47 protein-coding genes and 1 pseudogene (2 of these 48 only partly in view) are annotated in these 57671 nt (G+C 59.5%); 21 read left to right on the top strand and 27 right to left on the bottom strand.

What is annotated here, in order from left to right; genetic code table 11:
- On the top strand, positions 1-180 hold the 3' end of the coding sequence (locus ACP7BZ_RS19005) for an alpha/beta fold hydrolase (RefSeq protein WP_426116025.1). It extends 660 nt beyond the left edge of the window; only the last 180 of its 840 coding nucleotides appear in the window; the start codon falls outside the window, past its left edge; it ends in the stop codon at positions 178-180.
- A 30-nt stretch (positions 181-210) separates the two neighbouring features.
- On the opposite strand, the gene ACP7BZ_RS19000 is transcribed toward ACP7BZ_RS19005, so the two are convergent.
- Positions 211-1593, bottom strand: a complete 1383-nt coding sequence (locus tag ACP7BZ_RS19000; RefSeq protein WP_426116023.1) for a YihY family inner membrane protein — start codon at positions 1591-1593, stop codon at positions 211-213.
- Between the two features lie 46 nt (positions 1594-1639).
- Here ACP7BZ_RS19000 and wrbA point away from each other — a divergent pair, with 46 nt between their 5' ends.
- The 10 genes from wrbA to ACP7BZ_RS18950 all read left to right on the top strand — a co-directional run bounded on the left by wrbA (position 1640) and on the right by ACP7BZ_RS18950 (position 14078).
- Entirely contained in the window at positions 1640-2251 is a 612-nt protein-coding gene (wrbA, locus tag ACP7BZ_RS18995) for an NAD(P)H:quinone oxidoreductase (RefSeq protein WP_426116021.1), read from the top strand.
- Positions 2251-2658 carry a DUF2069 domain-containing protein gene (locus ACP7BZ_RS18990; RefSeq protein WP_426116019.1) on the top strand — a complete coding sequence of 136 codons (408 nt, stop codon included), beginning with the start codon at positions 2251-2253 and terminating at the stop codon, positions 2656-2658. The genes wrbA and ACP7BZ_RS18990 overlap by 1 nt, the downstream gene beginning before the upstream one ends.
- A complete protein-coding gene (locus ACP7BZ_RS18985) occupies positions 2648-4096 on the top strand; it encodes an FAD-binding oxidoreductase (RefSeq protein ID WP_426116017.1) in 1449 nt (482 codons plus the stop codon). Before ACP7BZ_RS18990 ends, ACP7BZ_RS18985 begins: the two co-directional genes overlap by 11 nt.
- 47 nt (positions 4097-4143) lie before the next feature.
- On the top strand, positions 4144-6645 hold the full coding sequence (locus ACP7BZ_RS18980) for an FtsX-like permease family protein (RefSeq protein ID WP_426116109.1): 2502 nt from the start codon (positions 4144-4146) through the stop codon (positions 6643-6645).
- Positions 6645-7718 carry a lipocalin-like domain-containing protein gene (locus tag ACP7BZ_RS18975; RefSeq protein ID WP_426116015.1) on the top strand — a complete coding sequence of 358 codons (1074 nt, stop codon included), beginning with the start codon at positions 6645-6647 and terminating at the stop codon, positions 7716-7718. The genes ACP7BZ_RS18980 and ACP7BZ_RS18975 overlap by 1 nt, the downstream gene beginning before the upstream one ends.
- A 96-nt stretch (positions 7719-7814) precedes the next feature.
- The gene (locus ACP7BZ_RS18970; protein WP_426116013.1) at positions 7815-9710 is read left to right on the top strand and encodes an ABC transporter transmembrane domain-containing protein; all 1896 of its coding nucleotides are present in this window, start codon (positions 7815-7817) and stop codon (positions 9708-9710) included.
- Between the two features lie 68 nt (positions 9711-9778).
- Positions 9779-11806 carry a methyl-accepting chemotaxis protein gene (locus ACP7BZ_RS18965; RefSeq protein ID WP_426116011.1) on the top strand — a complete coding sequence of 676 codons (2028 nt, stop codon included), beginning with the start codon at positions 9779-9781 and terminating at the stop codon, positions 11804-11806.
- Between the two features lie 57 nt (positions 11807-11863).
- Entirely contained in the window at positions 11864-12958 is a 1095-nt protein-coding gene (locus ACP7BZ_RS18960) for a threonine aldolase family protein (protein WP_426116009.1), read from the top strand.
- 38 nt (positions 12959-12996) lie between these two features.
- On the top strand, positions 12997-13791 hold the full coding sequence (locus ACP7BZ_RS18955) for a thymidylate synthase (protein ID WP_426116007.1): 795 nt from the start codon (positions 12997-12999) through the stop codon (positions 13789-13791).
- Between the two features lie 71 nt (positions 13792-13862).
- Positions 13863-14078, top strand: coding sequence for a hypothetical protein (locus ACP7BZ_RS18950; protein WP_426116005.1), 216 nt, complete (start codon positions 13863-13865; stop codon positions 14076-14078).
- A gap of 73 nt (positions 14079-14151) precedes the next feature.
- Here ACP7BZ_RS18950 and ACP7BZ_RS18945 read toward each other — a convergent pair whose 3' ends face one another.
- The 6 genes from ACP7BZ_RS18945 to ACP7BZ_RS18920 all read right to left on the bottom strand — a co-directional run bounded on the left by ACP7BZ_RS18945 (position 14152) and on the right by ACP7BZ_RS18920 (position 23013).
- Positions 14152-15219 (bottom strand): mechanosensitive ion channel family protein, encoded by a 1068-nt coding sequence (locus ACP7BZ_RS18945; protein WP_426116107.1) that lies wholly within the window; start codon positions 15217-15219, stop codon positions 14152-14154.
- A gap of 55 nt (positions 15220-15274) precedes the next feature.
- A complete protein-coding gene (locus ACP7BZ_RS18940; protein WP_426116105.1) occupies positions 15275-17092 on the bottom strand; it encodes a glycoside hydrolase family 15 protein in 1818 nt (605 codons plus the stop codon).
- A gap of 41 nt (positions 17093-17133) precedes the next feature.
- Positions 17134-17973 carry a trehalose-phosphatase gene (gene otsB, locus ACP7BZ_RS18935; RefSeq protein WP_426116003.1) on the bottom strand — a complete coding sequence of 280 codons (840 nt, stop codon included), beginning with the start codon at positions 17971-17973 and terminating at the stop codon, positions 17134-17136.
- Positions 17970-20222 (bottom strand): alpha,alpha-trehalose-phosphate synthase (UDP-forming), encoded by a 2253-nt coding sequence (locus tag ACP7BZ_RS18930; protein ID WP_426116001.1) that lies wholly within the window; start codon positions 20220-20222, stop codon positions 17970-17972. Before ACP7BZ_RS18930 ends, otsB begins: the two co-directional genes overlap by 4 nt.
- A 290-nt stretch (positions 20223-20512) precedes the next feature.
- Entirely contained in the window at positions 20513-22111 is a 1599-nt protein-coding gene (locus tag ACP7BZ_RS18925) for a methyl-accepting chemotaxis protein (protein WP_426115999.1), read from the bottom strand.
- A gap of 74 nt (positions 22112-22185) precedes the next feature.
- A complete protein-coding gene (locus ACP7BZ_RS18920; protein WP_426115997.1) occupies positions 22186-23013 on the bottom strand; it encodes a transporter in 828 nt (275 codons plus the stop codon).
- A gap of 285 nt (positions 23014-23298) precedes the next feature.
- Between ACP7BZ_RS18920 and ACP7BZ_RS18915 the strand changes: the two genes are divergently transcribed.
- The 3 genes from ACP7BZ_RS18915 to ACP7BZ_RS18905 all read left to right on the top strand — a co-directional run bounded on the left by ACP7BZ_RS18915 (position 23299) and on the right by ACP7BZ_RS18905 (position 26931).
- The gene (locus ACP7BZ_RS18915) at positions 23299-23787 is read left to right on the top strand and encodes a dihydrofolate reductase (RefSeq protein ID WP_426115995.1); all 489 of its coding nucleotides are present in this window, start codon (positions 23299-23301) and stop codon (positions 23785-23787) included.
- 1 nt (position 23788) lies between these two features.
- Positions 23789-24412 carry a DUF4337 domain-containing protein gene (locus ACP7BZ_RS18910; protein WP_426115994.1) on the top strand — a complete coding sequence of 208 codons (624 nt, stop codon included), beginning with the start codon at positions 23789-23791 and terminating at the stop codon, positions 24410-24412.
- Between the two features lie 251 nt (positions 24413-24663).
- Positions 24664-26931, top strand: a complete 2268-nt coding sequence (locus tag ACP7BZ_RS18905; protein WP_426115992.1) for an Orn/Lys/Arg decarboxylase N-terminal domain-containing protein — start codon at positions 24664-24666, stop codon at positions 26929-26931.
- Here the strand turns inward: ACP7BZ_RS18905 and ACP7BZ_RS18900 are convergent.
- The 3 genes from ACP7BZ_RS18900 to ACP7BZ_RS18890 all read right to left on the bottom strand — a co-directional run bounded on the left by ACP7BZ_RS18900 (position 26906) and on the right by ACP7BZ_RS18890 (position 28848).
- Entirely contained in the window at positions 26906-27226 is a 321-nt protein-coding gene (locus ACP7BZ_RS18900) for a hypothetical protein (protein WP_426115990.1), read from the bottom strand. The two genes, ACP7BZ_RS18905 and ACP7BZ_RS18900, sit on opposite strands and share 26 nt — an antisense overlap.
- Before the next feature lie 177 nt (positions 27227-27403).
- Positions 27404-27973, bottom strand: a complete 570-nt coding sequence (gene dcd / locus ACP7BZ_RS18895; RefSeq protein WP_426115989.1) for a dCTP deaminase — start codon at positions 27971-27973, stop codon at positions 27404-27406.
- Between the two features lie 74 nt (positions 27974-28047).
- Complete coding sequence (locus tag ACP7BZ_RS18890; protein WP_426115987.1) at positions 28048-28848, bottom strand: alpha/beta fold hydrolase; 801 nt, start codon at positions 28846-28848, stop codon at positions 28048-28050.
- 148 nt (positions 28849-28996) lie between these two features.
- Between ACP7BZ_RS18890 and ACP7BZ_RS18885 the strand changes: the two genes are divergently transcribed.
- Positions 28997-29839: a T6SS effector amidase Tae4 family protein gene (locus ACP7BZ_RS18885; RefSeq protein WP_426115985.1), complete on the top strand. Its 843-nt coding sequence runs from the start codon at positions 28997-28999 to the stop codon at positions 29837-29839.
- A gap of 10 nt (positions 29840-29849) precedes the next feature.
- On the opposite strand, the pseudogene ACP7BZ_RS18880 reads toward ACP7BZ_RS18885, so the two are convergent.
- Positions 29850-31535: pseudogene (locus tag ACP7BZ_RS18880) on the bottom strand (DNA internalization-related competence protein ComEC/Rec2); the annotation flags it as partial.
- A 271-nt stretch (positions 31536-31806) separates the two neighbouring features.
- Between ACP7BZ_RS18880 and ACP7BZ_RS18875 the strand changes: the two are divergent.
- Entirely contained in the window at positions 31807-32163 is a 357-nt protein-coding gene (locus ACP7BZ_RS18875; protein WP_426115983.1) for a hypothetical protein, read from the top strand.
- 144 nt (positions 32164-32307) lie between these two features.
- Entirely contained in the window at positions 32308-32616 is a 309-nt protein-coding gene (locus tag ACP7BZ_RS18870; protein ID WP_426115981.1) for a hypothetical protein, read from the top strand.
- A gap of 200 nt (positions 32617-32816) precedes the next feature.
- Here the strand turns inward: ACP7BZ_RS18870 and ACP7BZ_RS18865 are convergent, their stop codons facing one another.
- From ACP7BZ_RS18865 to ACP7BZ_RS18830, 8 genes are all read right to left on the bottom strand, one after another.
- Positions 32817-33362, bottom strand: coding sequence for an ATP-binding protein (locus tag ACP7BZ_RS18865; protein WP_426115979.1), 546 nt, complete (start codon positions 33360-33362; stop codon positions 32817-32819).
- On the bottom strand, positions 33359-33823 hold the full coding sequence (locus ACP7BZ_RS18860; protein ID WP_426115977.1) for a hypothetical protein: 465 nt from the start codon (positions 33821-33823) through the stop codon (positions 33359-33361). Before ACP7BZ_RS18860 ends, ACP7BZ_RS18865 begins: the two co-directional genes overlap by 4 nt.
- 168 nt (positions 33824-33991) lie before the next feature.
- Positions 33992-35257 carry a GNAT family N-acetyltransferase gene (locus ACP7BZ_RS18855; protein WP_426115975.1) on the bottom strand — a complete coding sequence of 422 codons (1266 nt, stop codon included), beginning with the start codon at positions 35255-35257 and terminating at the stop codon, positions 33992-33994.
- A gap of 265 nt (positions 35258-35522) precedes the next feature.
- Positions 35523-37130: a type I restriction-modification system subunit M gene (locus tag ACP7BZ_RS18850; protein WP_426115973.1), complete on the bottom strand. Its 1608-nt coding sequence runs from the start codon at positions 37128-37130 to the stop codon at positions 35523-35525.
- Positions 37127-38290 (bottom strand): AAA family ATPase, encoded by a 1164-nt coding sequence (locus ACP7BZ_RS18845; protein ID WP_426115971.1) that lies wholly within the window; start codon positions 38288-38290, stop codon positions 37127-37129. The genes ACP7BZ_RS18850 and ACP7BZ_RS18845 overlap by 4 nt, the downstream gene beginning before the upstream one ends.
- The gene (locus ACP7BZ_RS18840) at positions 38287-39549 is read right to left on the bottom strand and encodes a restriction endonuclease subunit S (protein ID WP_426115970.1); all 1263 of its coding nucleotides are present in this window, start codon (positions 39547-39549) and stop codon (positions 38287-38289) included. Before ACP7BZ_RS18840 ends, ACP7BZ_RS18845 begins: the two co-directional genes overlap by 4 nt.
- A 4-nt stretch (positions 39550-39553) precedes the next feature.
- The gene (locus ACP7BZ_RS18835) at positions 39554-42520 is read right to left on the bottom strand and encodes a type I restriction endonuclease subunit R (protein ID WP_426115968.1); all 2967 of its coding nucleotides are present in this window, start codon (positions 42518-42520) and stop codon (positions 39554-39556) included.
- 115 nt (positions 42521-42635) lie between these two features.
- Positions 42636-43547 (bottom strand): WYL domain-containing protein, encoded by a 912-nt coding sequence (locus ACP7BZ_RS18830; RefSeq protein ID WP_426116103.1) that lies wholly within the window; start codon positions 43545-43547, stop codon positions 42636-42638.
- Between the two features lie 426 nt (positions 43548-43973).
- Between ACP7BZ_RS18830 and ACP7BZ_RS18825 the strand changes: the two genes are divergently transcribed.
- Entirely contained in the window at positions 43974-44567 is a 594-nt protein-coding gene (locus tag ACP7BZ_RS18825; protein ID WP_426115966.1) for a tyrosine-type recombinase/integrase, read from the top strand.
- Between the two features lie 482 nt (positions 44568-45049).
- Here ACP7BZ_RS18825 and ACP7BZ_RS18820 read toward each other — a convergent pair whose 3' ends face one another.
- From ACP7BZ_RS18820 to ACP7BZ_RS18810, 3 genes are all read right to left on the bottom strand, one after another.
- Positions 45050-47191, bottom strand: a complete 2142-nt coding sequence (locus ACP7BZ_RS18820; protein WP_426115964.1) for a plasmid replication protein, CyRepA1 family — start codon at positions 47189-47191, stop codon at positions 45050-45052.
- Entirely contained in the window at positions 47188-48168 is a 981-nt protein-coding gene (locus ACP7BZ_RS18815) for a hypothetical protein (RefSeq protein ID WP_426115962.1), read from the bottom strand. Before ACP7BZ_RS18815 ends, ACP7BZ_RS18820 begins: the two co-directional genes overlap by 4 nt.
- Positions 48169-48382: 214 nt before the next feature.
- Entirely contained in the window at positions 48383-48904 is a 522-nt protein-coding gene (locus ACP7BZ_RS18810; protein ID WP_426115960.1) for an H-NS family nucleoid-associated regulatory protein, read from the bottom strand.
- Between the two features lie 503 nt (positions 48905-49407).
- Between ACP7BZ_RS18810 and ACP7BZ_RS18805 the strand changes: the two genes are divergently transcribed.
- Positions 49408-50241: a hypothetical protein gene (locus ACP7BZ_RS18805; RefSeq protein WP_426115958.1), complete on the top strand. Its 834-nt coding sequence runs from the start codon at positions 49408-49410 to the stop codon at positions 50239-50241.
- Positions 50242-50642: 401 nt separating this feature from the next.
- On the opposite strand, the gene ACP7BZ_RS18800 is transcribed toward ACP7BZ_RS18805, so the two are convergent.
- Together ACP7BZ_RS18800 and ACP7BZ_RS18795 are read right to left on the bottom strand one after the other, a co-directional pair.
- On the bottom strand, positions 50643-52454 hold the full coding sequence (locus ACP7BZ_RS18800; RefSeq protein WP_426115956.1) for a recombinase family protein: 1812 nt from the start codon (positions 52452-52454) through the stop codon (positions 50643-50645).
- Between the two features lie 58 nt (positions 52455-52512).
- A complete protein-coding gene (locus ACP7BZ_RS18795; protein WP_426115954.1) occupies positions 52513-53292 on the bottom strand; it encodes a ComEC/Rec2 family competence protein in 780 nt (259 codons plus the stop codon).
- A gap of 367 nt (positions 53293-53659) precedes the next feature.
- Here ACP7BZ_RS18795 and ACP7BZ_RS18790 point away from each other — a divergent pair, with 367 nt between their 5' ends.
- Entirely contained in the window at positions 53660-54409 is a 750-nt protein-coding gene (locus tag ACP7BZ_RS18790; RefSeq protein ID WP_426115952.1) for a hypothetical protein, read from the top strand.
- Here the strand turns inward: ACP7BZ_RS18790 and ACP7BZ_RS18785 are convergent.
- The 3 genes from ACP7BZ_RS18785 to ACP7BZ_RS18775 are packed head-to-tail and all read right to left on the bottom strand — an operon-like array spanning position 54392 to position 57272.
- Positions 54392-55219, bottom strand: a complete 828-nt coding sequence (locus tag ACP7BZ_RS18785) for a TatD family hydrolase (RefSeq protein ID WP_426116101.1) — start codon at positions 55217-55219, stop codon at positions 54392-54394. The two genes, ACP7BZ_RS18790 and ACP7BZ_RS18785, sit on opposite strands and share 18 nt — an antisense overlap.
- 12 nt (positions 55220-55231) lie before the next feature.
- Positions 55232-56017: a lipoprotein-releasing ABC transporter ATP-binding protein LolD gene (gene lolD / locus ACP7BZ_RS18780; protein ID WP_426115950.1), complete on the bottom strand. Its 786-nt coding sequence runs from the start codon at positions 56015-56017 to the stop codon at positions 55232-55234.
- Positions 56010-57272, bottom strand: a complete 1263-nt coding sequence (locus ACP7BZ_RS18775; RefSeq protein ID WP_426115948.1) for a lipoprotein-releasing ABC transporter permease subunit — start codon at positions 57270-57272, stop codon at positions 56010-56012. The genes lolD and ACP7BZ_RS18775 overlap by 8 nt, the downstream gene beginning before the upstream one ends.
- A 127-nt stretch (positions 57273-57399) precedes the next feature.
- Here ACP7BZ_RS18775 and ACP7BZ_RS18770 point away from each other — a divergent pair, with 127 nt between their 5' ends.
- Positions 57400-57671, top strand: the 5' end (the start) of a protein-coding gene (locus ACP7BZ_RS18770) for a hypothetical protein (protein WP_426115946.1). 787 nt of this gene lie beyond the right edge of the window; 272 of the gene's 1059 nt are visible here — the first part of the coding sequence; its start codon is at positions 57400-57402; the stop codon falls past the right edge of the window.

Here is a 57671-nt window from a genome sequence, read left to right as displayed (position 1 = left end):
TTCATCTTCGGCAGCCGCGACATGATGACGCCGGCCCGTTCGACCACCCTGCTCACCTCCGCGGTGGCGGCGGTGACGACCACCCGCGTGCTGCAGGTCGACGCCGGCCACGCGCTGATGGCCGAGCAGAGCGACGCCGTGCTCGACGCCCTGTTCAAGTTCGCAACCAGCTTGCGCTAGCGCGGCGTCAGGCCCTGTTCGGCCGCTTCGCTACAAGGGGCCGAAATGCTCGGCCAGGCTCTGGTGCAAACCGTCTTCGACCGCCCGCCCCACCTGGCGCGCCAGCACGGCAGTGTCGAGCGTCAGAGCATTTTCCACCACCGGCACGGGGGCGCCGGCGCCGATGGCGCGGCCGCTGAAGATGAACAGGCGGTAGACCTCGGCCAGCCGCAGCGTGGCCGGATTGGTCAGCAGCACCCAGTTATCGCGGCTGGCGCGCGAGCGTTCTTTCCAGCGCGCGCGGGTGCTGATGTCGAGCTCGACGCGACCCACCCAGCCGGCCGCCACCATGCGGTCGAGCAGGTCGGTCATTTCTTCAAAACCGATGCGGGTGTGCGCGCGGATCACGCGGCTGGGCACCAGCGCGCTATTACTGGTGCGCGCGCCGGCGTACAGCACTTTTAGAATCGCCACGGCGTCGACGAATTCGGCGCCTGGCGCCGGCTGGTACCACCAGCGCTCGTAGCGAATCACTGGCAAGGCAGCGCTGATGGTGGCACCGACCAGGGCGATCATCCACGACAGGTACAGCCACAGCAAAAACAGTGGCAGCGCCGCCAGTGCGCCGTAAATGATGGCATAGGTGGGGAACTGCCGAATAAACACCGCAAAGCCGCGCTTGGCGATTTCAAACGCCACCGCCGCCACCAGTCCGCCCCACATGGCGTCGAGCCAGTCGACGTGGCGGTTCGGCACCATCACGTACAGCAGCGTGTAGGCAGCGGCCGACAGCGCCACCGACACCGCCGTATAGAACAGCGCGCCCACCAACGGCACCGCCTGCACCACCTCGCTGGTGGCCATGAACAACTGCGACGTCACCGTCAGCGACAGCCCGAACATGATGGGACCCAGCGTGAGCAGGGCCCAGTACATCACCAGCCGCTGGGCGAACGGCCGGCGCCGGCGCACGCCCCAGATCTGGTTGAAGGCGCGCTCGATCATCGCCATCATCGCCGTCGACGTCACCAGCAGCGCCACCGCGCCAACCGCAGAGAGCCGCGTGGCCTTGCTGGCAAACTGGGTCAGGTTGCCGATGATGGTGTTGGCAATCCCGCGCGGCATCAAGGTTTGCACGAAATACGTCTCGAGCGAGGTGCGAAAGGCGCTAAAGATGGGAAAGGTTGTAAAGATGGCCAGCACGATGGTCAACAGCGGGACGATCGCCAGCGTGGTGGTGAACGTGAGGCTGCCTGCCACCTGCGGCAGGCGCTCTTCGCGCAGGCGGCGGATGGCAAAGCGCAGCAGGTCGCCGCCCTGGCGCCAGCTCAGCTGGCGCGCCGCGCTGGCGTCGCTGTCGAGCGCGGCGCCCGCGGATCGATCCGGCGCCGCGTCGGCAGATAGTGAAAGCGAATAGGCAGTCTTGGAAAGCATCCTTCTGGGGCGTCCACGCGATGTAAAGCGCCCTATAATACCAATGATGAACCCAACCAATTCGATTATTCTAGTTTTGTATTATTCGCGCCATGGCGCCACCCGCAAGCTGGCCGAACTGATTGCTCAGGGCATCGAGTCGGTGCCCGGATTCGACGCTCGCCTGCGCACCGTGCCGGCCGTCTCCAGCGTGGCCGAAGCGACCGCGCCGGCCATCCCGCCGGCCGGCGCGCCGTACGTCGAGCTGGCCGATCTGGCCGACTGCGCCGGTCTGGCGCTCGGTTCGCCGACCCGGTTTGGCAATATGGCGGCCAGCCTCAAGTATTTTATCGATGGCACCGCCACCGACTGGCTGGCCGGCACCCTGGCCGGCAAACCGGCCTGCGTATTTACCTCCACCGGCAGCCTGCACGGCGGCCAGGAATCGACCCTGCTATCGATGATGCTGCCGTTGCTGCACCATGGCATGCTGGTGATGGGCCTGCCTTACACCAACCCCGAACTGATGACCACCTCCAGCGGCGGCAGTCCGTATGGCGCCAGCCACTGGTCGGGCCTGGACGGCGACAAGGCCGTCACCGAAGACGAAAAGCGGCTGGCGATCGCGCTGGGCAAGCGACTGGCGCGCACCGCGGCGGCCCTGCAAGGAGAGCGCTGATGGCAACGCCAAAATGGTTTCATACAGGCTGTCTGGCCAGCCTGATCGTCCTGATCATCTGGCTGGTGGTGTGGGAGATGTGGGTGGCGCCCCTGCGCGCTGGCGGCTCGCTGCTGGCGCTCAAGGCGCTGCTGCTGCTGATTCCCCTGCGCGGCGTGCTCAAGCGCGACATCTACACCATGCAGTGGTCATCGATGGTGATCCTGCTGTATTTCACCGAGGGCGTGGTGCGCGCCTGGAGCGACACCGCCGCGCTGTCGCGTTACATGGCGATGGGCGAAGTGGCGCTGGTGCTGGTCTACTTTAGCTGCACCCTGCTGTATCTGGCGCCCTACAAGCGCGCCGCCAAAAAAATGGCCAAGGAATTGCTCGACAAGGTCAAGACGGCGCGCCGCAATGAGTATTGAAGGCGGCCGCCACGCCAGCCTTGGTGCGACCGCCCGCGCGGCGTTCCTGGCGCGCTGCCGCGCCATCGCCGGTGATGCCCAGGTGCTCAGCGGCGCTGACTGCGCCCCCTATCTCACCGACTGGCGCGGCCGCTTTACCGGCGCCGCTCTGGCGGTGCTGCGGCCGGCCACTACCGATCAGGTGGCGGCACTGGTGCGCGCCTGCGGCGACGCGGGCGTGCCGATGGTGCCGCAGGGCGGCCGTACCGGTCTGGTGCAAGGCAGCGTGCCCGATGCCAGCGGCGACGCCGTCGTGCTGTCACTGGCGCGCATGCAGCGCATCCGCCAGCTCGACCCGGTCAACCGCACCATGACGGTCGATGCCGGCTGCATCCTGCACGACGTCCAGCAAGCCGCCGCCGCCAGCGCCTGCCTGTTTCCCTTGTCGCTGGCGGCCGAAGGCAGTTGCAGCATTGGCGGCAACCTGTCGACCAATGCGGGCGGTACCGCGGTGCTGCGTTACGGTAATGCGCGCGCCCTGTGCCTGGGCCTGGAAGTGGTGACCGCCCAGGGCGACGTCTGGGACGGCTTGCGCGGCCTGCGCAAGGACAACACCGGCTACGACCTGCGCGACCTGTTCATCGGCGCCGAAGGCACCCTCGGCATCATCACCGGCGCCGTGCTGCAACTGTTCCCGCGCCCGAAAGCGACCCTGACGGCGCTGGTGGCGCTGGCCAGCCCCAGCGCCGCCACCACCCTGCTGCTACTGGCGCAAGACAGCTGCGGCGCCAGCCTGACCGGCTTCGAGCTGATGTCGCACTACTGCCTGCAGCTGGTGCAGCAGCAGTTCCCCGCCCTGCCCCGGCCCATCAAGCAGGAACACCCGTATTATGTGTTACTGGAAGTGGCCAGCAGCGAGTCAGAAGCGCATGCGGCGCACCTGCTCGAACGCACCCTGGCGACCGCCTTCGAGGACGGCGTGGCGCAAGACGCCGTGCTGTCGTCGACGCTGGCGCAGGCGCAGGGCCTGTGGGATATCCGCGAACACATCCCGCTGGCGCAGGCGCGCGCCGGCCACAACATCAAGCACGACATTGCGCTGCCGGTGTCGGCGATTGCCGGTTTTATCGCCCGCACCGACGCCGCCCTCGCCCAACACTTTGCCGGCTGCCAGGTGGTGTGTTTCGGCCACCTGGGCGACGGCAACCTGCATTACAACGTGGCCGCCCCAGCCGGCATGCATGACGCCGATTTTCTGGCCAGCCAGGATGCCGTCAACGCCGTCGTCTATGCCAGCGTGGCAGAAGACGGCGGTTCGATCTCGGCCGAACACGGCATCGGCGCCCTCAAGCGTGACGCCCTCGTCCGCCACAAGAGCGCAGTCGAACTGGCGCTGATGCGCTCGGTCAAACAAGCCCTCGATCCCCGTAACCTGATGAACCCTGGAAAAGTGCTGTGACGCCGCTGGGCTTACTGTCGCGCTGGCTGCTGGTCGGCGAATGGCGCATGCACCCGGTGCGCGCGCTGCTGGCCATCGTCGCCATCGCCGTCGGCGTGGCGATGGGCTTTGCCATCCACCTGATCAATGCCGCCGCTTTCAACGAGTTTTCGGCCGCCGTCAAGGCGGTCGCCGGCCAGGCCGACATCCAGGTCAGCGGCCGCGAAAGCACCTTCGATGAAGCCATCTATCCGCTGCTGGCGCAGCGCGCCGGCGTACTGGTGGCCTCGCCGGTGATCGAAGTGGACGCCGGCGTACCCGCCAAGGCCGGCGGCATCGGTGGCGCCGCCAACCTGAAAATCATCGGCGTCGATCCGTTTCGCGCCGGCGCCGTCGCCCCCGACCTGCTGGGCGTAGCCGACAGCGCCCTCGACCTGTTAGGCGACGACGCCATCTTCCTGTCGCCGGCAGCGATGGCGTGGCTGGGCGCCGCCAAGGGCGCGCCGCTGCTGCTGCGCGCCGGCGCCACCGACGTCGCCCTGCGCGTGGGCGGCGGCCTGTTCAACGCCCGCGCCGGCCAGCGCATCGCGGTGATGGATATTGGCGCCGCCCAGTGGCGCTTCGGCCGCCTCGGCGTGCTCTCGCGGGTCGACCTCAAACTGCAGGACGGGGTCGACCGCGGCGCCTTCGAGCGCGCCTTGCAAAGCGAGCTGGCAGCGCGCTATCCGGGCCGCTTCCTGGTAGCGCAGCCAAACGATCCGGACCAGGACAGCCGCACCAACACGCTCTCACGCGCCTACCGCGTCAACCTGACGGTGCTGGCGCTGGTGGCCTTGTTTACCGGGGCGTTCCTGGTGTTTTCCACCCAGGCGCTGTCGGTGATCCGCCGCCGCAGCCAGTTCGCCCTGCTGCGCGTGCTGGGGGTGGCGCGCCGCCAGCTGCTGCTGCAAGTGCTGCTCGAAGGGGCCAGCCTGGGCGTGATTGGCGCCGCCGCTGGCATCGGCGGCGGCTACCTGATGGCAGCGCTGGCGCTGCGCTTTTTTGGCGCCGATCTGGGCGCCGGTTATTTTACCGGGGTGCAGCCCAGCGTGGCGTTCGCGCCGCTGGCGGCCGCCGTGTTCTTTGGCATGGGACTGGCGGTGGCTTTGCTGGGCTGCCTGGCGCCTGCCTTCGAGGCAGCGCGCGCGGCGCCGGCTGTCGCCCTCAAATCGGGCAGCGACGAAACCGCACTCGCCGGCCTGCGCCGCAGCTGGCCGGCGCTGGCCTGCCTGGCCATGGCGGCGCTGCTGTCACGACTGCCACCGCTGTTTGAACTGCCCATTTTTGGCTACCTCGCCATCGCCCTGCTGCTGATCGGCGGGATCGGCTTGATGCCACGGCTGGCCGCCAGCGTGTTCGGCACCCTCAACCGGCTGGCGCCAGCGCGCACCGCGGTGCCGGCACTGGCGCTGGCGCGGCTGGCCAATGCGCCGGGCCAGGCCGCCATCGCGCTCGGTGGTGTGCTGGCCAGCTTCGCCCTGATGGTGGCGATGGCCATCATGGTGTCGAGTTTTCGCATGTCGGTCGACGACTGGCTCGGTCGTATCCTGCCGGCCGACCTGTATGTGCGGGTGGCGGCGGCCGGTGCCAGCGCCGGCCTCGGTGCCTCCGAGCAGGCCGCCTTAAGTGGCGCCAGCGGCGTTGCCCGCAGCGAATTTTTGCGCAGCGCGCCGCTCTCGCTCGATGCGGCGCGCCCGCCGGTGACCTTGATCGCGCGCGACATCGATGCCGCCAATCCCGGCCAGCGGCTGGTGCTGGTGGGACCGGGCGCTCCGGTACCCAGCGGCGCGCGGCCCGCCTGGGTGTCCGAAGCGATGCTCGACCTGTATGGCGTCAAGCCCGGTCAAACGCTGCAGTTGCCGCTGGCCGGCACCCTGCAAGCGTTTTTTGTCGCCGGCGTCTGGCGCGATTACGCCAGCCAGAACGGCGCCGTGCAAATCCGCCTGGCCGATTACCGCGCCATCACCGGTGACGACAAGGTCAGTGATGCCGCCCTGTGGCTGCGCGCCGGCGTCGCCGCCGGCCAGCTCGAAGCGACGCTGCGCCGGTTGCCGTTCGGCGCCCGCCTGACGCTGGCGCAGCCGGGCCAGATCCGCGCCCTTAGCCTGCAGATTTTTGACCGCAGCTTCGCCGTCACCTATTTGCTCGAAGCGATCGCCATCGCCATCGGCATGTCGGGGGTGGCGGCGACGTTTTCAGCGCAAACGCTGGCGCGCGCGCGCGAGTTCGGCATGCTGCGCCACGTTGGTGTGACGCGCGGCCAGATCCTGCGCATCCTCGCCATCGAGGGCGGCGCGCTGACCATCCTGGGGGTCGGCTGCGGCTTCGTGCTGGGCCTGACCATCAGCCTGATCCTGGTATTCGTCGTCAACCCGCAGTCGTTTCACTGGACCATGCAGCTGCACCTGCCATGGACATTGTTGTTGTCGGTGGCCGGCCTGCTGCTGGTCGCCGCCGTGCTCACCGCGCTGGTGTCGGGACGTTACGCGCTGTCGCTTGGTCCGATACGGGCAGTCAGGGAGGACTGGTAATGAAGCGAATCATCACATGGCTGCTGTGCGGCCTGTTACTGAGCACTGCAGCGCAGGCCGGGCCGGTGGCATTCGCCGCGGTCGTGGCCGGCCAGCCGCTGCACTTTCCCGCCGACTTCGGCGCCCACCCGGATTTCAAAACCGAGTGGTGGTATGTGACGGGCTGGCTGCAGCGGCCGAACGGCAAGCCGCTGGGGTTTCAGGTGACGTTTTTTCGCAGCCGCACCGGCGCCGCCGACGCCAATCCCAGCGCCTTCGCCGCCCGCCAGCTGATCGTCGCCCATGCCGCCGTTTCCGATCCGGCGCTCGGTCGCCTGGTGCACGACCAGAAAAGCGGCCGTCAGGGTTTCGAGCTCAATTACGCCAAAGCCGGCATGACCAGTTTGAAGCTCGACGGCTGGACCATGCAGCGCGGCGCCAACGGCGCCTACCAGGTGGCGATCGCCTCGCGCCAGTTGCAACTGAAGCTGACGCTGACACCGACGGCGCCGCCGCTGCTGCAAGGGGTGGCAGGCTTTTCGCAAAAGGGCCCGCTGCCGCGCAACGCCAGCTATTACTATAGCGAGCCGCAGTTGCAGGTGACGGGGGTGGCCGGTGCGCTGGGCGCCGCTGGTGCTGTCACCGGCACCGCCTGGCTCGATCACGAATGGTCGAGCCAGGCGCTCGACCCTGCCGCCAGCGGCTGGGACTGGGTCGGCGCCAACCTGGCCGATGGCTCGGCGCTGATGGCTTTCCAGATCCGCGCCCGACGAGGTGGTAAACTGTGGGCGCACGCAGCGTTGCGCGACCGCGCCGGCAAGGTCACCCAGTTTGGCGCCGACCAGGTCAGTTTCAGTGCGCGCGCGTGGTGGACCTCGCCCGCCAGCGGCGCCACCTACCCGGTGGCGACGACGCTGGTCACCGGCCCTTTCAGCTGGCGCCTGACGCCCCTGCAAAACGACCAGGAGCTCGACTCGCGCCGCTCGACCGGCGCCATTTACTGGGAAGGGGCGATGTCGCTCGAACGCGATGGCCAGCCAGCCGGTCACGGCTACCTGGAAATGACGGGCTATGACCGGCCCATGACACTGTAAAGTTCGTAAAGTTGGTAGAGTTCGACCCGCAACAGCACACCATGCGTTTTCACCGCCCCATTTGACCGCACGATAGCCAGGATAAAGCCGCAGCCGATGAACGACCGCTCCAACCAGATTGCCAGCGCAATCAACGCCGACAGCAACGCCGGCAGCAACGCCAGTACCAACCACGCCGTCGCCGCCAGCAGCAGCGAGGCGCGCGCCAAATCGAGCCTGGCGACGCTGCGCGGCCTGCTGCCATTCCTGCGCCCCTACCGCCGCCAGTTCCTGTTTGCCGCCATCGCCCTGCTGGTCGCCGCCAGCGCCACGCTGGCCATTCCCGCCGCCTTCAAGCAAATGATCGATCTCGGTTTCGGCCCGGCGGCGGGCGCCCGCAGCATCCGCAACGTCAACGCCACCTTCCTCGCCCTGTTCGGCGTGGCCACCGTGCTGGCACTGGCCACCGCTGCCCGCTTCTACATGGTGTCATGGCTGGGCGAGCGCGTCACCGCCGACATCCGCAGCGCCGTCTACGGCCACGTGTTACGTCAAAGCCCGGCGTTTTTCGAAACCACCCAGACCGGTGAAGTTCTCTCGCGCATCACCACCGACACCACGCTGATTCAATCGGTGGTCGGCACCAGCATTTCGCTGGCGCTGCGTAACACCCTGCTGTTCATCGGCGGCCTGGTGATGCTGTTCATCACCAGCATCAAGCTGACCTCCATCATTCTCGGCCTGATGGTGGTGGTGATCGTGCCCATCGTGCTGTTCGGCCGCCGCGTGCGCAGCCTGTCGCGCGATTCGCAAGACCGCATTGCCGACGCCTCGGCGATGGCGGGCGAGATCCTCAACGCCATGCCGACCGTGCAAGCCTTCACCCACGAGCATATCGAAGCGGCGCGCTTTGGCGGCTCGGTCGAAGCGGCGTTTGCCACCGCCATGCGGCGTATCCGCGCCCGTTCGCTGCTGACCATGCTGGCCATCGTGCTGGTGTTTGGCACCATCGTGTTCGTGCTGTGGCTGGGCGCCCACGCGGTGCTCGGCGGCACCATGACGGGCGGCGACCTCGGTCAGTTCATCCTGTATGCCTCGATCGTGGCCGGCTCCATCGGCGCACTGTCAGAAGTAATGGGCGAAGCGCAGCGCGCCGCCGGCGCCACCGAGCGCCTGCTCGAACTGCTCGGTGCAAGGTCGAGCATCGGCAACCCTGCGGCGCCGCGCGCACTGCCCGTGCGGGTCGCCGGCGGCGCCGCGCTGGCGCTGCAGGACATCACCTTTCACTATCCATCGCGGCCGACCACGGCAGCGCTGTCGCACCTCAATCTGGTGATTGAACCGGGTGAAACGGTGGCGCTGGTGGGACCGTCCGGCGCCGGCAAGACCACCCTATTCCAGATGTTCCTGCGCTTTTACGATCCGCAGTCGGGCACCGTCACACTCGACGGCGTCGACATCCGCACGCTCGATCTGCACACGCTGCGCGATGCGATCGGCATCGTGCCGCAAGACACCGTGATCTTTTCCGCCAACGCCATGGAAAACATCCGCTATGGCCGCGTCGGCGCCACCGACGACGAAGTGATCGCCTGCGCGCGCCAGGCGGCCGCGCACGAATTTATCGAGCGCCTGCCGCAGGGCTATCAATCGTTCCTGGGCGAACGCGGGGTGCGCCTCTCCGGTGGCCAGCGTCAGCGCATTGCGATCGCCCGCGCGCTGCTGAAAAATCCACCGCTGCTGCTGCTCGATGAAGCCACCAGTGCGCTCGATGCCGAATCCGAACGGCTGGTCCAGCGCGCGCTCGAAGCGGCCATGGTCGGCCGCACCACCGTCATCATCGCCCACCGCCTGGCCACCGTGCAGCGCGCCGACCGCATCATCGTCATGGAAGACGGCGGCATCGTCGAAACGGGCACCCATGCCAGCCTGGTGGCCCAGGGCGGTATCTACGCCAATCTGGCGGCGCTGCAGTTTCACGGCGTCAGCAGTGGTGCGCGTCCCACTAGCTAGGCAGAACTATTACCTCAATGCAACAAATTCCCGTATAATTGCTGTCACGCAATTAACCGAGATCAAATATGTCCCAGCGATTCTTGCCTTTCCATCACTGGAGCGTCGGCGCCCGCATCACCACCGTGACCATCGGCCTGGTCGGCGCCATCCTGGCGGCGCTGTTCGCCATGATCAGCGTGACCACGTCGAGCATGCTGGAAGCGCGCTCGATTGCGGCGACCCGCCAGGATGTGCGCGGCGTGGTCAATATGATCGAGCTATTCAATAAATCCTTGTCGTCGGAAGCGGCAAGTTTCAGCCGCCTGTTCGGCAGCGATTTCGATGGCAAGTTCAGCCTGGCCGCGGGCCAGGAAGTGGCGGTCGGTGCGCTGCAGGCGCCGGTGCTGTTAAATGGCGAGAAGACCGTCAACCTCGACTTTAGCGTGGCCGACCGGTTTACCGCGCAGACCGGCGGCGTGGCCACCGTGTTCGTTGCCAAGGGCGACGATTTTATTCGCGTGAGCACGTCGCTGAAAAAAGAAAATGGCGATCGGGCGATCGGCACCGCGCTCGACCATGCGCATCCCGCCTACCCCCTGCTGCGCGCCGGCCAGCCCTTCAGCGGCCCTGCCACCCTGTTTGGCAAGCAATACATGACCCGGTACGAGCCTGTCATGGGCGCCGACGGCAAAATGATCGCTGTGCTGTTCGTCGGCGTCGATATCAGCGCCGACATGGCCGCCCTGAAGGACAAGATCAGCAGCATCAAGGTGGGCGACACCGGTTACTTTTTCGTTCTCAACGCCGCGCCCGGCAAGGCGCAGGGCGAGCTGCTGGTGCATCCGAAAAGCAGTGGCAGCAATCTGCTGGAAGAAAAATCTGCTGACGGCCGTTTTTTCGTGAAAGAAATGCTTGCGCAGAAGACCGGCCAGCTCACGTACGCCTGGCGCGATGTGACCGCCAGTGGCGGCGCCCCGCGCGAAAAAATCGTCAATTTCGACTTCATCAAGGAATGGAACTGGATCGTCGCCGGTGGCACCTTCCGCGACGAAATCACCCGCGAAGCCGATGCCCAGCGCCTGCGCTACATGGCTTTTTGCATCGCCGCGCTGGCCCTGTTTGCCGTGCTGCTGTACCTGATGGTGCGCGCCAGCGTGACGCGGCCACTGGCGGCGGCCACTGCGGCCGCAGCACGCATCGCGGCCGGCGACCTGTCGGCCCGCATCGACAACAGCAGCCGCGATGAAATTGGCCGCCTGGCCGAAGCGATGAACGGCATCTGCGCCAATTTGTCGGAGGTGGTGGGCAAGGTGCGTGAAGGTGCCGAGCATATCGCCACGGCATCGAGCGAAATTTCGAGCGGCAATATGGACCTGTGTGAGCGCACCGAGCAGCAGGCCGCCAACCTGGCCGCCACCGCTGCCTCGATGGACCAGATGACCAGTACCGTGCGCGAGAACGCCGACAGCGCCAGCCAGGCCAACCAGATGGCCCGCAATGCCTCCGACGTCGCCGAAAAAAGCGGCAACATGGTGGCGCGCGTGGTCGATACCATGGCCTCGATCGAGCAGTCGTCGAAAAAGATCGTCGACATCATCGGCGTCATCGATGGCATCGCCTTCCAGACCAACATCCTGGCCTTGAACGCTGCCGTCGAAGCGGCGCGCGCCGGTGAACAGGGCCGCGGCTTTGCCGTCGTCGCCAGCGAAGTGCGCAACCTGGCCCAGCGCAGTGCTGCCGCCGCCCGCGAAATCAAGGAACTGATCGGCGCATCGGTCGACCAGGTGCAGATCGGCAGCCGGCTGGTGCAGGATGCCGGCGCCACCATGGGTGAAGTGCTGGCCAGTGTCGGCCGCGTCACCACCATCATGAGCGCGATCAGCGCCGCCAGCACGCTGCAAAGCGAAGACATCGCCCGCATCAACGGCTCGGTCAACGACATGGACCAGGCCACCCAGCAAAACGCCGCGCTGGTCGAGCAAGCCACCGCCGCCGCCCAGGCCATGCAAGACCAGGCGGCCGAACTGGCCAGCGCAGTGCGCGTCTTCACGCTCGACGGCGCGCCAGCGTCTGCCAGCCGCGCGGCCAGGCAGCAGCTGGCGCTGACGCCCTAGGCCAGCAATCAGCCGCGACGGTGTACAGTAGCGTTTTTTCCGCTGCTGGAGCCGCCCGTGCCTGACCCCGATCTGCAATCACACTGCCCTACCGTGTTACCTGGCCACCAGGCGCGCACGCCGGCGCGCATGTTCGCCGACATGGCCGCCTGGTGCGAACAGCATGGGGTCGCCCACGACGTCTACGGCAGTGGCGAACTGATCGGGCAGTTCGAACAAAAGATTGCCAGCCTGCTGGGCTGTGAAGCGGCGGTGTTTTGCCTCAGCGGCACCATGGCGCAAGTGACCGCCCTGCGGCTGGCGTGCCAGGACCGCGCCAGTACCCTGGTGGCGCTGCATCCCACCTCGCATATTTTCGTCCACGAAAAATCGAATTATCAGCTGTTGAAGCACTTCGACGCGCTGGCCGTGGGCGAACGCTACCGGCCGTGGTGCGTGGCCGACCTGGCCGCCGTGCCCGACCGCCTGGGCGCGGTCGGCATGGAACTGCCGATGCGCGAAATCGGTGGCCAGAATCCCTCATGGGACGAGCTGCAGGCGATCAAGCTGCACTGCCGCCAGCGCGGCACCCACCTGCACATGGATGGCGCCCGCCTGTGGGAAGCGGCGGCCGGCATGGGGCGCACGCCGGCGGCGCTGGCCGCGGGCTTCGATTCGGTGTACGTATCGCTCTACAAGGGCATCGGCGGCCTCGGTGGCGCCATGCTGGCCGGCAGCGCCGAGTTCATCGCCCGCGCCGCCGAATGGTTCCGCCGCCAGGGCGGCAACGTGATTCACCGCTCGCCCTACGTGGTGGCCGCCGCCATGCAGTTCGATGCGCGGCTGGCGGCGATGCCGGCGTATTTTGCCCGCACGCAGTGGCTGTACGAGGCGCTGCGCGCCTTCCCCCTGCTGCGCCCCAATCCTGCAGCGCCGCAGGCCAACATGCTGCACCTGCACCTGCCGGTGGCACGCGAGCGCGCGGTGGCGATCCGCGACCAGCTGGCGCGCGAGCACGGCATCTGGCTGTTCGGCCGCGCCAGTCACGGCGCCCTGCCGGAGACCAGTTATGTCGAGCTGTATGTGGGCGACAACCTGCTCCATTTGCCGGACGCCACCGTGGTCGAGGCGCTGCGGCGCTGGAGCGAGGCGCTCGTCTCACCCGCGTTGTAAAATAGCGATTTTGCTCCTCAGGGTTTAGCTTTCCCACCATGCGCCAATACCTCGATTTCATGCGCCACGTGCGCGATCACGGCAGCGTCAAGACCGACCGCACCGGTACCGGCACCGTCTCCGTGTTCGGCTACCAGATGCGCTTCGATTTGCAGGACGGCTTTCCGCTGGTGACGACCAAGAAGCTGCACCTCAAATCGATTATTCACGAGCTGATCTGGTTCCTGCAGGGCTCGACCAACATCGCCTACCTGAACGACCACGGGGTATCGATCTGGGACGACTGGGCCGATGGCGATGGCAACCTCGGTCCCATCTACGGTTACCAGTGGCGCAACTGGCCCACCCCGGACGGCGGCCACATCGACCAGATCAGCGACGTGCTGCGGCAAATCCGCCAGACGCCCGATTCGCGCCGCATGATCGTCTCGGCCTGGAACGTGGCCGACGTGCCGAACATGAAACTGCCACCGTGCCACGCGCTGTTTCAGTTTTATGTGGCCGATGGCAAACTGAGCTGCCAGCTCTACCAGCGCAGCGCCGATATTTTCCTCGGCGTGCCCTTCAATATTGCGTCGTACGCCCTGCTCACGCACATGATGGCGCAGCAGGCCGGCCTGGAGGTGGGCGACTTCATCTGGACCGGCGGCGACTGCCACCTGTATGCCAATCACCTCGAGCAGGTCGAGCTGCAACTGGCGCGCACGCCCAGAGCGCTGCCGCAATTGCGCATCGCCAGAAAGCCCGACTCGCTGTTCGACTACCGTTTCGATGACTTCGAGATCGTCGGCTACGAGCCGCACGCGCACATCAAGGCGCCGGTGGCGGTGTAACTGGCCTAACGTACCGCGGGTGACGCCGGCTGCGCGCTAAGATGGGGCACCACCACCATCGAGGAACTATCATGCCCGTCGCCCAACACCGCCGCACCGAAGGCCAGCAACTGCTCTACACCATCACCTACGACCACGGTGAATATTTTATCCAACGCGATGGCGTGATGAAAAAATCGGTGCCCGACGCCATGGTGGCGGGAGTGCTGCCCGCCGAGGCGGGGGCGGCGCTGATGTTGCGCATGGCGGTGGCGGATATCGATGCCTTGATTGGGATGGACGAGTAAGACTTTTCAGTCGTTCAACCACGGGACTGGCACCGCAGGGTGCCCGTCCCGCGGTCGGATTGACGGAACGCCGTCACCGCCCTGCCGTCGACTTTGGCACTGGCCTGAGCCTCGGCGGCCCCATCGCCTCCTCCGGCAGCGCCGCAATATGCAAGGTGGTGGTCGGATACGCAAAGCCAATCTCGCGCTCGCGGAATTGCCGCAACATCGCCAGGCTGATTTCCTGGTGCACGTCCATATACGTGTTGTAATCGGCGTCGAGCACGTAATACACCACTTCGAACATCAGTGCGCTGTTGCCATAGCCCTTGAAGTGCGCACGGTCGAGCCGCACCGCCGGCTGTTGCGCGCTGACAATGGCCTTGACCATGGCAGCGACCTGCTCAACCTGCTCGGTCGGGGTCTCGAAGGCGATACCGAATTCAAACAGGACGCGCCGCTCATCCATCCGCTTGTAATTGCGGATGCGGTTCTTCAGCAACTCGCTATTCGAAAAAATAATCTGCTCACCGCCGAGACTGCGCAACCGCGTGGTTTTCATGCCGATGAATTCGACCGTCCCCATATAGTCATCGACAACAATAAAATCGCCGATCACAAACGGTTTATCGAGCGCAATCGACACCGACGAAAACACATCACCGAGAATATTTTGCACGGCCAGCGCCACGGCAATGCCGCCAATTCCCAGGCTGGCCATGAGGGTCGAAATATTAAAACCCAGGTTGTCGAGCATGATTAACACGGTGAGCGACCACAGCAGGATGCGCGCCACCAGCGCCCCCAGCATCAGGTGGGTGGCAGCGGCTGGATTGCTCAGACGCTGGCGCTCAAAGGCATGCTCGGCCGCCAGCGCAATAATGCGCGTGCCCCGCAAGCCCATCTGCAACACCAGCACCACCACCCACGCACCATGGCGCCACTGTGCGCCGCCGGCCGGCAGCGTCAGCTGGCTGATGCCGATCAGCAGCGACAGCGCACCCAGGAAAGGCAGCCGCGTCGAAGCGACGATCGCCCGCAGATAGCTGAGAAAATGCATGCGGCCATCGCGCGTCAGGCGCGCCAGCTGGCGCTCGGCAAACAGTTTAAGCATGATCAGCGCAGCCAAGGCAACGACGAAGATGGTCGCTGCCACTGTCATCTCATACGAAGAGAAAGCCAATCTCATGGTCCTCTGTCCTGGCGGTCAGATACCTTCAAATCACGCTATGCCACGGCGCCGACAGCCGCATCGCGCAATTGATCAGGCCGACCATCGAATAGGTCTGCGGGAAATTGCCCCACATTTCGCCGGTGACGGGATGGGTGTCTTCCGACAGCAGCCCGAGGTGATTGCGCGCATCGAGCATCGCCTGAAACACCCCGCGCGCCTGGTCGATGCGGCCGATGCGGGCGAGTGCATCGATGCGCCAGAAGGTGCAAATATTAAAGGCTGTTTCCGGTTTACCGAAATCGTCGGGCGCTTCGTAGCGCCGCATGTAGGGACCATCGCACAGCGACGCTTCGAGCGCATCGACGGTGGCGATGAAGCGGGGGTCCATGGGGTCGATAAAATTAACCTCCGCCATCAACAGCACGCTGGCATCGAGGTCGCGGCCGCCAAAACTTTCGGCGAAGGCCTGGCGCTCCTCGCTCCACGCTTCGCGCAGCAGGCGCTCGCGGATCAGGCGCGCGCGCCCTTCCCACAATTGCGCGCGTTCGGGCAGCGCCAGCTTGATGGCGATTTTTGCCAGGCGGTCGCAGGCGGCCCAGCTCATCAGCACCGACGAGGTGTGCACGCGGGCGCGCGTGCGCAACTCCCACATGCCGGCATCGGGCTGGTCATACACCTTGAAGGCTTGCTCGCCAACCGCTTCAAGGGCGGCGAATTCGTCGAGGCCTGCCTTGCGGAACAGGCGCTGGTCGAAAAACGCCTGGCTGGCACCAAGAATAATATTGCCGTAGACATCGTGCTGAAAGTGTTCCTGCGCCTGGTTGCCGACCCGCACCGGCTTGCAGTCGCGGTAACCGGTCAGGTGGTCGAGCTGCGATTCGGGCAAATGTTCTTCCAGGCCGATGCCGTACAGGGGCTGGATGTGGCCGCCCTTGGCGCGCGCCACCACATTGCTCAGCCAGCGCAGATAATCTTCCATGGTGCCCACTTCGGACAAGCTGTTGAGCGCACGGACGACGAAAAAGGCATCGCGCAGCCAGCAGTAGCGGTAATCCCAGTTGCGGCTGCTGCCGGGCGCTTCCGGAATGCTGGTGGTCATGGCGGCAATGATGGCGCCGGTGTCTTCGAACAGCGACAGTTTCAGGGTGATGGCGGCGCGGATCACCACGTCCTGCCATTCGAGCGGCAGGGCCAGCCGCCGGCTCCAGGTACGCCAGTAGTTGATGGTGTCTTTTTCGAACAGCGCGGCGGTGTCGGCAATGCCGTCGGCCAGCGTCTCGTCCGGTCCCAGCATGAAATTGATGGTGCGGTCGAGGACAAAGAAGGTTTCTTCGAGCACATAGCTGAGCGAAGCGTCGGTGTTTAAGCGCAGGGTTTGGTCGAGGCCGACGTAGCGGATATGGTGGCTGCCGCGGGTGATGGCGGGGCGCTGGCGGCCCCAGTCGAAACGGGGCCGCAGGCTGACCTTGATACGCACCGGGCTGCCCAGCAGGCGCACGCGGCGGACCAGCATCAGCGGACAAAACATGCGGTCGCGGCTCTTGAAGCGGGGGGCAAAATCGGTGATCTCGATGCCGCGCCCGCGGCTGTCGAACAGGCGCGTGCGCAGCACCGCCGTGTTCGGCTCGTAGAACTGCTCGCTGCGGGCGAAGTCGTCAATTTCGACCGTCCACAGGCTGGCATTGTCGCTCGCATCGAGCAGGCCGTTGAACACCGGGTCGCCATCGAAGCGGGGCAGGCAGCACCAGACAATCGCGCCCTGCTTGTCGATCAGCGCGGAAAAAGCGCAATTGCCGACCACGCCGCAGTCGAGCGAGGCGGCGGCGCGCTGCGGCGCCGGGTGTCCCGCTGGCGGAGCGATGTGGGCATCTTGCTGGGTGGTGATCGGTTCGATTGGTTCAGTCACTCTGTTCTCCTTGAAAGCGTTTGCACCAGCTGCGCCAGCGAACTGGCCAGTGCGGCGGGACTGTCGAGACGACAGCGGGCGATGGACGGCCCCGGCCCCACCTTGATGCCGATACCGCCGCCTTGCTGCACCAGGGCGAAGCCGGCTTCGTCGGTCATGTCGTCGCCGGCGAACACGGCCAGGTGGCCGGCAAATGGCGGCTCGGCCAGGAAAGCGGCAATCGCCGTGCCCTTGTCGATGCCGGCCGGCTTGATTTCAGCCACCATTTTTCCATGCAATAAAACGGTGCCGGGACAGGCCAGCACGGCCGCGCGCATGGTCGCCTCGCACAGGGGTCCCAGCTGCGGCGCCTGGCGGTAATGCAGGGCCAGCGCGCCATATTTTTGTTCGACCCACAGGCCCGCATGCGCTGCTGCCAGCGCGCTGGCGGCGGCCAGCACGCTGCTCATGTCGGGGATGGCGGCGCGCCGCAGCACGCCGTCGACACCGCGCCGTTCGAGGCCGTGCACGCCCGCCACCGGCACACACAGGGGCGCCAGCAGTGCATCGATTTGCGCCACCGGGCGGCCCGATACCAGCGCCAGCCGGCCGTCCAATAATTGCTGCAGGAGCGCGATGGTGTGCTGCAACGCCGGCGCCAGCGCCACCAGCTCGGGACGGGCGACCAGCTCGACCAGGGTGCCGTCGAAGTCGAGGAACAGGGCGTGGCGGCCGTCTTCCAGCAGGCGCAGCGGATCGTCAGGGTGGCCGGCTGCGCCGCCGGCGCGATCGACGCTACTGGCACCATCGACGCCATTGGTACCATCGACGCCATTGACGCCATCAGCGCCAATCACGCGCGCCGCCGTGCCGCCAGGCGGCTGTGAAAATCGATCTTCGACATGACGTGGTCGCGCTGGCGCAGGCGGGCAGCGTCTTGCAGCATGCGGCCAGCCCAGCGATACACATTAAAATCCTTGACGCGCCGGCGCATGCTGCGCATCCGTTCACGCTGTTCCACCGGCGGCATCGACAGCGCCTTTTGCAAGGCCTGGGCGCCCTGCTCGATGTGGTAAGGATTGATGATCAGCGCTTCGTGCAACTCGCGGGCGGCGCCGGTAAATTGGCTGAGGATCAGCACGCCCTGTTCGTCGTCGCGGGCGGCAATGAATTCCTTGGCCACCAGGTTCATGCCATCGTGCAAACTGGTGACCATGCACACATCGGCGGCGCGGAAGTAGCGGGTCAGCTGATCCTGGCCATGGTGCTCGATTTTCAGGATGATGGGCGCATGCTTGCCGATCGCAAAGCGCAGGTTGATCCGCTCGGCCAGCTTGCGCACGCGCGCCTCAAAGCTCTGGTACTCGTCGAGCGACGAACGGGTGGGCGCCGCAATCTGGACGAAAGAAAATCTGCCGATCATCGACGGGTCCAGCTCGAGCAGGCGCTCGACGGCGTCGAAGCGCTCGAGGATGCCCTTGGTGTAATCGAGGCGGTCAACGCCGATGCCGAGCAGGTGATCGGCCGGCAAGCCGAGCTCGTCGCGCACCTCGGCGCGGCACTCGGCCACGCTGACGGCGTCCGCATCGGCCTCGGGCCAGGCAATCGAGATCGGGTATTGCGCCACCTGGGTCAGCTGGCCGCCATAGCTGATGGTCGAGGCTTCCTGCTCGATGCGCGTTTCCAGATAACGGTCTACCGTATCGAGGAAATTTTTGCGGTGGAATGGCGTATGAAAGCCCAGGATGGTACTGCCCAGCATGCCGTCGAGAATTTCTTCGCGCCATGGGCAAATCCCGAACGATTCAGAATTTGGCCAGGGGATGTGCCAGAACGTGATGATGGTCGCTTTCGGCAGTACCGCCCGCACCATCCGCGGCAGCAGGGCGAAGTGGTAATCCTGTACCAGCACCACCGGGTTGTCGCTGTTGGCCTCGGCAATCACGGCATCGGCGAAGCGCTGGTTGACCTTGACGTACTGATCCCAGTCGGACGAACGGAACACCGGTCGCACGTGGGCAATATGACACAGCGGCCACAGACCCTCGTTGGCAAAGCCATAGTAATAGCCCTGCTCTTCTTCTTCCGACAGCCAGACCCGCCGCAGGGTATAGCTGGGATGCTCGGGTGGCACCCGCACATGGTCACTGGCGTCGACCGTCTGACGGTCGGCCGACCCGGCGCCGTGGGCGATCCAGGTACCCGAGCAGGCCCGCATCACCGCTTCGACCGCCGTCACCAGGCCGCTGGCGGGCCGGCGCACGGCGATGCCGTTTGCAGTGAGCTCGTGAATATACGGTTCGCGGTTCGACACCACCAGCACCTGGTCGCCAGCCAGATCCTGCTGCAGCAAATCTTTGAGGGTGTCGGCAGTCCACTCGCCGCTGCCATTGCCCTCGCCCTGGCGGTCGAGGTGGTAGTCGCGCAGCATCTGGCGGACGTCGCCGGCGAGCGGCTGCATGTCGGCCGGCGTCTCGACCATGGCGCGTGGCATCAGTTCACCGCGCAGCATGTCGCGCACCCCCTTGATCCAGCCGCGCCAGCTCAGGTGCGCAATGATCACCGTGATGAGCGAAATGGCCAGTGCCAGCAGGGCGAAAAAGCCGAAGATGTATTTTTTGGTGTCAGCGCTGCGCCGTTCGATGAAACTCATGTCATGCACCAGGATCAGGCGCCCGAGCACCACGCCATCCTGCGCCACTTCGCTGGCGGCGACGTGGACGGGTCCCTGCGGCAGGCTGACCATGGCGCGCTTGTCGGAATTGCCGCTGGTGGTGTGCCAGCATCCCAGCGAGGCGGGATAGGTTGCCGTCTTGTAGCGCAGCACGCCGGCGGCATCGCAAAAACCCACCGCATACAGGCGCTCGTCGAGGATGGCGCGGTCGAACAGCTGGTTGATGCGGCCGCTCGCCTTGATTGGCAGATAGTCGAGCAGCGGCTCTTCCATGGTGCGCGCCAGCGATTGCGAGCGCACGTCGAGGTCGCGCATGAACCAGCGCAAGGTGAAATTGTCCATCAGCGGGATGACCAGATAACCGAACAGGCCAAGCGTGAGCGCCAGCGGCGCAATGAAGCGCAACGACAGGCCGATCGAGCGAAATTGCATAGTGTTCCTTCAGCATGGCGTTCGATCGCCGGCGACAGACGCCATGGCGAACGGGTTCATCCAAACAAATGAAGAAGAAATTAAATTTGTGTGAATGCAGTTATATTTAACGCAAGCTTACCTGAATTGGGCAGTTTGGCGCGCACGGCTGGGCGTGCCGTGGGGTCGGACGGTACTGGCGAAGGGAAAGAAAAAGGGGGGAGCGGGAGAGTGGTGCCGTTCAGTGACGCATCAACAGCGGCAGAATGCGTGGCGGCGGCCAGCGCGGGCCGCCGCCAAAGGGACGGCAATCAGGTCAGCGCTGCCAGCGCGGCCCGGGCCCGCGGCACCGCGGCGCCTGCCGGTGCTGCCGGCGCGCCTTCAAGCTGAAAGATCTGGACCACCTCGAGCAAGCCGGCGGTGAGCTGCTGCAGCGACTGCGCGGCGGCGGCCGACTGCTCGACCAGGGCGGCGTTTTGCTGGGTGGCGCCGTCGATCTGCACGATGGCCTGGCTGACCTGGGCGATGCCCGCTTCCTGCTCGCGGCTGGCGGCGGAGATATCGGCCATCACCGCCGTCAGGCGCGCCACGCTGGCAACCACCTCGCGCATGGTGTCGCCGGCGCTGCTGACCAGGGTACCACCGCGCGCCACCTGGTCGACCGAATTGCCGATCAAGTCCTTGATTTCTTGCGCAGCGGTGTTCGAGCGCTGCGCCAGGCTGCGCACTTCGCTGGCGACGACGGCAAAGCCGCGCCCCTGCTCGCCCGCCCTGGCCGCTTCGACGGCGGCGTTCAAGGCAAGGATATTGGTCTGAAAGGCAATCGACTCGATCACCCCGATGATGTCGCCGATCTTGCGCGACGACTGGTCGATGGCGCCCATGCTGTGCACCACGTCGTCGACCACGGCGCCGCCCTGCTGCGCCACCGCCGATGCGCTGGCAGCCATGCTGTCGGCGTGGCGCGCGCTTTCGGCGTTGTGCTTGACGGTGGCGGTCAATTCTTCGATCGAGGCAGCGGTCTCTTCCAGCGAACTGGCCTGCATCTCGGTGCGCGAAGACAGGTTCATATTGCCATCGGCGATGTCGCCGGCGGCGCTGGCCATCACTTCGCTGCTGTCGCGCACCTTGCGCACGATGGTGTGCAAGCTGCCGCGCATGGCGTTCAGGGCTGCCTTGAGCTGCCCCGTTTCGCTGCGGTCGCGGGCGTCGTGGGCAATATCGCGGCCCAGCTCGCCGCCAGCGATGGCGCTGGCAAACGCCACCGCCTCGCCCAACGGTCGGCTGATGGCGCGCGCCACCAGCCAGCCCAGCGCCAGCGTGATGGCCAGCGCCAGCGCGGCGGCGACCGCGATCAGCTGGCGCGAGCGCGTCACCGTAACGTCACCGGCATCGAGCGCTTTTTTGGAGCTGGCTTCGATGGTCTCACTCAAGGCCTCCATGCTTTTTTCCAGCTTGTGAAAGTGGCCGCTGAACTCGCCGTAACGGGCTTGTGCCGCCGCCCGGTCGGAGCCCGCCAGCGCCACCATCTGGCGCACGCTGGCCAGGTAGGCGGCGGCGTCCGGGCGCACCTGCGCCATCGCCTGGCGCAGCGCCGCATCGACGGTGTGGGTTTCCATCGACGTCAGCAGCCGGTCGAGCAGGGCCGCGTGCTCGGCCGCATCGGCGGCGGCCTGCTTGTGGGCATCGGCGTTGTCGGCCATCAGGGCGGCGAGGACGTCGGCGCGCAAGGTGTCGTGGGCCTGGTCGGCCTGCAACTGGTCCTTGATGGCGCTGCCATTGCTGGTAATGCCGGCCATCGCCGTGTTGAGCTTGCCAACGGCTGCATAACCGATCAGGCCAACGATGGCAACGAACAGCAGGGCCGCAAAGTTAAGAAACAGCAGGCGTTGCTTGATGGTGAAATACACGGCATCTCCAAGTAAGGGCATTCGACGGGGGCGCCGCCCCTGCGCACTGGCGCTTGAACTTCACAGCTTGAACTTCACAGCTTGAACGACACACCGAATGTGACGGCAAGGTCGGGCGTGTTGCGATTGAGGCCGGCCGACAGGCCCGCATCGATCTGGCATTGCTTGTTGAGCAGCCAGGCGCCGCCGATATCGAACGTCAGCAGCGAGCCGCCGTGGCGCGCCGGCGCGATGCGTGGCGCGGCCAGCTCGACGAAGCTGCGCCAGCGCTCGTTCCACTGCTTGCCCACGCTGACGGCGGCAATGCCGCTGGTAAAGCGGCGGCCATCGTCGCCCACTTCGCTGGCCAGCCCTGGCATCACGCCGACCGAGAATTCATCGGCCAGTTCCCATTCAGCCACCCCGCGCAGCGATGGCCGCACGCCGGCGGCGCGCACGGCGCGTGCGCCACTGGTGAGGTCGGCGTGCAGCAGCACACCGAGGGCGGGGGCGCTCCCTTCAGCGCCGCCAGTGCCGCCATCGCGCACATGCCACTTCACACCCAGCGAGCTGTCGGCCATGCCGCGCGTATCGTCGCTGGCGGCGCCGCGCGTCCAGTCGTGCAGCCGCCCTTCCGTTTCGATCCGCAATTCGACGCTGTCACTGACCCCCAGGCGCAGCAGCGATGGCGTCGAGGTCGCGCGGTGGTCGAGACCATCGCGCCGGGTGCGTTCGGCCGCCACGCTGGTCTCAAACTGCACCCGCCCCTTGCCGACGACGGCGCTTGACTCGACGAAATCGGGACGGTCGGTGACGATGGTATCGTCGTCAGCGGCGCTGGCGGCGCTGGCGGCGCTGGCGCACAAGATGAACGCCACGGCCAGCGCGCTGCGGCCGGCAGCCGGGAAAAGGGTCAATGGCATGGAAAAACTCCTGGTGATTGGTCGAGCGTAAGGCAAAGCGGTACGGCCGGGCACGCGGCATCGGGACTAGCCCGAACTATGTGCCGTTGGGGCGGCGATTGTAAAGCTTATGTATCTTTGAGGCAACACCATGGCTTCTCTGGCGCTGCCATAATGGCGCTGCAGCAGGCCAGGCGAGGCTGTAAAATACGGCCTGTCCTTCTGACTGATTGCCACCATGATTTTTTGCCACCCGCCCCACCGCATCGTCGACACCTGCTGCGCCCCGCGTCGCGGAGCGCCGGCATGACGCAGGCGCTGACCCTGATCGTTGCCATCGATGCAGAGCGCGGCATCGGCGTTAACAATGCCATGCCCTGGCATCTGCCGGAAGACCTGGCCCACTTCAAGCGCGTCACCAGCGGCCACCCCATCATCATGGGCCGCAAGACGTTCGAATCGATTGGCCGGCCACTGCCACAGCGCCACAACATCGTCATCAGCGGCAACGCCGGCTGGTCGCACGCCGGCGTCGACACGGCGCCGTCGCTGGCGGCAGCGATTGCCCTGACGGCCGGGCAGGACGCCTTCATCATTGGCGGCGCGCAAATCTTCGCGCAGGCGCTCGCGCAGCAGGTGGCCAGCCGTCTGATCATCACCGAGATCGAACGTCGCTACCCGTGCGACCGCTTTTTCCCGCCCCTGCCCGCCGGCTGGGTCGAGACTGCGCGCGAACGCCAGACCAGCGCTGACGGTTGCGCCTATTCCTTTGTCACTTACGAGAGAGCACACTAATATGTCTTCCGATGGATTTCACGTACACGGCCCGCACGACCATGCAGTCGAACACGCAGCCGAGCATGGTGCGCACGGCGGCGACAGCTTTTCCAGCAACATCGCTGTCATGACGGCCATTCTTGCCACGGTGGGCGCCACGTTCGGCTACCTGGGTGGCGCCACCCAGAACGATGCGGCGATGTTCAAGAACAATGCCGCCATCGACAAGACGGAAGCGGCCAACGCCTGGAATTATTACCAGGCCAAGTCGAGCAAGCAGAATCTGGCCGAGCTGGCCATGGTGCTGCCCGGTGCCAACCCCGCCAAGTACAAGGCGGACATTGCCCGCTACGACGGCGAAAAGGGCGAGATCAAAAAGAAGGCGGAGAAATTCGAAGCCTCCTCGAACGAGTGGAATCACCGTTCGGATGTCGCCATGCATACCCACCACCAGTGGGCGCTGGCCACCACCGCCGAACAGATCGCCATTTCGCTGGCGGCCATTACCCTGCTGACGCGCAAAAAATGGATGATGGTAGGGGCCTATGGGGTGGCGGCGGTGGGGATTGTACTGGGGGTGTTTGCGTGGATGCATATCGATCCGCTGGGGGCGCTGCTGGGGGCGAGCGTGGCGGCGCATTAAATTAGCGGGCGCTTGCGGTGCAGCGGCAGACGGCAGGCTGCGGCGCCATGCGGGGCCCGGCCCGTGCCCTGCTGCAGGCGTGCGCGGCTGCTGCGGCCAAGTACGCTAAGCTGGCGCATCTTTTTTCACCGAAGCGCAGCCATTTCTGCGAAAATTCGCACCTTGTTGTGTTTTAGTTTATTTCGGTGCCGTGAACTGCAACCCCGCCAACGCGCGGGCTGCGCTCACGGCACTTCGCTTTGGAGCTGCCCATGAAATTTCGTTTCCCCATCGTCATCATCGACGAGGATTTTCGTTCTGAGAACACGTCGGGCCTGGGCATCCGTGCCCTGGCCGAAGCGATGGAGAAGGAAGGCATGGAAGTGCTGGGCGTCACCAGCTACGGCGACCTCTCGCAGTTCGCCCAGCAACAGTCGCGCGCCTCGGCTTTCGTGCTGTCGATCGATGATGAAGAATTCGGCGGCGGCTCGGTCGAAGAGACCGATTTCGCCCTGGTCGCCCTGCGCTCGTTTGTGCGCGAAATCCGCCACAAGAATGCCGACATCCCCATCTACATTTATGGCGAAACGCGCACCTCGCGCCACATCCCCAACGATGTGCTGCGCGAACTGCACGGTTTTATCCACATGTTCGAGGACACCCCGGAATTCGTCGCCCGCCACATCATCCGCGAAGCGAAGTCCTATCTGGATGGCTTGGCGCCGCCGTTTTTCCGCGCGCTGGTCAATTACGCCAACGATGGGTCGTATTCGTGGCACTGCCCCGGTCACTCCGGTGGCGTGGCGTTCTTGAAATCGCCGATCGGCCAGATGTTCCACCAGTTTTTTGGCGAAAACATGCTGCGCGCCGACGTTTGCAATGCCGTCGAAGAACTCGGCCAGCTGCTCGACCACACCGGTCCGGTCGCCAAGTCCGAGCGCAACGCCGCCCGCATCTTCAACGCCGACCACTGTTATTTCGTCACCAACGGCACCTCGACCTCGAACAAGATGGTGTGGCACTCGACGGTGGCGCCAGGCGACATCGTCGTGGTCGACCGCAACTGCCATAAATCGATCCTGCACTCGATCATCATGTGCGGCGCGATTCCCGTTTTCCTGATGCCGACCCGCAATCACCTGGGCATCATCGGTCCCATTCCGCTGGAAGAATTCACCCCTGAATCGATCGCCCGCAAGATCGAAGCGAACCCGTTTGCCCGCAACGCGGTCAACAAGAAGCCGCGCATTTTGACGATCACGCAATCGACTTACGACGGCGTGGTCTACAACGTCGAAACCCTGCGCGAAATGCTCGACGGTAAAATCGACACCCTGCACTTCGACGAAGCATGGCTGCCGCACGCCACCTTCCACGATTTCTACAAAAACATGCATGCCATCGGCAAGGACCGTCCGCGCGCCAAGGAGTCGATGATTTTCTCGACCCAGTCGACCCACAAGCTGCTCGCCGGCCTGTCGCAGGCTTCGCAGGTGCTGGTGCGCGAATCGGAGTCGGTCAAGCTCGACCAGGACGCTTTCAATGAAGCCTACCTGATGCACACCTCGACGTCGCCGCAGTATTCGATCATCGCCTCGTGCGACGTCGCCGCCGCCATGATGGAAGCGCCGGGCGGCACCGCGCTGGTGGAAGAATCGATCTTCGAAGCGCTGGACTTCCGCCGCGCCATGAAAAAAGTCGACGCCGAATTCGGCAGCGACTGGTGGTTCAAGGTATGGGGCCCCGATACCTTCTCCGAAGAAGGCATCGGCACCCAGGACGACTGGATGATCCGCGCCGAAGACAGCTGGCACGGTTTCGGCAACCTGGCGCCCGGCTTCAATATGTTAGACCCGATCAAGGCCACCGTGGTCACCCCCGGGCTGTCGCTCGATGGCCAGTTTGGCGAGAGCGGCATCCCGGCGTCGATCGTCACCAAGTACCTGGCTGAACACGGCGTCATCATTGAGAAATGCGGGCTGTACTCGTTCTTCATCATGTTCACCATCGGCATCACCAAGGGCCGCTGGAATACCCTGGTGACGGCGCTGCAGCAGTTCAAGGATGACTACGACAAGAACCAGCCGATGTGGCGCATCCTGCCCGAGTTCGCCCAGGCCAATCCCCGCTACGAAGCGATGGGCCTGCGCGACCTGTGCCAGTCGATCCACGATTTTTACAAGGCGTATGACGTCGCCCGCCTGACCACCGAGATGTATTTGTCCGACATGATCCCGGCCATGAAGCCGTCGGATGCGTTTGCCAAGATGGCGCACCGCGAAATCGAACGGGTTGCCATCGAAGAGCTCGAGGGCCGCATCACGGCGATCCTGCTGACCCCCTATCCGCCAGGGATTCCCCTGTTGATTCCGGGCGAACGGTTTAATCGCACCATCGTCGACTACCTGCGCTTTGCACGCGACTTCAACGAGCGCTTCCCCGGCTTCGAGACCGACGTGCACGGCCTGGTCAAGCGCGAAGTCGATGGCAAGCGCGGCTACTTCGTCGATTGCGTCAAGAGCGACGCCGTGCTGTCATAAGAACAGGGGACCAGCCGGTCCCCTTTTTCCACGCAGTTGAAAACCTCTGCCACCTGCTGAGCGTCGCTTTGCGCTGCCGTCCGCCGCCGGCGTCCGCCGCCGTCTCCAGCGCATTGTTTACCGCCTCCTTGCCGGTCACCGCGCCAGGCCTGTAAAGCAGCGCGACATCAACATGCTGCTGCCTGGCGGAGATGGTGGCGGTGCGCGTGTCGTGCTGCTTGTGGTTGTAGCGGCCGCCCGCTGCGCGCCCGGCGGCCAGGCTGCATTTGCCGCCCGGATTATTGATGAACTTCACCGCTTCGCCACCCTCGACCGGCAGGACGCCGTTCGGATCGACATTGCCGACGGTAGATTGTTGAGCACATCGCCAACCGACGCGCCTGCCGGGCTGTCACTGGAGTAGCCGGGGGAGTCATTCGCACGCGCGCGGAAGGATCTTGCGGAAAACGTGCTTGCGCCCCCCTGGGCCGCACTAGGCTTTCGGCAAAGTGACCCCGCTTTGCCCCTGGTACTTGCCGCCGCGGTCCTTGTACGAGGTTTCGCATACTTCATCGCTCTCGAAAAACAGCACCTGGGCGCAGCCTTCGCCGGCATAGATTTTCGCTGGCAGCGGGGTGGTGTTGGAAAACTCCAGGGTAACGTAGCCTTCCCACTCCGGTTCGAACGGCGTGACGTTGACGATGATGCCGCAGCGCGCATAGGTGGACTTGCCCAGGCAAATCGTCAGCACATTGCGGGGAATGCGGAAATATTCGATGGTGCGGGCCAGCGCGAACGAATTCGGCGGGATGATGCAGACATCGCTTTTGATATCGACGAAGGAGTTCGAATCAAAGTTTTTCGGGTCGACGATGGTGCTGTTGATGTTGGTGAAAATCTTGAATTCATCGGCGCAGCGGATGTCATAGCCATAGGACGAGGTGCCATAGGAAATGGTCTTGTTACCGTGGGCATCGTGGCGCACCTGGCCTGGCTCGAACGGCTCGATCATGCCGGTTTCCTGCGCCATGCGGCGGATCCATTTATCGCTTTTGATAGTCATTGTTGGGGCTTTCGGAAGAAGTGGCGAGGCGGCGCTGCCGATTTTACGCCGGATTCTACGCTAAAGCTTGCCTTCTAAGCCAGTGCCGGCAGCAGCCTGCCGATCATCTGCTCGGTCAGCTGCGCCGCCTGCTGCGGCGACTCCATGGGAAACAGGTGGCCGCCATCGATGTGCAAAAAATTCGCCCCCACCAGCTTGCGAGTGGCGCCCAGGCCCGCCTGGCGCAACTCGGCCGACTGGCGGCCGCCAATGAAACCGACCGGCACCGGAAATGGCGGCTTGATCACCTGTGCCATGTGGTGCGGCAGCGAGCGGTAAATTGCCGTCTCGACGTCGCGGTCAAAACGCAGCTGCACGCCGTGCTCGTGCGGCTTGAGGCCGTGGACGATGTAATCGTCGAGCACGCCCGGCGCCCACGCCGCAAAAATAGCTTTGGCGGCGAAGTGCGCATGGGCGCTGGCGGCATCCGGCCACAACATGCGGCGCTTTTGCGAAAAGCGCGCGGGCGAGACCTTGTCGTCCCAGCCAGTGCCCTTGGCATGGCGCAGCAAGAAAGCGCGCCAGCCGGCCACCACCGGCGAATCGAGCATCACCACCGCGCGCGCCAGCGCCGGCCGCTGGCGCGCCGCCATCAGGCTGAGCATGCCACCGAGCGAATGGCCGACCAGGATGGCCGGCCGCTCATACGCCGCCAGCTGCGCCAGCAACTCTTCGACCAGCCCGGGCCAGCCATCGCTGACGGCATATCGGGCGTCGTGACCGAGCATGTCGGCAACGCGCACATCGAAGTGCCGGCGCAGGCCGTCCAGGTAACGGTTGTAGACGCCGGCCGGGAAGCTGTTGCCATGGGTAAAGTGCAGCAGTGGTTTTGTCATGCGGACAATTGTAAGCCGCGCCTGCGCAACACAGTTAGAGGAATCGGTCTAGTGGCCCTGCCGTGCTCGCGCATGTGGCCGGCTTGCGCGCACACAAGAAGGCGCGCTGCGGCTGGCATACCGTGGGCAGGGTCAACCAGGAGGATCGATGAACAAGCCCGACGATTCCAGCCGCGAAGGCGGCAGCAGCCACGCCGCTGCCGCGGCATCCACAGTCGCGCGCACCGCCGCGCCGAGGCAGGCTGCAGAGCAGGCGCCAAAACCGTCTGCAACGCCGGCGCCACAACCAACGCGAAAACCAGCGCCACAACCAACGCGAAAACCAACGCCACAACCAACGCCACGACCGCCTCCAAGACCAGCGCCACAGCAGGCGCCAACGGCGGCCACCAGCGCCGCCGTCTGTGCGCCCGGCGCCACCCTGCCCAGTTTTGCCAACCTGTGGCGCGGCTACCCCGAGGGCCAGCCGTCCGCTGAGCGCTGGCCGCAGGACGTCGTCGAACATGGCGTGCTGCTGGCGCGCGCCGGCGAGCTGAAATATCCCGACCAGTGCGCCATCAAGCTGAGCGTGGCACTGCATGCGGGCGGCATCGACATGCATGGCTACGCGGGCGCTGCCACCGTGATCGCTGGCAAGCGCGCCGCTCTGCGCGCGGTCGAACTGGCGGCCTGGCTCGAGCAGCAGCCGTTTTGCGGCGCGCCGCTGTCGCTGCGGGTGACGGGCGCCGACTGGCAGCGGCAGATCGCCGGCAAGCGGGGCATCATTTATTTTGCCAACTACTGGCGCCGCAGCGGTGAAGCGGCCCCCAGCGGCGACCACATCGACCTGTGGAACCAGGACACCCTGTCGCCATCGATGGAATCGTTCCTGCGTTTTCGCCTCGGCATCGAGCGCATCCGCAACCCTTTCGATCTGCTGCGCGGCAAGCCGGGCAACTGGTACTCGAACCTCGATGAGGCCACCGAGATCCGCCTGTGGCAGCTGGCCTGACGCTGTGGCGCTATTGGCCGTACCAGTAGCGCGCATGGCTGGTGCGGTAACTGATGGGCGCAATGGTGTCGCCCTCCCCTGGACCAAAATGCAGCGTGATGGCGCCCGTTTCATCGGTGCGCAGGCGGTGGATGCCGGCGGCGCCGTAGCGCTCCCACACTTCGTGTTTCGGATGGTGATACCGGTTACGGTAGGCCACCTGAAAAATCGCCAGCTGCGGCTTCACCAGGCCAAGAAAGCCGACTGTCGACGAGGTTCCACTGCCGTGATGGGGTGCCAGCAGGACGTCGGCCGCCAGCTGCGCACTGGCGGCGCCGATCAGCTGCGCTTCTTCAGCCGCCTCGATATCACCGGCCGCCAGCAGGCGGTGCGTGCCCGCTGAAATGCGCAGCGTACAACTGCGCGCGTTCGGTTTCAGGGTGGCATCGGCATAGCTGGCCGCCGGCGGATGCAGCATGGCGAAGTCGACGCCGTCCCAGCGCCAGTGCTGGCCCGCCGTACACGGCATTGCCATCGGCAGCGCCCGCACCAGCGGGTGGCCGGCGTCCAGCGAAGACAGTAACTGGCCGACCGGCAACGCCGCCAGGACCGCCTGGGCGCCGCCCGCATGATCGAGGTCGCTGTGGCTGATCACCATGGCATCGAGCCGGCCGATGCCGCGCGCTTTAAGATACGGAACAATGACGCGGTTGCCGCCATTGCCGTCGCTCGAATAGCGGGGGCCGGCGTCGTACAGCAGGCGGTGGCCGGCCGTCTCGATCAGCACCGCCATGCCCTGGCCGACGTCGAACACGGTGGCGCTGAAGGTGCCGGCCGGTGGCGAGCTGGCTGTCGCCGTCAGCACGGGCAGCCATGCCGTCAGGCCTGCCCAGCGCAGCGGCCAGCCGCGCGGCGCCAGCAACCACAGGGTGCCGGCGCTGGCGCCCGCAAACAGCAACGGCGATGGCGCCGCTGCCGACCATACCGCCAAGGTGCCGCTGGCCAGCAGGCGCAGCACGCCGGCGAGCAGTTCGACAAGCGCATGCGCGCTGAGCAGCAGGATGTCAGACAGGGGTGCCGGCAGCAGGCTGCCCAGCAGGGCCAGCGGCGTCACCACAAAACTGATCAGGGGAATCGCCAGCGCATTGGCCAGCGGGCTCACCAGCGAGACCTGGGAAAACAGCAGCAGCGTCAACGGTACCAGGCCCAGCGTGACGACGTACTGGGTATGCGCTGCCGCCAGCAAGGCCGGCTGCAGGGCGGCGCCCAGGCGCCGGGACAGCGGCAAGGTGGTGACGGCCGCCGTCGCGGCGTGCGGGCGCCGGCTTGCGCTACGGCCCGCGCTGGCGTAGACGATCAGGCCGACGGCGCCGAACGACAGCCAGAAACCGGGCGCCAGCACGGCCCACGGGTCGAGCAGCACCACCAGCCCAAGTGCCGCGCACAGCACGTGCGACACACTGGTCAGCCGTCCCGTCCACAGCGCCAGCGCCAGCACGCTCAGCATGTACAGGGTGCGCTGGGCCGGCACGCCGAAGCCGGCCAGCAGCACGTACAGCAGGGCGCTGGCGGCACCGATGAGCGCCGCGACTTTTTGTGCCGGCAGCAGCAGCGGCAACTGCGCGCGTGTAAAGAACGAGCGGCGCCACAGGCTTGCTGCCAGCAGCGCGGCCAGGCCGGCCACCATGGTGATGTGCAGGCCAGAGATGGAGATAACTGGTCTATGAATACATCAATACCAGACCACCCCGTACGCGACTACACACTTATGCCCGACGGTGCTAACACGAGCTGTCTAGTATTTAACTGAACATTGATCGTGTTAGCACCGCAGGTGGCGTGCCACTTGGAGGAAGCCGCTTAAGCCAAGGCATAGAGAAAGCAAGCGAGCCCTTAAATTATTGCAATATAGAAATAAAATATGTACGATTTCCGCAGAGCTGGATACTATTATCTTGTCTTTTTGACAAACAAATAGGAGAAATACTATGAACACCGCCACTGAAAAGAAGCCGACGATCACTAACGACAAGATGCCCGCCTCTACCAATGTCTTGACTCCGCCAGCGGACGCGGCACCGGCCAGCACCACCACGCCGCCCGAAATGACCGCTGCCAAAGCATTGCGCGAAGCAATCAAGGCTCTTGATGCTGAACGTACCGAACTGGTCAAGAACACCATCGAAAACCTCAAGCCAGGTAAGCCGTTCGATTCGAGCGTGGTCCGCGACATCAACAAGCTCGAAACCCGGAAGAATCGCCTGATCGTCGCCCGCTTCGCCTCGCTGCTGAAAAAGAGTGGCCCAGAAGTTCAAGCCATCGTCCACCAGATCATTGAACTCTAAATGCCGACCACGGCGACGACATCGAAGTCAACCCTTCGATGTCGTCGGCACAATCCCACACACCCCGCAGATCAACAACGAAGATCGCAACTCCGATCCAGCAACCTCATGTTGCAGGCCACTCGATCAAGGCCACTGAAGACCATGACTGACAATTCCAATAGACTGCCCACGACGCCTAAGCCATTGTTCGCGCTCGGCCAAGTCGTCGCAACACCCGGCGCGTTGCACGCCATGACCGAACTGGATTTCTCGCCACTGGCCCTGATTCATCGACATGCCACTGGCGACTGGGGCGATTTGGGCGCTGACGATCAACAGCAAAATCTGGTCGCAATACGCTCTGGCCTGCGCGTATTTTCCAGCTACAAGATCGGCGCGTCGGTGAAAATCTGGATCATCACTGAAGCGGACCGTTCGTCAACGACGCTTCTGTTGCCGGATGAATATTAAGCACGAAGCCGGGCGCAACCACACTGGTGACACGATCCCAGCCCTGTTCAGTGGCATCATCGCGCTCGCCACTCCACCCACCTGAAAATCCATGGCCGTGGTGCTAACATAAGCTGTCTAGTATTTAACTGATTGAGATTGTGTTAGCACCGCAAGTAGTCTGTCCATGGCGATGATCACGAGCAGACCATCGCTATGACCTAACCTCGCACGGCGGTATCAGCTAGCAATTTCACAACTGCATCCATAAGGTGCATTTCGGTAGGCGAATCAATCACGATAAGCGGAATTTCAAGGGAGCAACAAACTGCGCGAGCGTGTGCAGCTTCCTCAACAGCAAGTTCGGCAATTGACTCAGAACCCGTTGATACACCATCCCGACTTGCGAGTCGGCCAGCGATAGTCTCTGCATCGTCACACAGTAGAATGACTCCCGACAAATGAAGACCAGAAAATACATCAGTGGCAAGACGGATCAAGCCGCCGGTCTCGCCTCGGAGCACAAAGTGTCCATCAAGCAAAATAGTCCGCGTTGAGGCTCGCCGTCGATTTACCGCATTAATCAAGGCAAGCTGATTGTCGTCTACGTCGAAAACCAATTTGTCCACTCCCCACGTTGCACGTCCTTTTTCATCGCGAATAAGTTGGCTTGCGGTGCAGTGAACTATATTCAGTGACGCCGCGACCGGTGCACCAAGGTATCCCTTTCCCACACCGTGGACACCTGCAAGAAATATTACATTCATTTTGGTGACCCTTGTTCCTGGATGCCTACGAGTTTCCGAAGTTCATTTTCCGTTAAATATTTAAATGACTGCGGAGCAGTAAAAACTTTAAAAAATTTCTTGGGGTCTACAGGGCGATCAAATACCCTGACGCTCTCTAGCATGAACGCAAATCCCGTCTTTTTTGATTCAAAGTAAGATCGCAATTCTGCCCGAGTCAATCCGCCGCCATTATCTCTAGCCAACTCCCAAAGTCTGGTGGGGCTGGCTTCGATCGTTTCTGTCACATCGACTAGCGCTATGATCGCTTGCACCGGCGACGAAGAATATAGCGCTATAGTGCCTACTGGCAGCGCAGGAACCGCCCGACGAAATTCGACTCGCTTGCTACCCGCAACGATAAGCTCTGAAAACCGGGGTTTCACTGAGAGCAAAATTGCGCTACCACAGGGAGAGTTTGAGTATTCTGGAAAAAGCGTCATCGGAAATCTTTGTAATTGACTGAATCGGGCCTGACACAATTTCTTCTTGAATCAAGCTCGAATATGTAATTGGAGTGGGAAAATGGCCGACTAGACGAAATAACATCACCTTCGTTGGCTTAGAAGCCATCGCCTCAATGTTTTTTTGACTGTAAACCGTTCGTCGGCTTACGAGTTGCATGATGTTTGTGGCACTGTCATGAACCTCATAACATTCGACGATACCCACAGTCGTGATAGCCTGTTGATCTTCTGTTCGGTAAAAAGTACGACATCACCTGGCTGCACCTGCGTCGTCTTGGCTTTGCACAGATATGCCTGCTTAATCGCGTTCCCGGCAGTCGAACTACCGCCGAAAAGCTGAGCTTGTTGTGCCAGTTCAGGAAAAAGGACGTGATGATATTGCGGCTTTATCGGAACCAAAAACTTGCGAACGGCGGCGTCAATCCGAAAATGTGGGAAATATAGTCGAGCATAATCAAGCGCATTCAACTCATTTTCAGGTGGTGAACTAGGGTGCGCCTTCACCAACATGATGTCTGTTCCATATGTTCCGTTTTGCTCAAAACCGAAATCCTTGAGCAGCTCCAACAGATAAGTTTGTTCTGGACTCGTATGAACAAAAGTGTTTTCACAACGATTATCTGTCGCAAATCGAAAAGCTGCTTTCAAGAACAGCTCCCCGATCTTTCTTCCACGAATTTGCTCCCCAACTTTAAAAGTACATAGCTTCAACGACAGCCCCTGAAGACACTCCTTGTCGTCATTGATGATCTCATCAGTTTGCATCGCGTAAATGCAAACTGCCTCAACTTCTCCGTGATCGATTCTAGCTATCCATGCCTTACGTCCGGTTTGAGCTTTATTGTGAAACCAAGTATTGAAACTCCGCTCCGGCGTGTCATAGCTGGCCCGCAAGCTGTCGAAAAGTGCCGAATCCAAATTACTAGTGAGGCTGTACATGTGCACATCCTCAATATTGGGAAGGTGGACTTCTGCAGGCTCATGTAATCGGCGAAGCCAATCTTCAGCCGTCTGAATGTTGTAAATTCGATGGCCAAAACCTGCGCTACGTGCCTTGGAGTGAATTTCCTTGTCCTCTGTTACAAGAGCGTGAACAGCCGAGCATTCAAGCGCATGGAGAATATCGTTATCACAAGCATCATTCGGTGATGTTTGTGCCGTATTGCGAGGGCTTGAAGGTGCCCCTTCGAGCTTCGTATATTGCGGAAGTCTCGCCAGAGTACGCGCGCGACGCTCTGTGTTTTTATCACGCTCGATATCAATTTTTGATGCCGGATGGTAAAGAAGTTGATGTCCACCGACACCTGCCAAACGAACAAAATTAGCAAGACTTGGCTCAAGCACGAGCATCGTATCCTGAAGCGGAATCAGGATATTCGTATCAAGCAGGAATCGTAGACGCTGGCTCAAGATATGACCCGAGAAACTCTGCCAATACACGCTGGATCACCTGTGATGGCAAACAGCGAAATTGAAAATGTGTGCATAGTTACCTGTCTTAGATTTAGAGCCACCCACTTCCTCCCCGCCTATCCCTTGATCGTTTCCGCCAAAAGGTCGCAAAAAGAGCGTGGGAGACGTTGCGTGCCGGAATTCCATCGCCCCAGCGTGCGGAGATGCGCTCGCCTTCCACAGTACGTTGGCGCAGCAGGCCGGTGAGGTTGATGGAGTTTTCTCACCGCAAAACAGGCAAGCCCAGCTCATTGAGAAACACATTGTGTTTGTCCCGGGCCGTCCCGATATTTCGCTCCAACGTGACTAACTCGGCATGCACCGCCTGCAAGTCAATCTCGTCTTCCGCAGTCGCTGTGCTGATATAACGCGAGATATTCAGGTTGTAGTCGTTCTTCTCGATTTCTTCCATCGATACGCGACGGGAATAGCGGTCTTCCTCATTCCGGAATTGATAGGTAGAAACAATTTTCTCGATATGCTCAGCAGATAATTTATTCTGGCGTTTGCCTTTCTCGAAGTATTCGCTAGCGTTGATAAACAGCACATCGTCGGGTTTTTTGCATTTCTTCAGCACCAGAATACACACGGGGATACCTGTAGAGAAAAACAGGTTGGCGGGTAGGCCAATCACGGTGTCGATGTTGCCGTCTTTTAGTAGTTTGCTGCGGATGCGCTCTTCTGCGCCGCCCCGAAACAGCACACCGTGGGGCAGGATGATGGCCATGGTGCCTTCCATGCCCAGAAAGTGAAAGCCGTGCAGCAAGAAGGCAAAATCCGCCGCCGATTTAGGTGCAAGACCATAGCTTTTAAAGCGGAAGTCTTCGCCTAGTGCTTCGCTGGGCTCCCAGCGGTAGCTGAATGGCGGGTTGGCGACAACGGCATCGAATTCAAGCTTTTTCGCCGGGTTCATTTCGTTTAATACATCCCAATCATTCGCAAGTGAATCGCCGTGGTGAATTTCGAACTCAGAATCTTTCACTCCGTGCAGCAGCATGTTCATGCGCGCCAAGTTATAGGTTGTGATGTTCGACTCTTGGCCGTAAATTTTGCCGATGCCGTGCTTGCCAATTTGTTTGCGCACGTTAAGCAATAGCGAACCGGAACCGCAGGCAAAATCGAGCACCTTGTCGAGCTTTTTCTTTTTGCCAGTTGCTGGCTCCTGGCTGTCGAGGGTAACGATCTCCGACAAAATTGTGGACATCTGTTGCGGCGTATAAAACTCACCGGCTTTTTTACCGGAACCGGCAGCAAACTGGCCGATCAGGTATTCATAGGCGTCGCCCAGCACATCGCTATTTGTCGAAAACTTTGCGATACCCTCGGCAATTTTGCTGATGATGTTGCACAGCTTGTCGTTGCGCTGCAGGTAGTTTTTGCCGAGCTTTTCCGAGTCCAGATTGATTTCCGAAAACAAGCCGCCAAAGGTGCTTTCAAAACTCTGGTTCTCGATGTATTTAAATCCCAGTTGAAGTGTATGCAGCAAGTCGTCGTTTTGGGTGCGAGCCAGCTCGGCAATGCTGCTCCACAGGTGGGCAGGTTCAATCACATAATGCACCTTGCGGCGCATTTGTTTTTCAAATTCAGCCGTATCGTCGGCATTGGCGGCGTACCATAGAGAAAGGGGGGCACGCCTATCACCGGCTTCCAGTTTGGGGTAATCCTTGCCTAGCTCTTTTTGCGCCGCTGCTTCATAGTTATCGGATAGATAGCGCAAAAATAGGAAGGACAGCATGTAATCGCGGAAGTCGTCGGCGTTCATCGAGCCACGCAGGTCGTCGGCAATTTTCCACAGGGTATTGCCCAATTCTTTTTGGTCGTGTTCGGTCATGGTTGGCTCGTGCTTAAATCGGGTTCGGGAAACAACTCAGGGTTAAAGCGGTAATTCGCCATAAAGTCGTCGAGTATGGTTTTGAAATACTGCTTGTTTTCGTCCAGCATCTGCATCGGCTCGAACAGCGAATAATCACCGTGGCTCAATACATTGATCATGCGGGCATGCAAAATGCCGTCGGGGTCTTCATGGCCCTGCTTGATGCAAGCTGAAAAATTTTTAAAGCCGTGAAAAGAAGCAGCCTTTTCCAGAATGCCGCGCAGCATATTGAAGTGATATGTGTAAAGCTCGCCCGAATCGGCTGCCTCTTTCATCTGTTTAAGCAGTGCCACATGATGAAAAAACGGTGTGGCACCGGTATAGCGCAGCGAGTAGAGCCCGGTGGATTCTTCTTTACTTAGAAAATAGGGCTGGGCTTTTTTGGTTTGGCCAAGCTCATTCCACATCACATTAAAAAACAGCGTATGGTGCGACGACAACACTACTTTGATCTTGTTTTCCTTTTTACTGAGTAGTTGTGCCAAATGACTGGCCACGGCGATGGCGTTGTTGTCATCCAGCGACGATATCGGGTCATCTATATACAGATACTTTACCCAAGCGTAGGGCGACCCTTCTTCTTGATCAATTGCCAGCTGTGCAATGACGAGAAAAAAACACCATATAAAAATATTCTCTTCGCCGCGTGAGACCTTAATATTTTCGACCGTTTTAGCTTGACCATCGATGACACTTTCACGCTCAAAAGAAACATACGTGATTTCTTGCTTGATCTCTTCTTGATTAATTATAGTTGTTACTGTTTTTTTCAAGATCTTAAAATCAAAATCTGCATAGCGACAGAGTAGGCGACGGATTCGGGTGTCCATTTCCAAGTCGTCAATGCCGTTAAAGAAGCGTGAATGGGTATTAAATCGCAATTCTCTGGTCGAGTCATTTTCTAAGTCATTATCCCAAGTGAACAGGTCTTCGGTAAAGGCATTGAAGTACAGCGTATCGCGTGCATCTCCGTTTTTGCCAGCCTCTTTAAACGCCATGGAAAGCCGCGTTTTTCCTGTACCGTTGTAGGCGTAGAGCACGACATATTTTTTGTCATCGAGTGTTTTCCGTAGATGTGCTGCAACAGCTTCCAGATTCGCTAACGTTGTGATGCTCATTCACCCACCTCATCGGCAACGGGAAACAAGGCCTGCATCAGGCTTTTTTTATGGGTTTTTAGGGTGTCGAGTTTCTGGCTGTGCGTGCTGATCAGCGCGTCGATGCTAGATAGGCAATCGGCGATTTTTTGCTGCTCTGAGAGCGTTGATGGCATCGGGATAGAGAAGGATCTAATTTGAGCAAAATTTAAACCTTGCCGATTCCCTCCCGCTTGAAAACTATCAATCTGAGCTTGGCCGCCATCCGACAATAAAAACTGATTTAGGAAAAATGGATTCAATTCACTTTCGTGCGTTCGGACTATGCAAACGTGCTGATTAACATTGCCGCCTTCGATGCGTTTATCCGCTACCGCGCTTCTTCCAATCGAAGCACCTGTAATATTCAGCAATACATCGTTTTGCATAAGCTCTGATGCTAGAAAAGTAGAGTGCGTTAGGTCATCAATAAAAGCCACATTTTCTAGAATTAAGCACCCCCAGCCAATGTTTTGACTTCGTACAAATGGTCTCCCCTTGGCTTTGTAGTTTGTGTCACCGCCCGCCGGAGTAATTCCACTCCCAACTTTAATTGCCTTGCCACTGAGTTCCTCAATCCCCCACTCTCCCGCATCCAGAAACTCGGGGAAACGTAGGCGGGGGATAGTTTCGCCTTCGCGGGGAAAGAGTTGCTGCATCAGGCCTTTTTTATGGGTTTTTAGGGCATCGACTTTTTGGCTTTGCACACTGATCAGCGCGTCGATGCTGGATAGGCAATCGGCGATTTTTTGTTGCTCGCTGGGCTGCGGCATAAAGATCGGAAACGATAAAAAAGTATCAGCGTGTATTCGCCTCGCCTTTCTACTTCCATCTGCTGTTTCCCCTAGTTTCTCGTAAAAGTCTTTTCGCTTTACATATTCAAGCAAAAAAAGAGAATTGATTCCCGGCTTCATATCGAAACAAGGAAGATCGACGGTGGACTCATAATTGTCTAGGCAATCGGGGATGATTCCAAATGCTTGATTTAGAAAATCAAGTTTACTATAGATGAACTGCCCTGCTGTTCGACGATAATATTGCGTGTTGACGCTACCTTTTACTTCATCATTCTTCTCAAACACCCCTTTCCCCCAAAGTTTTACAGTTATTTTCTTTGCTGTATTGCCCTTGCTACCTAAGACGCGACTTTCAGTTAAAAACTGGTTCATTTCGTTTTCTTGCCATGCAGGCGCGTCCCAAAATTCGGGAAAGCGTAAAGGCGGCACCAGCGTCTTTTTCATGTCGTTACTCATACGCTGCCAACCCCGAAATCTCGCGCCCTTGTGCCAACTTCTTCAGCAGCGGCAACAGGTCTTCCATCAATGCCAGTTCGGCCCTGGTGCGTTCTTTCCAACCCAGTTCTCGTGGCGCGAGCAGATCGCTTAACTTTTCGCCGTCGAAAATCATGCGACCCATGATGTTATCCACAAAGGCTTGCAACGCCTCCCCTGCAATCGCGTGCTTCTCGGCCATATCCGTAACGGCCTGCGCGGCTTTGCTCGCCTTGAAAGCTTCGTAGCCATCGCGTATCGCTTTTTCGTTTAAGGCTTCGCCAGCTTTGAGCTGATTGATATAGGCGGTGATGTCTTCGCGTTCGGCCATCAGGTTGGCGCTGGAGGCGAGAAGGCCAATCAGCTGCTCGCGGCTCATCGTTTGTTTAGCGGGTTTGTTTTGCGTGTATTGGGCGATTAGACCCATGATGTAGTCGTAGTCGATGACGCTGGAGGCAAACAGCACAAATTCAAAATCTAGTTGCTGGAGAGTGTCGTCACCTTCGCGCTGTTTGTCCTGCTTTTCTTTGAGCTGCTTGGCGGTATCCAGATACATGCCTTTGAAAGCACGCAGGGTATCTTCTGGGATCACTTGTTCAATACTGATGCTTTGGTCTGCGCTTAAATCGGTGTACTGGTCGAGCTGGGTTTTAAAGCGCTGCACTTCCTTAAACAGGTTGATGAACTGGCCACGCGCGTCGTCGCCCTTGAGGTTGTTCACTTCTTCGGGCGCGCAAGCAAGCCCTTGGCTCCGCATAAAGTCTTGCAGCTTGGTGACTGCCACATCGAGTTTGTCGATGACGATGGGTGCTGCATCGACTAACCAGATTTCTTTGGCGCGGTCGATGTCACTGCCGGAAAAAAGGGCAATGGCTTCGTTAACGGCATCCTGCTGCTGCCGAAAATCCAGCACATTGCCGTACGGCTTGGTGTCGTTGAGAATGCGGTTGGTACGCGAGAAGGCTTGAATCAAGCCGTGGTGTTTGAGGTTTTTATCCACGTATAGGGTATTGAGGTACTTGGAATCAAAGCCGGTGAGCAGCATGTCGACCACAATCATAACGTCGATTTTATTATGGCGCGGGTAATCGGCATTGCTGTATTTGTGGTCTTTGATACGCTGCTGCACATCCTGATAATACGAATCAAATTCGTTGATGCTGTGATTTGTCTTATATTGCGCGTTGTAGGCGGCGATGATGGCTTTAAGCGCGGCTTTCTTTTCATCAGGCGCAACGCTGTTGTCTTGCTTTTCTTGCGGCAGGTCTTCTTGCAGCTGCTGGACGTCTTTATTGCCTTCGGCCGGTGGTGAGAATACGCAGGCGATATTGAGCGGCTGGAAGTCTTCATCTTCTAGCTGCCGTTTGGCCTGAATCTCGGTAAACAAGCGGTGGTATTCAATGGCGTGGTTGATGGAGGCGGTGGATAATACTGCGTTAAAGCGTCGCGAATTGGTGGCGGCATCGTGTTTGTTCAGAATGGCTTCGACCACAGCCTTCTGGGCAATGGCTTCGCCCGGTTTGGTTTTTACGCTGCCTTCGCCCTTGAAGTAATCGATATGAAAGCGCAGCACGTTGCTGTCATCAATGGCATTGGTGATGGTGTAGGCATGCAGTTGTTTTTCAAAAATATCGATGGTGGTTTTATGGGTTTTCTGCTCGCCGACAATCTGTACTGCGGTGGCGTTTTGTTCAAATATCGGTGTGCCGGTAAAGCCGAACAGTTGGGCCTTGGGGAAGAATTCTTTAATGGTTTTGTGATTTTCGCCAAATTGGGAGCGGTGGCATTCGTCGAAGATAAACACGACACGCTTATCACTTAAAGATTGCAGACGCTCTTTGTAGTTTTTTTTGTTTGTACCATCGAGTGCAAGGCCGAGTTTTTGAATGGTGGTGACGATGACTTTGTCGGCATAATCTTCCGAGAGCATGCGCCGCACCAGCGTTTCGGTATTGGTATTTTCTTCCACGCAGCCATCTTGAAACTTATTGAATTCCTCGCGGGTTTGGCGGTCGAGGTCTTTGCGATCGACTACGAACAAACACTTTTCAATGTCGGGATTATCTTTAAGCAATGTAGACGCTTTGAATGAGGTAAGCGTTTTGCCGCTACCTGTGGTGTGCCAGATATAACCATTGCCACGGTTCTGGTGGATGCAATCGACAATGGCTTTGACTGCATAGATTTGGTAGGGGCGCATCACCAGCAATTTTTGCTCGCTAGCGACCAGCACCATATAGCGGTTGATCATTTCTCCGAGCAGGCATTTGGCGAGGAATTTGTCGGCAAAGGCATCGAGCTGGGTGATTTTTTTGTTGTCTTCACTGGCGAACTGGTACACCGGCAAAAAGCGTTCATCGGCATTGAAACCAAAATGCTGGTTGTGGTTGTTGGCGAAGTAGTAGGTGTTGCTGTTGTTGCTGACAATGAACAACTGCATAAAAGACAGCAGGCTGTTGCCGTAACCGTTGCCGGGGTCGTTTTTGTAATCGACAATCTGCTGCATGGCGCGACGCGGGCTGACTTGCAGGGTTTTGAGTTCAATCTGCACCACCGGCACGCCGTTGATGAGCAGGATCACGTCATAACGGTGGTGGCTGTTGGCGGTGTTGATGCGCAGCTGGTTGATGACTTCGTAATCGTTTTTGCACCAATCTTTGATATTCACCAGAGTGTATTGCAACGGCGTGCCGTCTTCGCGTGCAAACGTATTGCGGGTGCGTAGGGTTTTGGAGGCGGTGAATACATCGGCGGTGACGATCTCGTCGCGCAGGCGGGCGAATTCGGCATCGGTGAGGGTCACTTTGTTCAGTGCCTCGAATTTGGCGCGGAAGTTTTGTTCAAGCGATTCACGGTCGCGGATGTCGGGGCGATAGGTGTATTTGAGGTCGACGAGCTTGGTGATCAAAGCCTGTTCGATTTGTTGTTCTGATGTCGTCATAAATCCAGTCCTGATTTGCCTAATGGATAGCCTTGGCTTCCACGATGATTGATGATTGACCGATTTGACTCACTGCCTTGGGTCAGACGAGGCTGATCTTTATTGGCGCGGCGCATTAGTCGGTCTCGCCCATGATGTTTTGTGTTTCTGGTGATCGGTAGCCCGGCGCCAGCACCGCGTTCTTCACGCCATAAAGCGCCAGATGATCTTTAAGCCATAGTCGGTACTCGTGGCCACGAAGACTGTGATCATGCGACGCGTCCACCCCCCAACGCAGCAACATGTATCCGGCCACTGCCGCTCGAACTCGAACACGAAGTGCCCCATCCTGCATTGCATAGTCCATCTGCACAACCTCCGGACGACTGAGGCTTGGATGTGGCACGAGGTCCAACTCCACTATTCGAGTCCACTGGATGTCGGCATCCATCAACTCGTGCGCCATAGGCTCATTATCAAGAGAGGTTGGGTTCTGAATCCGCGTTATGACGAAGTCGCGGAACTCCCCAGACTTACGATCAAACGCCCGGACATGCCAGCGCAAGCCTGTATCAACCAGTGCGAAGGGAACGATGACCCGCTCCGAGGCCCCACTGGTCATAGATTGATAGTGAACTGCGATTGGACGTTTTGCGTGGATAGCCCGGCAAATTGGCGCTAGCACATCCATTCGGGGACAATTCAAAATTGCTGGGAACTCACATGGAAGGAGCGATCTTGGCTCGCCATCTACCCCATCGCCAAAACCTAGCGATAGCGACGACAAGACCCGCTGGGGCAGATGTTCGAAAATTGGGACAAACTCGCTACTGATCCGGTAAGTCTTACTGCTGTTATGAAAATCAATATTTTGCGGCGCTAGTTCCCGATACATTGCTATGTCGCGGGTAGCACCAGCTGGTGCTACCCCGAAACGAGCAGAAAGGTCTGGACGACCTATCTCCCCCATGAAATACAGGCGAAACTCTAGGTAAGTGAGTCTCTCACGCTGAGCTTGGCTCAGGCTCCCGACACGCTGCGGATGCATCAACAATCGCTCCTCATTCATGGGAAACGACGAAAAAATAAAATTCACACAGCATTCTGCTCATTCCTTACTCAGCATATCATCAAATTGATTAGATGATACATCGCCAATGCGTCAAATGCAATCGAATACGCTTGCGAGCGGAAGTTATCCACCATGGATAGCTAAACCGCCTGAGTCCGTCTCGGCCATGCCAATAGTGACATATCAGCCAGTCAGTCCGATGGTCCCTGAGAGCGTCCTGGTGTCTTCAGTTTTGGATCAGGTTCACGGTCAGGCCGACCGTCACAGAATGTTTACTAAATGCAATTAGTAACCATTGTGGCTGCCTGAGCCACTCCTGGGGTGTACGACATCCCGAAGGCTGGATAGAATGGTTCAAAAGTATTGCAATTATGCAATATATAAACATTCTGAGGTAATCCGGTGCGGGAAGGTCAAGCGAAAGTACTGAGCGAGCGGGAGCTGTCCCGCGTCGTCAATGTGGTGAAGAAGAAGGCGCACGCCAAGCGAAACGCGGCCCTACTCTACTGCTCGTTCGGTCTCGGTCTACGGGCGAAGGAGATGGCAGCGTTGAAGATCAAGCATGTGCTCGGCATCGATGGCAACATGCTCGAAGAAATCAATCTTACAGGCACAATGACCAAGGGTGGCAAACAGCGCCATGCATACCTGACGAATCCCAAGGTAGTCAGTGCGATCCGCGACTTCATCAACGACCGCCAGAAGCGCGAAGGCATTCTGTTCAACCTTGAAGCGCCACTGTTCAAGTCGCAGAAGGGCAGCTCGTTTTCGCCAAACAGTTTGCAACAGCTATTTCACCGAATGTACGCGGACGCGAAATTGCAAGGTGCATCGAGTCATTCCGGGCGAAGAACTTTCGCGACGACTCTAATAGAAAAAGGAATAGACATAAAGGCAGTATCAAAATTACTTGGGCATGCCAGCGTTTCAATGACAGCGAAATACATTCAGGACAATCCTGTGCGCCTCAAGCAAATCTGTACTGACTTATTTTAATTGTATTGAATGCTCACTCTTCCACAATAGGTTGACTAGCAAATTAGGATGACTGCCAGCGATCAAACAGAAGCCCGATCATTACATATGGCCCACATAGCGAGGGCCAGAAACATGACCTCTGTAAGCGCCGCTGGCGGCGTTTACAAGAGCGAGGTGATGCAAACCATCACCACGCTCTGTCGGCGCTCCTGAGCGCCCTACGAAGCCTTGAACACTTTTGTATACCTTTTCAGAGATATCTATTCGTAGTCACTATACTAACTCGTGCAAAAGCTATACATTTTTGTACATGCCAGCCTACCTACCTTCGCGGACAGTGGTAAAACAGAGCGTCAACATTCATTTTTACCCACCCTTAAATGCCCCGATCAAGGTAAAGCAAAAATACATTTTTGTATAGCTTTTTAGTATATCGTTGTTCGTAGCTACTATACTACCTCGTGCAAAAGCTATACATTTTTGTATTTGGCAATCTCTACCTACATTCCTGCAATGTCACTGAGGTTCTTCGTCGCCACCAGTTCCGCTACTCGATCATAGTCAATGACATACTCATGTCCATCTCCGCCCTTTTGCTTAGGCTTTTTCTTGATTTCAATCCCAAGCTCACCCATAATTGTATTGAACACCTTCATCTTCGCCTCTGGTGCAGTAGGCGTTTTAAAGTTGGTGGCAAAGAATAGATTGATATTACATAGATTGTCATTCGCATATTTAGCCAAATCATCAATTTGTGCTTGCGTGACCACCCATTTCAACCTCGCCCCGTCCTGCTTTCTCTTCTTCGACGCTTCTCGATATTTGTTTGATTTTGAGCGACATAATAATTTAGCATCATTGAATCGCAATTCACTTGCACCATGCAGCTTGGCTTTTGCCCAAACCTCTGCATAGCTAATTCCTGTTTTCTCTTGAGCTGCCTCCAATATATCTCTCTTCGCCGTGCGGTGGCCATAATCAGTAATAGCCTTCTTGCTTTTCACATTTTCACGCTCCCACTTGTCACGACCAATTGCATCAATTCTTGAGTCTTTCAACAATCGAGCATTCCTTACTACCTTATCGAATCCTTTCTCCTTGAACGATTTGATTTGATCAATCGTCACATTAGCTGGCGATTTCAAATCGAAGAACTGAGAAATCCAATACTTGGTCAATGCCTTTCTATCATCGCCACGAACATTCTTTGCCGAATTCAATTCACTATACTCTTCAAAGGATAGGTTATCCGCATCAAGTATACTGTTAAAATATGCATCACCCGATGGGTCTTTCCCGATGAGCAACATCTCACCGCCTGCTCCAGACAGATTATCATTTTTGTGAACCTCAATGATAGCCCAACCATCATCAACCTTCAACTCAACAAATTGATTGACGCGATTCTCCTTCCACTTCTGTTCACACCATCGAATTCGTGATTCAACGTCAATGTACAGCTCTTCCATATCCGATAGGCGCCCGTTTCTATCGAGTCCAGTAAAGCTTCTCGTTATCATCTCGCGCCTTGTCGGCCCTGAGCGAATCGCCATTTCGCTGTTGAACAGCGCCTTTGGCCCGCTATGCAGCCACACCTTAATTGATGGGCAACTGCGTACTCTGCTGATTGCCTGATCGCAGTCCTGAAACGTATAGACGCTCCGATCAAATATCCCAATCACCATGTCAAACCATTTCACATCAATGCTGACGCCGGTACTGAGAACTGAATTGGCGATTATCACGTGATACTTCATGGCTTCTTCATTTGGATTGCCAAAGAACGCTTTTGCCTGCAATGAATCACTTGTCATTCCAGTCAGCGTCAGGACTTTGATTGGCTTTCCATCTGGATCGCAGACGAATTGCAGAAGCGATGTTAAGGTGTTCGCCAAAGCAAGTTCGCCAACAGGAACATAGACACGCTTTCCCTCTGCAACTGCTAACGCAAGATCGGCCACAAGATGTTTCTTATCCTCGTACACTTCAATAGACTGAGTCGTCTGCCATTCATTCACTATTGAAATTGACTGCTCTTGTTCGAAACTGCTGCGCAGTTTCGAAATCAAGTGAACGGTGAGATCACCGGTCAAGTCGGCATCTGAGCATATAATTTGCTTTGCGTTATTAATCAGCCAAACCAATATGTTGAAGATTAGACCGCGATCTGCCTTTGTGGTTTCGCTAATCAGATGCCGAAACATTTGCTCCGACTCATCCAAGACGAGTACATCTGGTAGTATGTCTATTTTAGGGTTATAGCGAATCAGACTATCAACACTAATTACGTATTTTTTCTGAAGCTCGGGTTCGTCGAGATAGCAAGAAAGGCCAAGTTCATTTGAAAGGGATTTCGCCAACGACCGTCGATGCACCAAAGCTAATATCCCACTGGACTTCGGAAGAGTGTTTAAATATTCTGCCAAGAACCTTGTCTTGCCTGTTCCTTTTGGTGATTTGATAAAGACAGTTCCCGCATTGCGCAGATCGATTCCAGCAACACGCACCTCCACTGCGAGACGTTTCCCATTAAGATGAAATACCTTGATTGGAGATGCCGATAATCCACCGCCAACCCGAGATTCGCCACCGCCTGGTTCCCGCTCCGTGGCGTAAGCCGCCAGTCCTTCCTTAATGATCATTGGGGCTCCTTCTTCGTACTCATACGCTTCTTCTGGGCAATCTTCGCGAGTCCAGCAATAATCGGATCGACCGCAACCATATCCATGTAGACCCTGCCGCATCGCTTGCATTGAAGAAATGGTCTCCCGCTGGTAGTAATCCCTGCAAATTCCGATGGCATTGTGTCGCTGTGAAATGGGCATCGCACACGAGAAATCTTTCGGTCGATGTCGCGCACGAGAACCCCGCCATTGGCCGTTTCAAGCCAATCATCAGGTTTCAATTTGAAACCACTTGGCGCTGGCCCTGTTCCCATTGAGCGATGCGTTGGGGTGACTGGCATGGCCTTCAAGATGGACTCGAACATAGTCCAGTCCAGCAAGTCGCCTTCGGTGCGCCATGCTTGGACGTGGGAAACATCTTCGGCGCGGACCGATGGCAAGATGAAGATTTGTCCAATCGAGAGTGTCGAATTGTCGAGTAGTTCGGGGTGATGGTCTTTCACCAAGTCTTGTAACCAATGAGCAATCGCAGGTTGCAACCGTACGAAGTCCCCGACCGACATACGCACTGAAAATGGACGCACAACGCGGAACTTGTCAATACGTTCCACTTGGTGATTCAGTGAGGTATAGCAGACATACTCGCACCCAGCGAACACATGGCGCACAGCAGCGATAGGCAACGCGCCGTCGAAATCCAACACCAACATGGAAAGCTCGACGAGGTTCGACTTATGACGCCGTACATGAGTGTGACTGAACTGCACTATCGGCAATCCGTTGTCGTGGCAACCATTGTTTACGGTGGAGTCGGAAATGCTCTTGTAACGCCATCCATTGAACAAAGGCAGATGCGCCTTTGGCATTGTTGCAATGGTATGGCTGGCTGTTATCGAACTTGAAAATTGACCCCACGTAGTTTCAACGGACTTTGCCGCGTTGTCCGACATTTCATTGAATTTGGTAATGCAGATAGGTAGTTCGCAATTTGACATAAATATTTCTCATATGAGATATGCACCGTCAGCGATGCAAAGATTGATTTTTACAATCTAATTTCTATTGGCGTTTTAAATAGGCGTGACGATCCAACGTCATGAATTGCAATGACTCTTTGCCCACATAGAAATTAGCTTGCTGAGCTACGGCTATGTTGCCTCGCCACGTGCGATTGCACGCAGCAAGGTAAGCCGACGTCAGATATGAAGATTAATCAGGAATTGGAACAGGTGCATCTGCCGGATCAATAGACCGTTGAATCTCATTAGAGGAATCGACTTGACCCATGTCCGAAGTAGTCAAATTTTCATTACCGATATTCGCATCCACCACAGTCGCAGCACTAACAATTGCCACCGGCTCTTGTTGGACGATGGACGATGGTTCGGCATTCAATACTGGACTTGGCATAGGAGATTCGATGACTGCCTTGATAATCAAGAAATCATCTTTGTTTTTACCCTTAATAAACTTCGGCGCATTGCCGAAACCAGACCAAGTCTTGTCGGAGTCAGGGTCTTTATACTTTGGAGGGTTTAAAGATTTCTTGTTATCGTTCGTCGCACTCTTTTTTGGAAACAGGTCTTCCTTTGTGATTTTATACTTCGCAATCGCAGGCAGCATATTGGCAATAACAGGCTTCCGCTCTTCCAATAAAGCTTGCTTGTCTTGTTGATCGAGATCGTCCAACTGACTCAGCAGCAATTGGCGCTTGAGTTCACGGTCGTTCATGGATGGGGAGATTACGCTAACTGGGGAGATAGTAGTCATTTGTTGTTCCATATAAAAAGTTAATAAAATATTCAAATTAATGCCAAGGCGTGCAAGTACATTGTCAAAGTGACGAATATACAAAAAGCCCAAGCAACAAGACCAATCAAACAGCTATCAACATTGCGTTGACCACCAAAGGTCCAAATTTCGAATATTATTTTTATAGGGTCGAACCAAACATCAATCACGAACGCGCCAATGAATATCGGCATAACCAACGCAAATACGTTGCATTAACGTTCTCTGACCTCGCTTTAAAAAGCGAGAAAATGAAACAGAGACGTATCGTGCCAGACTCCATTGCCAAGTGTCAACACTTTTTTCAAATTTGAATCATGCAAGTTCCACTTTATAAATACAGTTGACAAATAACAATTACCCAACTCGATGCAGGAAAATACAATATGAGAACTACAAAGACTCCCTCATACGACGTGGAAGCGATCTATCCAGAGTCGTCGATGACGCCTCTCACCCTACGCCCAATGGGTACTTTAGCGCATGAGTGGCTAGTGAACGTCTTACCCCCTGGACGTAAATTTGGACTGCCGTCGCTGGATGCGTATACATATAGTTGGGTGCCAGCGGCGAACTATGTCGTAGCGGGCTCACCCTGCACTGGCGCTGCATCGCTGATCCTGACGCTGGCAGAGAATTTTGCTACTCATGGTGGACACGTCATCTGGATTGGCATCACCGAGGACTTGGCCCGCATGTGCGAACAGCTTACGTTCAAGATCGCTGGCCTCGACCTCGCCGATGCTGGCGCTCGTGTCCAACTCGACGTCTTCGCACACATCAAACTTGCGTACGCGCGCGAGCAGATCGGGAAGATGTGGATCGACTTCTGCAACGTCGAGGACTGCGGCGATACCGACGTTGAACGGGAATTTATTGCATCGGTTTCATCATTTAAGCCAACGCTGATCGTAGTCGATGAATCAATTTTCGACGAAGTGACACTCAACCCGTTCGAGGTTCTGGTCCGACAAACTCATGCTCGACGCATGGTTGAGGAACTACGCGGGACGAACCCGACGAGTAGCGTGTTGTGGCACTTGCCAATGCGCGATGGTGTCGCAAGTAGCATAACCATGCAGCGTCCATCGCTTGATGATCTTCCCGACGCTGTCAGCATCATCAAGCCAGAAGTTGTGCTGTTCACCAACCGCGACAGCGGATCGAACAATGCCGAGCTGATCGTCGCCACCAACGCCTACGGAACTACCGGCACAGTACCAATGAATTTCGACGCCAAGCGCTCGACTTGGCGTGAAATCGACATTGCGGCTTGAACTGTGGCGAATGGCAAGACCCTGGTCTCGTCGGCTTACTTTGACGAGAGTGCGCTAGGTCGATCAGGCATCAGTCCAGACCTAGCACTACCATTCTTGAGGATTGAAGTCCCAGGGACGTTCCTGATCGTGTCTCGATGCTGGGAGGTTAACATTCATGGTTGATCTGCAAGACTCGTGGCCTATCATTTGAACAGACGGCCAACTTGATCTCCATTGCCAACTCGACGGCCCTGCCATTCGAAAGTATACTTCGACGATGCGCAGTAATACCCTAGTGGCTTTCCGTTCGAATCGTACGCGACGACATTCCCATTTGCCCGCGTCTCCGTGCATCCAATTCTGCGACCAGAACCATCAAACATTGCTGTGCTTACCATATCGTGGACTTCCAGAAGCCGCTAAGCGCCGTTATTGCCAAGTTCAATTTTTACTTGGGTCGGATCATCAAAATCCGGATACACCACTCGAAATCCGCCACGCTTAGCCTTAATCGTAAAGAATCGTCCGATCTCTTTTCTCGATGCATAGCGACCGCGAATCCCCCTGCCAGTGCGCTCCGGCGCCGTTCGGTATGACGCCGCAATATGTGCTTCGACTTCCTCTGCCGAAAAGCCGTCTTTAATCAATTCAATACGCATGTATTGAATGTGTTCTGGTGTGTCCAACGAACCCGCTGGAAAGACCCGAACGACCTCAATGAGGCGGCGGATATGCTCGGCCAATGTGGCGCGAACGGTGAACAACTTGTCGCCGGAAAAAGTTGCTAGCCGAACAATTAAATCTCGAACGGACTCAACCTCTTCCAAGCGATGACTGCTGGAAATTTCAGCAGTTTTCAGTTCGCTAACAAGCGCTTCCCTCGAACCCTTCAGGATTTCCACTTCTTGTTCGAGGTCGCGAATTCGTGTGAGTATCGACTTAGGTGTGTCGCCAAGTTCCAGGGCGATCATGAGCCGTTCGAGGCGTTTCGTGGATTCTTCAATCGCTGAATTTACCGATTGGAGTTGCTCGCTTATCGTGAGTTTTCGCGTATTTTCTCCTTCGATCATACTCGGATCAGAAAGCAATTGCTTTAGCTGAAGTACCCGACAAAAGGTCAGAAAGCTTTGTTCGAAATCCTTGTAGGCCCATTGAACAGCGAAGCAACCCCGTCCACGCCTCGCACCGTCACAAACCAATACCTTCTTACCCGGCCTCTTCACTTCACTACCGTCGGCAGACCGAACGCGCTGAGCGGCTCCACCGGCCAGAATCATCGTGCTACCACAGTATCCACACTTCACTATCCCACTCAACAAATTGGGAATGTCTGTACCCTTCCTTGCCCTAGCCCCGGCGAACAGGCGCTGGGCTCGAATGTTCTGCAAATGGAAAAATTCTTCCTTGGAAATCAGCGCCGGGTAGTAGTCAGGAATCGGATTGCCATGCGGCGTCAATTTGCCACCATTCCAAAGCTGCGGCTGGAACTCGCCGTAGAGCGCAGTGCTGGTAATGATCTTATTGATATATGACGCATGCCAACCTTTTCCGTGCGCTGAAAGAGACGGCTCAGCCCGCTCGTTCAAACGCTTCGCAATCTGCGCTTGACCCATTCCCGCTTTGACGAGCCCGACGATTTCCATGATCAACTTGACGCGATCTGGGAGGAGGTCGAATTCGGTCTTGTCCGCATTGAGGCACATCCATCGTGGGCACTGAGCAGTAAGTTTTCGACTCCCCATGTTTGCGCGCTTGTTCTCCCACGCCGCCAGTAGTCGTCTACTCTTCGTAGCGGACTCCTCGTGCGCCCGCGCCATGATGGTAATTGAGATGATTAGATTTCCGAAATTGCTGCCTACCGTTTCCGTGTTGTAAACCATATTATCGACAAGCGTGACAATGGTGATGCCCTGCCGCATCATAGAAATGAAGATCCCGAGCGCATCTAGTACCTTATCGCGAGAGAGTCGATCCAGTGACTCAACTAACAAAAATGATCCCGGCGCAATTCGGCCTCGTTCGACCGCCTTCAGAAATTCACCAAGTGCTCCGCGAATAATGTTTGATCGATCAAATGCCGACAGACCAAGATCATGCATATGAAGCGAATTGTCCAGCGTTAGGCCGTGTTTGGTTGCGTAGCTTTCGGACAACTCCGTCTGCCTGCGCAGTGAGTCACCCTTCTTTTGTTCGGAAGTGGAGAAGCGGATGTAGCTGTAGGCGACTGGCACGGCAGGTGTCCAAGATAATTTCCAATAGGCAATTATATCACTACTCTGGTTGATGTATTCATAGACCACTTACTGAGATCAGGTGACTGATCCCACTGCGCGCAAACAGCTGCCAGTCGTCCTGTTCGATGGCGCGCTGGTCGCCCACCACCAGGGCGACAATGACGCCCGCATACGGCTTGGCCGGCAAGGCACGCAGGATGCGGGCACGCAAGACCGCGCGGCTGCGCTCGACCAGATTGCCGAAGTTAAACACAAAGGGCGCCAGGCGCTGGTTGCTGCCCGCCTCGGTCCGCACATAGCCGGTGGCGCGCACGCCCTGCTCGAGTAAGACCATTTCGTAATCGAAGCCATCGGGGTTGGCGCTGCCGTGCGGGCGCTGCAGGCGCACTGCCAGTTGCCAGCGCTCGCCCGGCAGCACCGCCGGCACCGGTGTCTGCGGCCCCTGGCGGCCGCCGACACCGGCGTACCAGGACAGGGCCAGGCGCGGCGGCAGCGGCGCCGCGCTGGCGCCGCCGACCACCTGTTCGACCGTGAACTGAAAGCGCACCCCCTGCTCGAACCGGTAAGGCAGGCTGGCGATGGTGCCGACCACGGTCAAGTTGCGCCCTTCGTCGGCCTCGGCCAACTGCGGCGCCAGGCTGGCCGAGGCCAGTAGCGCTGCCCAGCACAGGCCGAGCATGGCGCCGGCAATGGCGGCGCGCAGCGCGCCGCGCAGCAACAGCAACAAGCCGACGGCGCCCAGCGCAAGGCCGCACAGCAGCTCGCCGGGCGGCAAACTGGCGCAGGTTTGCAGCGCCATCGCGCCCGCCACAAAGCCGACAATTGCACAGCGCATCGTCTTCTCCTGCCGTAAAGTGACCAGTGTCGCGGCCCGGCGCAGCGCCGGCTTTGGCGGGCGTCGAAGGTGGTGCGCGAGGCGCCGACGATCGCTCCTGCAGTCACGGGCGCAACCCAACTGACCGCAGCAGGGGACGCGCGCGCGCAGCGCAGGCTGCCTGTCCCGATTGTGTGTTGTTGCACAATGTGCTACATCGCAGACATGCGACCGGCGCCGATTCGCCCGGCCAGTCGCGCCAGTGCCCCTGCTTTCGACGCTCTTCTCAACGATTAGTTGCCGCGTCAAACCAAAAAGCGACATAATCAGCAGCGCAATGGCGTCGTTTTGCTATACAGCACCCAATCCACCATCGACTGTTTTCGCCATGATCGAACCTGGCTTTCCCACCCTGCTGGCCCACCCTGCCCTGAGCTTTTTTCTGGCCCTGCTGGCCTTTGGCGTGGCGGCGACGGCGCTGGTGCGCGGCGGCCGCGCGCGCGCCGATGGCGGTCAGTTGTACTGGCGCCGGCTGGCGCTGCTGTCGGAAGTGCTGCTGGCGCTGGCGCTGGTGGGGCTGCTGGTGTTCGGCGGTCGCCTGGCGCGGGTCAGCGACCAGGTGTTGCTCGCACAGACCCTGCTGCAAGCCCAGGCCAGCGCCGACGAGCGCGTCGGCGCCATCGTCAAGGCGCAGTGCGCGCCGCCCGCACGGCTGGCCAGCGGGCGGCGCGGCGCCGACCCCGGCGGCGCCAAGCTGACGCCGTTCAATCCCGGCGTCGCTGCCGTCGACCTGTGCGCGCTGGCCAGGGCGCGGCCGCTGCCTGGAGCCGGCGTGCTTGAATGGCAGATGGCGGCGCATTCGCTGCGCGACTTCGGCGCGCGCTACCCGGGCTGTGTCGACAATGTCTTTAGCCGCAACAACGATTGCGAAAGCACGGTGGTGGCGGCGACTGCCCTGGCCGCGGCGCTGGACCAGGTCGCCGCAGCGCTGCAGGCGTCCCAACGCCACGGCGCCACCATGCTGGCCATCCATGCCGACAGCGGCCCCGGCTACGCCATGCTGGCGGCGCTGCTGGCGGCAGCGGCCATCAGCATCCGCATCGCCCGCGCCTTCAGTGAACTAGGTCAGCGCATATAGTTGCGGGGGCAACAGCGCGCCCAGCCGCGGCAGCGCTGCCAGCGCATTGCGAGCGGTCTGCGTCGCCACCAGCTGCGGCGTGCTGCCGCGTAGCTGCGCCAGTGCGGCGCCGATCGCCGGCAGCTGCTGCGGGCTGTTGCGCGCCGGGTGCAGCCAGGCCGGTGAAATATCGGGAGCGTCTGTTTCGAGCACGATCGCCTCCAGGGGCAGGTCAGTGGCCAGCCGCCGTATCTGCAGCGCGCGGGTAAACGTCATGGCGCCGCCAAAACCGAGCTTGAAACCCATCTCGATAAACATCTGCGCCTGCTGAAAACTGCCGTTGAACGCATGGGCGATGCCGCCGGCCGGAGGCAGGCGGCGCAAGTGTTTGAGCACCTGGTCTTGCGAGCGGCGCACGTGCATCAGCACCGGCAGCTCAAAGTCGCGGGCGATGCGCAGCTGCTGCGCAAAAAAATGCGCCTGCTTCTCGCGCATGGCCGGCTCGGTCAGCGCCGGTACAAAAAAATCGAGACCGATTTCGCCGATGGCGACAAAGCGCGGATCGCCGATCGCCGCCGCCACCCGTGCGCGCAACAGCAGCAAGTCGTCTTCGCTGGCAGCGGGCACGCACAGCGGGTGAATGCCCAGCGCGTAGCTGGCGTTCGGCACGCTGGCGGCCAGACTGGCGGCCTTGTCAAAATTATGCCGGTCAACCGCCGGAATGACGATCATCGCCACGCCAGCATCCGCGGCGCGGGCAGCGACCGCGCGCGACTGCTCGACGCCGCCGAATTCGTGGGCGTCGAGGTGGCAATGGCTATCGATCCACAGCATGGGGACTGATCAGGTTTCTAGCGCTTGCAGGCCGTGCTCGGTCAGGCGGTAGACGCGGTCGCAGCGCCGCGCCAGTTCGATGTCGTGGGTGACGATCACAAAGGCGGTACCGAGGTTCTTCGACAGCTCGAGCATCAGATCGAACATCGATTGGGCGGTGGCGTGATCGAGGTTGCCGGTCGGTTCGTCGGCCAGCACGCAGGCCGGCAGGGTGACCAGCGCGCGCGCCAGCGCCACCCGCTGGCGCTCGCCGCCCGACAGTTCGCCTGGGCGGTGAGTGGCGCGCTTGGCCAGCCCCACGCGCTGCAGGATGGTGCTGGCACTCAGATTGGCGTCCGCGCGCTTCTGCCGACGAATCAGCAGCGGCATGGCGACGTTATCGAGCGCGGAAAACTCTGGCAGCAGGTGGTGGAACTGGTAGACGAAACCCAGATCGCGGTTGCGCAAGTCGCCGCGCCGCGTTTCCGACAGGGTGGCGAAATCCTCGCCATTGAGGCTGACGGTGCCGCGGCTGGGCGTATCGAGCCCGCCCAGCAAATGCAGCAGGGTCGACTTGCCGGAGCCGGACGCGCCGACGATGGCCACGCGCTCGCCCGGATAGATGGCAAAGTCGACGCTGTTGAGCACATCGACGGCGTACTCGCCCTGGCGGAACGTCTTGCCCAGCCCCGTGCAGGTAAGTACGGGCTTGCGCGCAGTGCTGAACGGTTCGGCGATAGATTCGGCGATAGATTCGGCGACAGAGTCGGTGGCAGATTCGTTGGCAGGCATGGCACTCACGGAAGGATTATTCATAACGCAGCGCCTCCGCCGGCTTCACCCGTGACGCCGCATAACTCGGGTACAGGGTCGCCAAAAACGCCAGCACCACGGCCAGGCCACCGATGCGGCCGACATCGGGCCAGCGCAGGTCGGACGGCACGGTACTAATAAAATAAATGTCTTTCGACAGGAACTGCACGCCCAGCAGGTGCTCGATGAAGGGCACGATGACGTCGATATTCATCGCCACCAGCACCCCAAAACCGACCCCGATGGCCATCCCCATCAAGCCCACCAGCGCGCCCTGGATCATGAAGATCTTCATGATCGAGGCGGGCGACGAACCGAGCGTGCGCAGGATGGCGATATCGGCCTGCTTGTCGGTCACCGTCATCACCAGAGTCGACACCAGATTGAATGCGGCCACCGCGATGATCAGGGTCAGAATAATAAACATCATTTTTTTCTCGGTCTGCACGGCAGCGAACCAGGTCGCATTGGCCTGCGACCAGTCGCGCACCACCAGCGGCCCGCTCATGCTCGCCTTGAGCTGGTGCGCCACCTGGGGCGCCTGGTGCATGTCGCTGATGCGCAGGCGCAGGCCGGACGGGCCTTCCAGGCGCTCCATTTTTTCAGCGTCTTGCAGGCTGATAAACGCCAGGCCCGAATCGAATTCGTAGTGGCCTGCTTCAAAAATACCGGTGAGCGTGAACGTGCGGGTGCGCGGCAGCATGCCGGCCGGCGTGGTCTGCGCCTGTGCCAGCAGCATGGTCACCTTGTCGCCGATCGACAGGTTGAGGGCGCCGGCCAGGGCGTAACCCATGACGATATTAAACGAGCCCGGTGTGAGGTCGGCGAAACTGCCCGCCTTCATCTGGCGGGCGACGTCCGACACCTTGCCCTCTTCTTCCGGCAGCACGCCGCGGATGATGGCCGGGCGCATGACGTCGCGCACCAGCATGCCCTGGGTCTCGACAAACGGCGCCGCACCGGTGACGGCCGGATTGGTGAACGCTTCACGGCGCGACGCCTGCCAGTCGGGCAGCGCGCCGCGCGGGTCGAACACTTCGATGTGCGCCAGCACCGACAGCATGCGGTCGGTGACCTCTTTTTGAAAACCATTCATCACTGACAGCACGACGATCAGGGCAGCCACGCCAAGGGCGATGCCGGCCACGGAGATGAGCGAGATGAAGGAAATAAAACTGTTGCGGCCACTGCGCTTGCCGGCGCGCGTATAGCGCAGGCCGACCAGCCATTCATAGGGCAGTTTGTCGATGATGCTCATGTGCTCCAACGGGAAATTCGGATGAGAGCGAAGTGTGCCACACAAAGTCGGCTGGCGTCAGCCTTGTCACTATTGAATCATCGACTGGCGGCGCCGGCGATTCCCTGCGATGCCCTACAATGGCGGCATGACTGAATTGACCGTATTGCTGCCGTTTGCCCTGCCCCCCGCCGAACTGGCTGCCGACCTGGTGCGCGCAGCCCGGGCCCCCCATCTGGCGGCGCTGCTCGCGCGCAGCGCCAGCTGCCGCCGCAGCAACATCGATGGCGGCGGCCGCAGTCTGCCGCATGAGCGCGTGCTGGTGCAGCTGGCGGGCTTGAATGACGCCGGTTTGCCGGGTTTGCCGGGTTTGTCGAGGTTACCATTCGCCGCTGCCGTCATGCGCGGCTTTGGCCTCGA

The organism is Massilia sp. PWRC2 (assembly GCF_049896725.1).
GTDB lineage: Bacteria > Pseudomonadota > Gammaproteobacteria > Burkholderiales > Burkholderiaceae_D > JAFCUW01.
This window is presented reverse-complemented; position numbering and strand designations above follow the sequence as displayed.

Coding starts and splice junctions, on each gene's coding strand:
- ACP7BZ_RS19000 (WP_426116023.1), bottom strand. CDS start 1,593: ATGCTTTCCAAGACTGCCTATTCGCTTTCACTATCTGCCGACGCGGCG.
- wrbA (WP_426116021.1), top strand. CDS start 1,640: ATGAACCCAACCAATTCGATTATTCTAGTTTTGTATTATTCGCGCCAT.
- ACP7BZ_RS18990 (WP_426116019.1), top strand. CDS start 2,251: ATGGCAACGCCAAAATGGTTTCATACAGGCTGTCTGGCCAGCCTGATC.
- ACP7BZ_RS18985 (WP_426116017.1), top strand. CDS start 2,648: ATGAGTATTGAAGGCGGCCGCCACGCCAGCCTTGGTGCGACCGCCCGC.
- ACP7BZ_RS18980 (WP_426116109.1), top strand. CDS start 4,144: ATGCACCCGGTGCGCGCGCTGCTGGCCATCGTCGCCATCGCCGTCGGC.
- ACP7BZ_RS18975 (WP_426116015.1), top strand. CDS start 6,645: ATGAAGCGAATCATCACATGGCTGCTGTGCGGCCTGTTACTGAGCACT.
- ACP7BZ_RS18970 (WP_426116013.1), top strand. CDS start 7,815: ATGAACGACCGCTCCAACCAGATTGCCAGCGCAATCAACGCCGACAGC.
- ACP7BZ_RS18965 (WP_426116011.1), top strand. CDS start 9,779: ATGTCCCAGCGATTCTTGCCTTTCCATCACTGGAGCGTCGGCGCCCGC.
- ACP7BZ_RS18955 (WP_426116007.1), top strand. CDS start 12,997: ATGCGCCAATACCTCGATTTCATGCGCCACGTGCGCGATCACGGCAGC.
- ACP7BZ_RS18950 (WP_426116005.1), top strand. CDS start 13,863: ATGCCCGTCGCCCAACACCGCCGCACCGAAGGCCAGCAACTGCTCTAC.
- ACP7BZ_RS18945 (WP_426116107.1), bottom strand. CDS start 15,219: ATGACAGTGGCAGCGACCATCTTCGTCGTTGCCTTGGCTGCGCTGATC.
- ACP7BZ_RS18930 (WP_426116001.1), bottom strand. CDS start 20,222: ATGCAATTTCGCTCGATCGGCCTGTCGTTGCGCTTCATTGCGCCGCTG.
- ACP7BZ_RS18920 (WP_426115997.1), bottom strand. CDS start 23,013: ATGCCATTGACCCTTTTCCCGGCTGCCGGCCGCAGCGCGCTGGCCGTG.
- ACP7BZ_RS18915 (WP_426115995.1), top strand. CDS start 23,299: ATGACGCAGGCGCTGACCCTGATCGTTGCCATCGATGCAGAGCGCGGC.
- ACP7BZ_RS18910 (WP_426115994.1), top strand. CDS start 23,789: ATGTCTTCCGATGGATTTCACGTACACGGCCCGCACGACCATGCAGTC.
- ACP7BZ_RS18905 (WP_426115992.1), top strand. CDS start 24,664: ATGAAATTTCGTTTCCCCATCGTCATCATCGACGAGGATTTTCGTTCT.
- dcd (WP_426115989.1), bottom strand. CDS start 27,973: ATGACTATCAAAAGCGATAAATGGATCCGCCGCATGGCGCAGGAAACC.
- ACP7BZ_RS18890 (WP_426115987.1), bottom strand. CDS start 28,848: ATGACAAAACCACTGCTGCACTTTACCCATGGCAACAGCTTCCCGGCC.
- ACP7BZ_RS18885 (WP_426115985.1), top strand. CDS start 28,997: ATGAACAAGCCCGACGATTCCAGCCGCGAAGGCGGCAGCAGCCACGCC.
- ACP7BZ_RS18875 (WP_426115983.1), top strand. CDS start 31,807: ATGAACACCGCCACTGAAAAGAAGCCGACGATCACTAACGACAAGATG.
- ACP7BZ_RS18870 (WP_426115981.1), top strand. CDS start 32,308: ATGACTGACAATTCCAATAGACTGCCCACGACGCCTAAGCCATTGTTC.
- ACP7BZ_RS18865 (WP_426115979.1), bottom strand. CDS start 33,362: ATGAATGTAATATTTCTTGCAGGTGTCCACGGTGTGGGAAAGGGATAC.
- ACP7BZ_RS18860 (WP_426115977.1), bottom strand. CDS start 33,823: ATGACGCTTTTTCCAGAATACTCAAACTCTCCCTGTGGTAGCGCAATT.
- ACP7BZ_RS18850 (WP_426115973.1), bottom strand. CDS start 37,130: ATGACCGAACACGACCAAAAAGAATTGGGCAATACCCTGTGGAAAATT.
- ACP7BZ_RS18845 (WP_426115971.1), bottom strand. CDS start 38,290: ATGAGCATCACAACGTTAGCGAATCTGGAAGCTGTTGCAGCACATCTA.
- ACP7BZ_RS18840 (WP_426115970.1), bottom strand. CDS start 39,549: ATGAAAAAGACGCTGGTGCCGCCTTTACGCTTTCCCGAATTTTGGGAC.
- ACP7BZ_RS18835 (WP_426115968.1), bottom strand. CDS start 42,520: ATGACGACATCAGAACAACAAATCGAACAGGCTTTGATCACCAAGCTC.
- ACP7BZ_RS18830 (WP_426116103.1), bottom strand. CDS start 43,547: ATGCATCCGCAGCGTGTCGGGAGCCTGAGCCAAGCTCAGCGTGAGAGA.
- ACP7BZ_RS18820 (WP_426115964.1), bottom strand. CDS start 47,191: ATGATCATTAAGGAAGGACTGGCGGCTTACGCCACGGAGCGGGAACCA.
- ACP7BZ_RS18815 (WP_426115962.1), bottom strand. CDS start 48,168: ATGTCAAATTGCGAACTACCTATCTGCATTACCAAATTCAATGAAATG.
- ACP7BZ_RS18810 (WP_426115960.1), bottom strand. CDS start 48,904: ATGAACGACCGTGAACTCAAGCGCCAATTGCTGCTGAGTCAGTTGGAC.
- ACP7BZ_RS18805 (WP_426115958.1), top strand. CDS start 49,408: ATGACGCCTCTCACCCTACGCCCAATGGGTACTTTAGCGCATGAGTGG.
- ACP7BZ_RS18795 (WP_426115954.1), bottom strand. CDS start 53,292: ATGCGCTGTGCAATTGTCGGCTTTGTGGCGGGCGCGATGGCGCTGCAA.
- ACP7BZ_RS18790 (WP_426115952.1), top strand. CDS start 53,660: ATGATCGAACCTGGCTTTCCCACCCTGCTGGCCCACCCTGCCCTGAGC.
- lolD (WP_426115950.1), bottom strand. CDS start 56,017: ATGAATAATCCTTCCGTGAGTGCCATGCCTGCCAACGAATCTGCCACC.
- ACP7BZ_RS18775 (WP_426115948.1), bottom strand. CDS start 57,272: ATGAGCATCATCGACAAACTGCCCTATGAATGGCTGGTCGGCCTGCGC.